This window comes from Micromonospora sp. NPDC049047, assembly GCF_040649135.1.
GTDB lineage: Bacteria > Actinomycetota > Actinomycetes > Mycobacteriales > Micromonosporaceae > Micromonospora.
In genome coordinates this window covers 1-57,265 of sequence record NZ_JBEZEY010000014.1, presented here as the reverse complement: position 1 = coordinate 57,265, position 57,265 = coordinate 1, and the positions used below count along the sequence as shown (strand labels likewise).

Here is a 57,265-nt window from a genome sequence, read left to right as displayed (position 1 = left end):
CGGGGATGTTGGTGTCGGCCGGCTGCATCTGGCGGGGGTGCGGCCGGTGTCGGGTGTGGTGTCAGCCGGTCGGGGTGGCGGTGATGAAGGCTCGCCAGCTCGCCGGGGTGAAGGTGAGTGCCGGCCCGGCCGGGTCCTTGCTGTCGCGCACGGCGACCATGCCGGGCAGGTTGTCGGCGACCTCGACGCACGCGCCGCCGTTGCTGTTGCTGCGGGAGGACTTGCGCCAGGTGGCGTGGGTCAGGTCCATGTCTGCACCACTTCCTCGATCAGCCGGGCGGACTGCCGGCATGGCAGCGCTTCGCCGGTCACAGTCTCCCAGTGGCGCTCCAGGGCGGCAACGTCGTTCGGGCCGTCCACTGTCTGCCCCCGGAGCTGGTTGTCCAGGTGGGCCAGCTCGGCCCCGTTGCCGAGCCGGGCCAGGATGAACGGCCCGTTGAGCCCGACGTGCCAGGGAGCGTCGGCCGGCACGACCCGGACCTGCACGTTCGGCTCGTTGCTCACCGTCAGCAGGTGCTGTAGCTGCTCGCGCATGATCTTCCGGTCGCCGAGCTGCCGGCGCAGCGTGTGCTCCTCCAGCACCGCGACGAGGTGCGGACGAGGGTCGGCGGTCAGCACGGCCTGCCGGGCGAGCCGGGTCACCACCCGCGTCTCGACCTGCTCGGCGGTCAGCTCGCCGCCCACTCCGAGCATCGCCCGCGCGTACCCCTCGGTTTGCAACAGGCCGGGAATCACGGCCGGGTCGTACCAGCGCAGCGCCGCGGCCTCCCGCTCGTTGTCCTCCCAGGGGCGGAACCAGTCGGGCGCGGCGTGGAAGCGGATCAGCTCCAGCATGCCGACGAAGAGACCACCGGTGTCCAGGGTCGAGTCGACGCGGGCGACGTAATCCGGCTTGACCGGGTTCTGGCCGGTCTCGACCGCACTCACGTACGACGATGAGTAGTTGACCAGTTTGCCCAGCTCCTCCTGGCTGAGCCCGCGCGCCTGGCGTGCGCGGCGTAGCTGTTCGAGCAGGAACGTCAGGGTGGGTATCCGGGACACTCGGCTCCCTTTCCGCAGCTTCCGGTGATGGCAACCGACGGTAGGGAGACGGCCACGCCGGGACGAGGCGCTACCGGCGTGTTGCGGTAACGACTGGCGGAACTGTGGCGACACGGACAGCGGCGCGTTGGCACTCTCCTTGACGGAGTGCTAGCCACGGAATAACCTGCGATTAGCACTCTCACCCTGAGGGTGCCAGCTTCCGGGTCTCGCGACCCGGGTGCGCACGCCAGGCGGACCGGCACCCGCGACGACGGCCCCGCCCGGTGGCATGAGGCAGATTGACGCTGGTCGGCCCCGCCGGCCAGCAACGAAACCAGTACCCCAGGAGGGTATGCCCGTGACTACCGCGACCAAGGTTGCGATCAAGCCGCTCGAGGACCGCATCGTGGTCCAGGCGAACGAGGCTGAGACCACCACGGCGTCGGGCATCGTGATCCCCGACACCGCCAAGGAGAAGCCGCAGGAGGGCACCGTCCTCGCTGTGGGCCCGGGGCGCGTCGACGACAACGGCAACCGGGTTCCGGTTGACGTGCAGGTCGGCGACACCGTCCTTTACTCGAAGTACGGCGGCACCGAGGTCAAGTACGCCGGCGAGGAGTACCTGGTGCTCTCCGCCCGCGACGTCCTCGCGGTCATCGAGAAGTAAGCAACCGATCAGTGTCACTGCCCCGGTCCGGCTCGCCGGGCCGGGGCAATGGCGCTTCGAAGGGACATTTATGGCGAAGATCCTGAGCTTCTCGGACGACGCCCGGCACCTGCTGGAGCACGGTGTCAACGCCCTCGCTGACGCGGTCAAGGTCACCCTCGGCCCGCGCGGGCGCAACGTCGTCCTGGACAAGAAATTCGGTGCGCCGACGATCACCAACGATGGTGTGACCATCGCCAAGGAGATCGAGCTCACCAACCCGTACGAGAACCTTGGCGCGCAGCTGGTCAAGGAGGTGGCGACCAAGACCAACGACGTCGCCGGCGACGGCACCACCACCGCGACAGTGCTCGCCCAGGCGATGGTCCGCGAGGGCCTGCGCAACGTGACCGCCGGGACCAACCCGGCCGGCCTCAAGCGGGGCATCGACGCGGCGGCCACCAAGGTCTCCGAGGCGCTGCTCGGCCGTGCCGCCGAGGTCACCAGCAAGGAGTCGATCGCGAACGTGGCGACGATCTCCGCGCAGGACGCCACCATCGGCGACCTGATCGCCGAGGCGATGGAGCGGGTCGGCCGCGACGGTGTCATCACCGTCGAGGAAGGCTCCATGCTCACCACCGAGCTGGACGTGACCGAGGGTCTCCAGTTCGACAAGGGCTTCATCTCGCCGAACTTCGTCACCGACCTGGAGAGCCAGGAGTCCGTCCTTGAGGACGCGTACATCCTGGTCACCACCCAGAAGATCTCGGCGATCGAGGAGCTGCTGCCGCTGCTGGAGAAGGTCCTGCAGAACAGCAAGCCCCTGCTGATCATCGCCGAGGACGTGGACGGCCAGGCGCTCTCCACCCTGGTGGTCAACTCGCTGCGCAAGACCCTCAAGGTCTGCGCGGTCAAGGCCCCGGGCTTCGGTGACCGGCGCAAGGCGATGCTCCAGGACATCGCGATCTCCACGGGCGCCGAGCTGGTCGCCCCGGAGCTGGGCTACAAGATCGACCAGGTTGGCCTGGAGGTGCTCGGCACCGCTCGGCGCATCGTGGTCGACAAGGAGAACACCACGATCGTCGACGGCGGCGGCCAGAAGGCCGATGTCGCCGACCGGGTGGCCCAGATCCGCAAGGAGATCGAGGCCTCCGACTCCGACTGGGACCGGGAGAAGCTGGCCGAGCGGCTGGCGAAGCTCTCCGGTGGCATCGCCGTCATCAAGGCTGGCGCGGCCACCGAGGTCGAGATGAAGGAGCGCAAGCACCGCATCGAGGACGCCATCGCGGCGACCAAGGCTGCGGTCGAGGAGGGCACCGTGCCCGGCGGCGGCGCCGCCCTGGTGCAGATCCTCTCGGTGCTCGACGACGACCTGGGCTTCACCGGTGACGAGAAGGTAGGCGTCTCGGTCGTCCGCAAGGCGCTCGTCGAGCCGCTGCGCTGGATCGCCCAGAACGCCGGCCACGACGGTTACGTGGTGACGCAGAAGGTCGCCGACCTGGACTGGGGCAACGGCCTCGACGCCGCCAAGGGCGAGTACGTCGACCTGGTCAAGGCCGGCATCATCGACCCGGTGAAGGTGACCCGCAACGCGGTCACCAACGCCGCCTCGATCGCCGGTCTGCTGCTCACCACGGAGAGCCTCGTGGTCGAGAAGCCGGAGCAGGCCGAGCCGGCCGCCGCCGGTGGCGGTCACGGCCACGGCCACCAGCACGGCCCGGGCTTCTGACCGGTAGCGACACCCGTTGCGGGGCACGCCGTCGGACGACGGCGTGCCCCGTTCGTCTGCTCAGGTCCTTACCGAACGCTGACGTTGTTGGCTACCGGGCAGGATGATCGCGCACACTGGGCCGATGAGCAGCACGTCGCGGCGGTACGCCGCGCTGGCCGGAGTGACCGCCGCCGCCGTCGCGATCGGAATCGCCGAGCCGGTGGCGGTGCTGACCGGCCCCCGGTCCGCGCCAGTGGTAGCGGTCGGCGGGGTGGTCGTCGACGCCGTCCCCGAGTCGCTCAAGCAGTTCGCCATCGACCTCTTCGGCACCGCCGACAAGATCGCACTGCTGGTCGGCACCGGCCTGCTGCTCGGAGCGTTCGCCGCACTGTTCGGCATGCTGGCGGCCCGCCGGCTGGCATTCGGCCTCGCCGGCATCGCCGCGTTCGGTGCCATCGGCGTGGCCGCCGCCGTGACCCGCTCCGGTGCGGACGCGGCCGACGCGTTGCCCTCGCTTGTCGGTGCCGGGCTGGGTGCCCTGGTGCTCTGGTTGTTCATCGCCGGCCCGTTCGAGCTGAACCCCTGGCCCTGGTCACCCCCCGCCCCGAGCACGCCATCCGCCCCGACCACGCCCACGCCGCCCGTGCCGGTGACGCCCGCCGCGCCCGCGCCCGTGCCGGTGACCCCGGCCGGGCCGGCCGGTCCCGCGGAGGTCGACCCCGATTCTCGACGGCGGTTCCTCACCGCCAGCGGAGCACTGCTCGGCACCGCCGCGGTAGCCGGTCTGGGTGGCCGGTGGCTGGCCGGTCGGCGCGGAGTGTCCGCCGCCCGGGACGCGATCCGACTGCCCGCGCCGGTGGCCCCCGCACCGGCCGTGCCAGCCGGCGCGGACCTGGCACTCGCCCAACTCGCGCCGTACGTCACCCCGAACTTCGGGTTCTACCGGATCGACACGGCGCTCGTGGTGCCCCAGGTGGATCCGGACACCTGGCGGCTGCGTATCCACGGGCGGGTCGGTACCGAGCGCACCTACAGCTACGCGGATCTGCTGGCCCGTCCACTTGTCGAGCGGTACGTCACGCTGGCCTGTGTCTCCAACGAGGTGGGCGGGGACCTGATCGGCAACGCCCGCTGGCTCGGCGTACCCCTGCGGGAGTTGCTTGACGAGGTCGACCCGGACGCCGACGCCGACCAGGTCGTCGGCCGGTCGGTGGACGGCTGGACCTGCGGCACCCCCACCGCCGCGCTGCGCGACGGGCGGGACGCGCTGTTGGCGGTCGGCATGAACGGCGAGCCACTGCCTGTCGAGCACGGCTTCCCGGTCCGGATGGTGGTGCCCGGCCTCTACGGTTACGTGTCGGCCTGCAAGTGGGTGACCGAGCTGGAACTGACCCGGTTCGCCGACTTCGACGCGTACTGGGTGCCGCGCGGCTGGTCCGCCCAGGGGCCGATCAAGACCCAGTCGCGGATCGACGCCCCCCGCAGTCGTAACCGGCTGACCGCCGGCCCGGTAACCGTCGCCGGGGTGGCCTGGGCCCAGCATCGGGGCATCAGCCGGGTCGAGGTACGCGTCGACGGCGGCGACTGGCAGCAGGCCCAACTGGCCCCGACCGTGTCGGTGGACACCTGGGTGCAGTGGTCCTGGCGCTGGGACGCCACGCCGGGCGAGCACCGGCTCCAGGTCCGGGCGACGGACGCGACAGGCGAAACCCAGACCGAGCGTACGCAGGACGTCGCCCCGGACGGTGCGACCGGCTGGCACACGGTCACCGTCACCGTCCGCTGACCCGCGGCCGGCGTACGCAGCCTGCCGTATCCGCGATGACGTCGCCGGGCGGACGTGGGCCGGACCGTATCGGGACAGGGTGAAGTCATGACTGTTACCGCACGGACCTTCACCATCGCCGGCCTCGTCGTCGGCGCCGCGGGCATCGCCATGCTGTGGGCTGCCGGAGTCGAGTTCCCCATAGCGGTACCGCCCGGGATGATCATCCTGCTGGCTGGCGCCGTCTTCGTCGCGTTCGTACCGTGGCGCTGGTCGCCCGCGGTGGGCGCGCTGCTGGGTCTGTTCGTGACCGTCGGGTTCCTGATCAGCCCGACCGGGGTGGACAACCTGCTCGGGCGGCACGGAGCCGACGTGGCGACCGGACAGTTCATCCAACTGGTCGGGGTGCTGACCGCGCTGATCGCCGGGGCGTTGGCCACCAACGCTGCCCGTCGGATGTCCCAGCGTCACCGATCCGGGCGGCTCGGGGTTACCCGCTGAGTCGCGCATCCAGCCGCGGACCAGCCGAAGACGCCGCTGGCCGGCACCCGGGTGGGGTGCCGGCCAACGGTCGGGTCGTGCGGTGGGTCAGCTGTTCCAGTACTGGCCGACCAGGTCGGCAGCCTGCTGCTCCCACTGGGCGTACGCGTCCGGGTACGCCGAGACCTGCACGGTCTGCGCGGCCACGGTCAGCGGCATGTCCTGCCACCCGTCAACCTGACGCAGGCCCTTGAGGAACGCCGTCGTCGAGTACTCGGGGTCGGTGATCTGCTCCGGCGTACCCCAACCCGAACTCGGGCGCTGCTGGAACAGGCCCAGCGAGTCGTGGTCGTTCATGTCACCGAGGTGACCCAGGTTTTCCAGCTTCGACTCCTGCAGGCTCGTCGCGATCGAGATCACGGCGGCCCGCTCCGGCAGACCGGCCTTCTTCGTGGCGGCGATGATCGCCTTGACGTTGGCGGTCTGCTCGTCGTTCAGGTCGATGTGGGACTGGTTGCCCTGGGTGCCGTGCGGGATCAGCTTGGCGGGGTCCGGCTTGTCGGCCTGCACCGCTACCGCGACCGGCTTGGCGTCCACGGCGTTGGTGTGGGCGGCGATCGGGCCGGCGAACACACCACCGGCGAACGCGAGACCAGCAACGGACAGCACGCTGTTACGGAAGATCGTGTTCATGGGGGTAGCTCCTTCGGGGGTAAGGACACCCGCCTGAGGGCTGCGGATGTGAGCACCTCGTCCGGCGCTGCAAAAGGGGGGAAGTCTTTCGGCGACCAGCAGAGCCCGGGGGCTTGCGGTGCCGGGTCCGTGTGTAACGACCGGGGGGCCGCTGTCATTCCGGGGGCGGCCCATCCATCGGCACCCCCGTGGGGCGGTGACCGGGCGGTCGTTCGTGGGGACTGCAACGACCAGGCCCCGGCCCGCATTCCAGCCCCGGGGGCGGGGCGGCGGGGCGGTGGTGCTGCGATCGTCAGGGTGTGTAACGACCCCGGCCCGGCCATGATTCCGGGCCACGGGTGCACCCGGTCACAGGTCAACGACCCTCAGACCGGACAAAGCGCCCATCAGTGCGGCAGGTTCACCACGTGGGCTGACGCGAAACCGCGCCCCCGAACCGGGAGCGCGGTTTCGCGAAATCAGGGACGTGTGGGGTCAGGCGACGTGGCGTTGCTGGATCGGGATGGCCGACTTGTGTGGGCTGCCCAGTCGGGCCTCCAGTCGGGCGACGTCGACCCGGGCGTGCCGGCGGTCGGCGAGGTCCTCCCAACCGACGGCCAGCAGTCGGAGCCGTTCCGACTCGCTGAAACCACCCCAGACGCCGTAGGGCTCGCGAACCGACAGGGCGTGCGCGGCGCACTCGGCCCGAACCGGGCAGGCGCGGCAGACCGCCTTGGCGGCCGACTCCCGACGCAGCCGGGAGGAGCCTCGCTCGCCGTCGGGGTGGAAGAACTGGGCGCTGTCCCGACCTCGGCAGGCACCGAGCCGCTGCCAGTCCCAGAGATCGACGATGGGCCCGGGCAGTCTACGTACGTTCGACATCAGCACCCCTCCTCCCGCGCGGCTCCGCGAGAAATCCATGTGGCCGGCATCCGGGCGGCGGGCCGCGCAGGCGCACCGTTCCCGGCCTGTGGCCCTCCCGGTACCCGGACCGTTGACGGCTCACACATCTGTGATCGAAAACGTCCTAGAAATTGCGGCTTTTGCCCCAACTGTCGGAAAAGTTCGAAGGATTGCCGGGAACCCCCTCCTCAGCCGACCCCGTCATGGTCTGCTCGTTGGCGGAGAGGAGACCACAGTGCGTACCGTCCTTGTGTGCGTTCGGACACCGCTCGCGGCCCAGCACCTTACTTCTGCTGCCGCGCGGCTGGGGTTGTCCGCAATCGTTCGTACCGCCGTCTCCGATCCTGAGGTGATGCTGCGGCTCGCCGAGCGACCGGCTGACGTGGTGCTGGCCGACACGGCCCTGACCCGGCCGGACAGCGCCGGCTTCGTCCGTCGGGTGCTGGCCCGCGCGCCGCACGCCGCGGTGCTGCTGCTCGGCACCGAAGAGTCCGAGGCCGCGGCGGCCACCATCAGCGCCGGGGCCCGGGGTCTCATCCAGAACGTCGACCACGACCTGACCAGCGCGGTGGCGAAGGCGCTGCTGCTGCTCACCGCCCCCGGCCGGACGTCACGGCAACGGGTCACCGATCCGGCCCGGGACGCCGCGGCGGTGGGCGGCTCGGGTCGGTCCGGGCCGTCCTCGCGTGGCTCCGGCGATCCCGGCTGGACGGCCACGCCCGGCGAGGGGCAGGCGGGGGTGCCGTCGGTGCCGGTGCAGCGGGGTGACGACGAGGTCGAGTCGGCGACCGGCGAGTCGGCGGATCAGACCGATCCCGCCCGGCCCGCCCCGAACGCCCGGCCCAGCCGAGCGTCGATCGGGCTGACCGAGCGCGAGCTTCAGGTGCTGCTCGGCATGGCCGAGGGCAAGAGCAACGCGGAGATCGGTCGGGAGCTGTTCGTGTCGGAGGACACCGTCAAGACGCACGCCCGACGGCTGTTCCGCAAGCTCGGCGCTCGAGACCGGGCACACGCGGTGGCAGCAGGCTTCCGGGCCGGCCTGGTCGCCTGAGCCGGGCCCGTCACTCGGTGACGGTCGGGGGGTCCGACTCGTCCTCGGTGCCCTCGGTCAGGGTGTCGTGCACCCCGTCGGCGTAACCCCGGGCATAGTCCCAGGTCACGTAGTGATCCGGGTCGGGGTCGTAGGCGGGCTCGTGCACCCGGGGCCGACCGGAGTTGAGCAGGTGCCGCAGGTTGCCGCGGAGCAGGTCCCAGTCGAAGTAGTGCGGTTCCCGGCAGTCCTCGCATTCGATCACCAGCCCACGGACCCCGATCGGGGCCAGCAGGGCCTGGTAGATCTCCAGGTCGGCGAGGTCTTCGAGCACATCCTGCCGTTCGACGTCGGTCAGCGGATCCGGCGTCGCGTCATCGCCCGGGTCATCCAGACCCGCTGTCGGATCGGCCGGGTCGCCATTGAACGGGTCGATGGGCTCGTCGTGCACCCCCTCACCGTAGACCCAACGCGGCGGGAACGTCCGCCCCCCGGCCTCCGCGCCGAGCCGGCCTGCCACGGAGGGGTCGCCCAGCTCACTGGGTACGATGAGGCGACGGGCCGGCAGCGTGGCGCGCTCCGGTGCCCGCCCGCGCCACCTCGCTGAAGCCCATCCGAGCAGCTCAGGGGAGCAATCGTGGAAAATTCGCCCAGCACCGATCTGCCGGCCGGCGTCGAGCACGCCGACCTGGGCGGCCACCTGCCCGAGCTGCCGGCCGGCTCCGCCCGGGTGGTTCCGCTCGGCCTCACCTTCGACGACGTGCTGTTGCAGCCGGGCGAGTCGGACGTGGTGCCCAGCCGGGTCAACACCCGCACGAAGCTCACCCGCAACATCGAGCTGTCGATTCCGCTGCTGTCCAGTGCGATGGACACGGTGACCGAGGCCCGGATGGCGATCGCCATGGCCCGCCAGGGTGGCATCGGCGTGCTGCACCGCAACCTCTCGATGGAGGACCAGGCGCTCCAGGTCGACCTGGTCAAGCGGTCCGAGTCCGGCATGATCACCAACCCGGTGACCGCCAGCCCGGACGACACGCTGCGCGAGGTCGACGAGTTGTGCGGGCGTTACCGCATCTCCGGCGTACCGGTGGTGGACGGCGACGGCCAACTGGTCGGCATCGTCACCAACCGGGACATGCGGTTCGTCTCCGAGCCGAACACCCCGGTCCGCGAGATCATGACCCACACTCCGCTGATCACCGCGCGGGTCGGGGTGAGCAAGGACGACGCCCTGGCGCTGCTGCGCCAGCACAAGGTCGAGAAGCTGCCGATCGTCGACGACTCGGGCCGGCTGCGTGGCCTGATCACCGTCAAGGACTTCACCAAGAGCGAGCAGTACCCGGACGCCAGCAAGGACGACGCCGGCCGACTGCGGGTCGCCGCCGCCATCGGTGTCGGCGAGGACGCGTACAAGCGGGCCCGGGCCCTTGTCGACGCGGGCGTCGACGTGCTGATCGTGGACACCGCGCACGGTCACCAGCGGGCCGTGCTGGACATGGTCCGTCGGCTCAAGGCCGACGTGGCGGTCGACGTGATGGGCGGCAACGTGGCCACGTACGCGGGCGCGAAGGCGCTCGTCGACGCCGGCGCGGACGGCGTCAAGGTGGGCGTGGGTCCGGGCGCGATCTGCACCACCCGGATCGTCGCCGGGGTCGGCGTGCCGCAGGTGACCGCGATCATGGAGGCGGCCCGGGCCGCCCGCCCGGCCGGTGTGCCGGTGATCGGCGACGGTGGCATCCAGTATTCCGGCGACATCGCCAAGGCCCTGGTGGCCGGCGCCGACACCGTGATGCTCGGCAGTCTGCTGGCCGGTTGCGAGGAGAGCCCCGGCGAGCTGATCTTCGTCAACGGCAAGCAGTTCAAGACCTACCGCGGCATGGGGTCGCTCGGGGCGATGCAGTCCCGGGGTCAGGCCAAGTCGTACAGCAAGGACCGCTACTTCCAGCAGGACGTGCTCAGCGACGACAAGCTGGTCCCGGAGGGCGTGGAGGGTCAGGTGCCCTACCGGGGGCCGCTCTCCCGGGTGGCGCACCAGCTGGTCGGCGGGTTGCGACTGGCCATGGGGTACGCCGGTGCGGAGAACATCCCCGATCTGCACCGCCGGGGCCAGCTCATCCGGATCACCGCGGCCGGCCTGAAGGAGAGCCACCCGCACGACATCCAGATGACCGTCGAGGCGCCCAACTACCACACCCGCTGATCCAACACCCCCAACCACCTGGAGTCCCCCATGCGTGACGTGGTCGAGATCGGGCTGGGCAAGACCGCGCAGCGCGGCTACCACCTGGACGACATCGCCATCGTGCCGAGCCGCCGCACCCGGGACGTCGACGACGTGTCGACCTCCTGGCAGCTCGACGCGTACCCGTTCGGCATTCCCTGCGTCGGCCACCCCTCCGACGCCACGATGAGCCCGTCGTCGGCGGTGCGGCTCGGTCAGCTCGGCGGGTTGGGCGTGCTCAACGTCGAGGGTCTGTGGACCCGCTACGAGAACCCGACGAAGGTGCTTGACGAGTTGGCCGGCCTCGACGAGGACGCCCGCGCCACCAAGCGGCTCCAGGAGGTGTACGCGGAGCCGATCCGCCCGGACCTGATCGCCGAGCGGGTTCGTGAGCTGCGCGCCGGTGGCGGCACGGTGGCGGTGCGGGTCTCCCCGCAGCACACCCTCGCGCTGGCCCCGGTGATCCTGGACGCCGGGGTGGACATCCTGGTCATCCAGGGCACCATCGTCTCGGCCGAGCACGTGTCGACGACCGACGAGCCGTTGAACCTCAAGGAGTTCATCGCCGACCTCGACCTGCCGGTGATCGTCGGTGGTTGCACCGACTACAAGACCGCGCTGCACCTGATGCGTACCGGCGCGGCCGGGGTGATCGTGGGCATCGGTGGCGACGAGTGGTCGACGACCGAGTCGGTGCTGGGCATCCGGGTGCCGATGGCCACCGCGATCGCCGATGCCGCGGCGGCCCGTCGCGACTACCTCGACGAGACCGGCGGCCGGTACGTGCACCTGATCGCCGACGGCGACATGCAGACCTCGGGTGACATCGCCAAGGCCCTCGGCTGCGGCGCGGACGCGGTGATGCTCGGTGAGCCGCTGTCGCTGTGTGACGAGGCGCCCGCCGGTGGCGCCTGGTGGCACTCGGCGGCGAGTCACCCGTCGCTGCCCCGGGGCGCGTTCGAGGTGGCCGGTGAGCCGCTCGGGTCGATGGAGGAGCTGCTCTTCGGGCCGGCGGACGAGGCCGACGGCCAACTCAACCTGTTCGGTGGGCTGCGTCGGGCGATGGCCAAGTGCGGTTACCGCGACCTGAAGGAGTTCCAGAAGGTCGGCCTGGTCCTCGACCGCTGACCCGTTGCGCGTACACGTGAAGGCCGGCCCCCGCGCAGTGCGGGGCCGGCCTTCGTCGCGGCACGCCCCCGGACCCCGCAAAAGGCCGATACCGGTCATCCGGTCGGCGCGGCTGGCTACGCTCGTCCTGACCCGGGGACCCGCGGGAGGAGTCTGCATGGTCCGGACCGGACGCTCGCCTGCCGGCCGCCGGCTGGCCACCGCGCTCACCTGTCTCCTCGGGCTGCTGCTGGCCGGCTGCCCGAGCGCGCACCGGGACGGTTTCCGGCCCGGTGCGGCCGACGCCGGTGACCCGTACGTGCCGGGACACGGCAACGGTGGCTACGACGTCACCCACTACGGCCTGGACGTCCGCTACGACCCGTCGACCGATCGGCTGAGCGGTCGAGCCGTCATCACCGCCACGGCCACCCAGGACCTGTCCCGGTTCAATCTGGACCTGGTCGGTCTGGACGTGAGCGCGGTCCGGTTGGGTGACGCGCGGGCCGACCACCGCCGCGACGACGACGAGCTGGTGGTGACGCCGCGCGACGGTCTCCCGCGTGGCAGGCAGTTCACAGTGACAGTCGACTACGCGGGCGTGCCCACCGCCGTCGCGGACGGGACGTTGGGCAGCGGTGGTTTCCTGCACACCGCCGACGGCGCTGTCGCGCTCGGCCAACCCGACTCGGCCGCCACCTGGTTCCCGGTCAACGACCACCCGTCGGACAAGGCCAGCTACGACCTGGCGGTGACAGTGCCGGACGGCCTGGCCGCGCTGAGCAACGGGGTTCCCGGGCCGAAGAGCAGCGCCGACGGCTGGACCACCTGGCACTGGTCGGAGCGCACCCCGATGGCCAGTTACCTGACGACGCTGGTGATCGGTGACTACCGGGTGGAGACCAGCACGCACGCCGGCCGGCCGATGGTCACCGCGGTGGCGGCGAGCCTGCCACCGGCCGGCGGCGCAGCCAGCTCACTGGCCCGCACCGGTGCGATCGCCGACTTCCTGGCCAGCCGCTTCGGCCCGTACCCGTTCGACTCGTACGGCGGGATCGTGATCGCCGACGACCGCGTCGGGTACGCGCTGGAAACCCAGTCCCGCCCGGTCTACGGGCCCGCGTTCTTCGCCGACGACCGCCCCAACCCGAGCGTCGTCGCGCATGAGTTGGCGCACCAGTGGTTCGGCGACAGCGTGTCGGTGGGCAGGTGGAGCGACATCTGGTTGAACGAGGGCTTCGCCAGCTACGCCGAGTGGCTGTGGGCGGAACACGACGGCGGCCCGACCGCCGAGCGCACCTTCGAGTTGCAGTACGCGGCTACCGACTGGTCGCAGCCGTCGGTCGAGCCGGGCCGGGAGCGGATGTTCGGTGCGGCCGTCTACAAGCGCGGGGCGCTGGCCGTGCACGCGTTGCGTCGGACCGTCGGTGACGACACGTTCTTCCGCATCCTGCGGACCTGGACCACCGAGCGGGCGACGGGCAACGCGAGCACCGGCGACCTCGTCGCGCTTGCCGAGCGGGTATCGGGCCGGCCGCTCCGACCCCTCTTCGACGCCTGGTTGGTGGGTGCTTCGGCGCCCACACTGCCGTGACGCAGGCGTGATGGCCGGTCGATATGCTGCCGCCTGCGAACGGCGGGGAGACACCCGCTCGCGCGGGGCGGCGTGAGCCGTCGCCGCCACCGTACGGGGGAGGGTGTGGGATGCGGGTGACGCGACGCAGACTGCGGATGGGCTCGGCTCTGCTGGTGACGGGGGCTCTCGTCCTGTCCGGATGCGACTCGACGGGCACCGAGGCCGCGCCCTCGCCCAGCGCGTCGTCGACGGCCGCGCGGACGTTCACCGCGGGCGCGGCGGGGGTCGGCGACACCTACTTCCCGAGCTACGGCAACGGCGGCTACGACGTCGCACGGTACGTGGTCAAGGTGCGCTACGACCCCGCGAAGGACCGACTTACCGGTACGACCACAGTGCAGGCCACCGCGACGGCCGACCTGTCGACGTTCAACCTCGACCTCGCCGGCCTGACGGTCAGCGCGGTCACCGTGGACGGTGCACCGGCGACGCACCGCCGGGAGCGGAACGAGCTGGTCATCAAGCCCACTTCCGGCCTGATCAACGGCAACGGGTTCGTCGCCGAGATCGCCTACGAGGGCGTGCCGAAGCCGCTGAAGAACGAGGCTCTCGGTGAGGGTGGATTCCTGCACACCCCCGACGGTGCCATCGCGCTCGGGGAGCCCGAGTCGGCAAGCACCTGGTTCCCGGTGAACGACCACCCGTCAGACAAGGCCACGTACGACTTCGAGATCACCGTTCCCGACGGTGTCACCGCGATCAGCAACGGCGTTCCCGGCGGCAAGACCAGTACGGCGGGGTGGACCACCTGGAAGTGGTCGGAGAAGTCGCCGATGGCCAGCTACCTCAGCACGCTCGTGATCGGCGAGTTCCGGATCACCACTGCCACGCACCGGGGGAAGCCGGTCTACAGCGCGGTGGCGATCGCGGCCAACGGTTCCGCGGACTCGGCGATCGCCGAGACCACCAAGGTCGCCGACTACCTGGAGACCGTGTTCGGGCCGTACCCCTTCGACGCGTACGGCGGTGTGGTGGTCTCGGACAGCCGGATCTCCTACGCGCTGGAGACGCAGAGCCGGCCGGTCTACCCGGCGGGTTTCTTCCGGCAGGGTTCGAACACCGCTGTGGTCGCCCACGAGCTGGCGCACCAGTGGTTCGGCGACAGCGTATCGCTGGGCAAGTGGGAGGACATCTGGCTCAACGAGGGCTTCGCGACGTACGCGGAGTGGCTCTGGGTCGAGCACACCAGGGATTCCACTGTCAAGGAGGCGTTCGACAGCCGGTACGCCAGGCCATCCGAGAAGTTGTGGAAGACGCCGCCGGGCAAGCCGGGGGCGGAGGAGCTGTTCAGCGAGTCGGTCTACCAGCGTGGTGCGATGACGTTGCACGCCCTGCGGGTGTCCGTCGGCGACAAGGCGTTCTTCGAGATCGTCAAGACCTGGGCGGCGGAGAAGCGCAACGGCACCGCCACCACCGCCGAGTTCGTGGCGCTCGCCGAACGTATCTCCGGCAGGCAGCTCGACACGCTCTTCGACGCCTGGCTCTACGGCACCAAGAAACCCGTCCTGCCCAAGCGGCTCTGACCGCTGTCAGTTCTTGACGACCAGAGTGGGGTTGGCGGCGAGGTAGGTGTCCGCGCGGCCGGCCCGGAGTTCGGTGATGAACTTCCGGCCGACGCCGGTGAGCTGTTCGCCCCGGTAGGCGCTGCCCTTGCCGACGCCGGACCCGGGCAGACCGACAAGCGTGAAGCGGTTCTCCGGCACCCCACTCAGGGCGTAGGCGATGTCCACGATCCGCTGTCCACCCACGTACACCAGTGTGTCGCCGAGCGCGGCGACCACCTGGTCGACCCGTTCCGGTTGCCGGGCCAGCCCTTCGTCCAGGATCTTGCGGGTCAGCGCCTTGATGAGTTGTTGCTGGTGTCGCTGCCGGGCGTAGTCGCCGCCGGTGATGTAGCGCTGCCGCGCGTAGTCGAGTGCCTGCCAGCCGTTCAGGTGCTGCTCGCCCTTCTCGTAGACCTGCTGTGGCCCGGTGTACCCGCCGGGTGCGCTCTCCCGGTACTTGCCGTCCGGCCGGCGGTGCAGCGAGGCCACCCGCTGGTCGACGTAGATGTCCACCCCGCCGAGCGCGTTCACCAAACGGTCGAAGCCGTTGAACGTGAGCACCGCGCCCGCGTCGATGCGCAGCCCGGTGTATCCGCTGACGGTGCTGCGCAGCAGCTCGTACCCCTGGGCGGTGCTTGGTTGTTTGGGCTTGCCCGCCACCCGGCTGCCGAAGCTCATCGCGTGGGTGAGTTTGGTCTTGCCGCCCTTGTAGTCGGCCTTCGGGAACGCCGGGATGTCGACAAGCAGGTCGCGGGGGAGCGAGAAGAGGTACGCCTGGCCCAGCCCCTTGGGTACGTGCAGCACCAGCACGGCGTCCGCGTGCGGTTCCCAACCGGGCACGCTGACCCGGGTGTCCACCCCGACCAGCAGCAGGTTGAGCGGGCCGGTGATGTCCGCGCCCGGCGGTGGGCCGCTGGGGCTCGGGGTGGGCGTCGTGACCGGCGACGGCGTCGGCGAGCCGGCCACCGGAGCCCCGCCGGGCTCGCTGTCGCCGGTCAGCCGGGTGATCACCACAGTGCCGGCCGCGATCAGGGCGACGACGGCAAGGGCCGTCAACCCGAGCAGCAACCACCGCCGGCGCGGCGCCATCGACCCGAGGACCATCATGGATTCCTTCCACCCGTCTGGTGAACAACGCTCCGACGGGTGCTCCGGGTTGCGGCCGGAAGGCGCCGGGTCGGTCGGCCGGAGCATGATCGCGCGAAATCGGGCGCTGGCGCGAGCGCTACTCGCGAGTAATGATGCCTCCATGCGGTACGACGTGCTCGTCATCGGGTCCGGCTTCGGCGGCAGCGTCACAGCGCTCCGGCTGGCCGAGAAGGGCTACTCCGTCGCCGTGCTGGAAGCGGGCCGCCGCTTCGCCGACGACGAGTTCCCGCAGACGTCCTGGCGCGCCCGCCGGTTCCTGTGGGCACCGAAGCTGGGCTGCTACGGCATCCAGCGGATCACCCTGCTCCGCCCGGCCGCGAAGCGCTCCGGCGGTGGTGTGCTGGTGCTCTCCGGAGCCGGGGTGGGTGGCGGCTCGCTGGTCTACGCGAACACCCTCTACGAGCCGCTGCCGGCCTTCTACACCGACCCGCAGTGGCGGGACATCACCGACTGGCGCGGCGAGTTGGCCCGCCACTACGACCAGGCGAAGCGGATGCTCGGCGTCACCACGTACCCGGTGAACACCGGCGCGGACCGGGCGATGCGGGCGGTGGCCGAGCGGATGGGGGTGGGGCACACCTTCCACCCCACCCCGGTCGGGGTGCACATCGGCCGTCCCGGCGAGCGGGTCGCCGACCCGTACTTCGGCGGCGCCGGCCCGGAGCGCACCGGCTGCACGCACTGCGGCGGGTGCATGACCGGCTGCCGGCACGGGGCGAAGAACACCCTGGTCAAGAACTATCTCTATCTCGCCGAGCGGCTGGGCGCCGTGGTGCACCCGCTGACCACCGTGACCGCCGTCAAACCCGCCGCAGAGGGTGGGTACGAGGTGCACACCGTCCGCACCGGCGCCTGGGTGCGTCATCGCCGCCAGGTGATCCACGCCGACCAGGTGGTGTTCGCCGCCGGGGCGCTCGGCACCCAACGGCTGCTGCACGCGATGAAGGACGACGGCGTGCTGCCCGGGCTCTCACCGCGCCTGGGAGAGCTGACCCGGACCAACTCCGAGGCGATCCTGGGTGCCTCGGTGGCACGCCAGCAGGCCCGGGCCGAAGGGCTGGACTTCACCGGCGGCGTGGCGATCACCAGCTCGTTCCACCCGGACCCGCAGACCCACATCGAGCCGGTCCGCTACGGGCGCGGCTCCAACGCGATGGGGCTGCTCCAGTCGCTGCTCGTCGACGGCGGCCCGCACCGGGTGCGGCGCTGGCTGGGCAGCATCGTGCGGCAACCGGGGCTGGCCGCCCGGATGGTGTCGGTGCGCGGCTGGTCGGAGCGGACGGTGATCGCCCTGGTGATGCAGTCGGTGGACAACTCGCTGACCACCAGGTGGCGGCGCGGCGCCTTCGGTCCTCGCCTGGTCGCCGGCCCAGGGCACGGCAGCCCCAGCCCGACCTGGATCCCCGCTGGCAACACGGCGGCCCGGTTGCTCGCCGAGGAGATCGGCGGTACGCCCGGCGGCTCGCTCACCGAACCGTTCGACATCCCGATCACCGCGCACATCCTGGGCGGGGCGGTGATCGGCGCCACCCCGGCCGACGGGGTGATCGACCCCTGGCACCGGGTGTACGGGCACCCTGGCCTGCACGTCGTCGACGGCGCGGCGGTCTCGGCCAACCTCGGCGTGAACCCGTCGTTGACGATCACCGCCCAGGCCGAGCGGGCGATGTCCTTCTGGCCCAACCGGGGCGAGGAGGACCCGCGCCCGCCGCTCGGGTCCGCGTACCGTCGGCTGACACCAGTGCCCCCGCACCACCCGGCGGTGCCGGCGGACGCCCCGGGCGCGCTGCGTCGGTGAGCCCGGGCCGGCCGGCGGGCGAGCCGGTGCCGGGCGCGGCCGTGACTGTCGGTAGGCTTTGCGCACATGAGCCTGCCTCGCCCCGTCCTCGTGGTGGACTTCGGAGCCCAGTACGCCCAGCTCATCGCGCGCCGGGTCCGCGAGGCGAAGGTCTACTCCGAGATCGTGCCGCACTCGATGCCGATCGCCGAGATGCTGGCGAAGAACCCCGCCGCGATCATCCTCTCCGGTGGCCCGGCCAGCGTCTACGCGCCGGACGCCCCGCAGATCGACGCGGGCGTGTTCAGCGCCGACGTGCCGGTCTTCGGCATCTGCTACGGCTTCCAGGCGATGGCCCAGGCGCTCGGTGGCACGGTGGCGAGGACCGGCAACCGTGAGTACGGTGGCACGCCGCTGCGACCCCGCCTGCTCGATCCGGGTGTGCTGCTGCGCGACCTGCCGGCGGACCTGCCGGTCTGGATGAGCCACGGTGACGCCGTGACCGAGGCGCCCGAGGGCTTCACGGTGACCGCCGAGTCGGCCGGCGCTCCGGTGGCCGCCTTCGAGGACCTGGCCGGGCGGCGGGCCGGCGTGCAGTTCCACCCGGAGGTCGGGCACACAGCGCACGGCCAGGAGATGCTCACCCGCTTCCTGTACGACATCGCCGGCATCGAGCCGACCTGGACGCCCGAGAACATCATCGACGAGCAGGTTGCCCGGATCCGCGCCCAGGTGGGCGACAAGGAGGTCATCTGCGGCCTGTCCGGCGGGGTGGACTCCGCGGTCGCCGCCGCGCTCGTGCACAAGGCGGTCGGTGATCAGCTCACCTGCGTCTTCGTCGACCACGGTCTACTGCGCGCGGGCGAGGCCGAGCAGGTGGAGAAGGACTACGTAGCGGCCACCGGCATCAAGCTGAAGGTGGTCGACGCCACCGACCGGTTCCTCGGCGCGCTGGCCGACGTGACCGACCCGGAGCAGAAGCGCAAGATCATCGGTCGGGAGTTCATCCGGGTCTTCGAGGCCGCCGCCCGCGAGATCGCCTCACACGGCGACGTGGAGTTCCTCGTTCAGGGCACCCTCTACCCCGACGTGGTGGAGTCTGGCGGCGGCACCGGCACCGCCAACATCAAGAGTCACCACAACGTCGGCGGGCTGCCGGAGGACCTGAAGTTCGCGCTCGTCGAGCCGCTGCGCACCCTGTTCAAGGACGAGGTCCGCGCGCTCGGCCTCCAGTTGGGCCTGCCCGAGGCGATGGTCTGGCGGCACCCGTTCCCCGGCCCCGGCCTGGCCATCCGGATCATCGGCGCGGTCAACCAGGAACGCCTCGACCTGCTCCGCCAGGCCGACCTGATCGCCCGCGAGGAGTTGACCGCAGCCGGCCTGGACCGGGGCGTCTGGCAGTTCCCGGTGGTGCTGCTCGCCGACGTGCGCAGTGTCGGTGTGCAGGGAGACGGGCGCAGCTACGGGCATCCCGTGGTGCTGCGCCCGGTCTCCAGCGAGGACGCGATGACCGCCGACTGGTCCCGGCTGCCCTACGAGGTCGTCGCCCGGATCTCCACCCGGATCACCAACGAGGTGGCCGAGGTCAACCGGGTGGTGCTGGACGTGACAAGCAAGCCGCCGGGCACCATCGAGTGGGAGTGAGCCGGCCTCACGCGGCCGGCGGCGGGCTGGACGGCGTCGTCGGCGGGTAGGGCGGCGTCGGGGCGTACCCGGGGGCAGGCCCGGCGGTCGGCGGTGGGCCGGCGTGCGGCGCGACGCCCGCGGCGTGCGGCCAGGCCGGCGCGCCGGTGGGCTCCTCGGGCATCAGGAACCACATGATCGGGTACGCGAGCAGCGCGAGCCCGCCGGTGAGCAGGCCGGTGACCGCGAAGGCCACCCGGACCACTGTGGGGTCGACCGCGAAGTAGCGGCCGACGCCGCTCGCGACCCCCGCGACCATGCGGTCGGTGGTGGGTCGACGGAGCTGCTTGTACGGGGCGTGGGGAGCGGTGGTCGATGTCATGCCTCCACGGTCCGCGCCGGGGCCTGTCCCGCCCTCGGTGACCGCCCGGATCCTTACCCTGACCGATCCCTGATTGAGGCCAGACAGTCAGGAATCCGACTCTTTTCCGTTCCGGTAACCCGGCCCGGGGAGAATTTGCTTCCGTGACCACCTTGCTCAAGCCGCTCCGCAGGATCGCGGCATACGCAGTTTGTGCTGATTCAAGCGGCCGCGTCTTGCTGGTCCGCGCATCGGAGCACTCCGGCACCCCCGGGGCGTGGTCGCTGCCCGGCGGGGCCGTCGACCACGGTGAGGACCCGAACCACACTGTCGTTCGGGAAACCGCCGCCGAGACCGGCCTCTCCGTCGCCGTCTCCGGCCTCGCCGACGTGCTCGCCGACATGCGGGCACTCCCGGACCGGGGCATCACCATCCACACCGACCGGCTGATCTACCGGGTCGCGGTCCGCGGCGGCACCCTCGCCGACCGGGTCGGCGAACGCCCCACCGACCTGGCCCGCTGGTACACCCTCGACGAGGCACGCGAACTGCCGCTGCGCTCGTTCACCGCACGCGCCCTCGGGCTGCCCGCCTCCTCGGCCGACGTGGTGCCCGACGAGGCACCCGAGTTCCCCTCCTTCTACGCCGTGCCCGGCCCCGACGGGCTGCACCGGGCCCAGCGTTTCGCCGCGTACGCGGTCTGCACCGACCCCGCCGGCCGGGTGCTGCTCACCCGCATCTCCGACGGCTACCCGGGCGCCGGCTGCTGGCACCTGCCCGGCGGCGGCACCGACTACGGCGAGCAGCCCGGTGCGGCACTCATCCGCGAACTGGTCGAGGAGACCGGCCAGGCCGGCCGCCTTGTCGAGCTGCTCGGGGTGGCCAGCCACCGCGACGCCGCCTCGCTCGGCCCCGAGGGCTACCCGATCGACTGGCACGGCGTACGCGCCTTCTACCGCGTCGTCGTCGACCAGCCCAACCCACTGACCGTGGCCGACGTGGGCGGCTCCACCTGCGAGGCCCGCTGGTTCGGCCGCGAGGAGTTGGGCGCGCTCCCCACCGACCGCCTCACCGAGGTCACCGCCGAAGCGGTCCAGGCCGCCCAGCTCACCTGACCCCGCAGCCCCTCCCAGCGTCGATCATGAAGTTGTTGCCAGGACGCGCCGAGTTGGATGGCAATAACCTCATGATCGACGGACGGGTCGACCGGGTCGGTCGGCCGGCGGTTGGTGGGGGAGCGGAGTGGGCGGGATGGAGCTTGCGCGGCGCGTTGGTGGCTATGGGATCTTGTGGGACTCGGGCCGGCTGCTGGTGGTGCGGGACGGGGTCGGGGGTGAGTTCCCGGGGATCTGGCGGCTGCCCGGTGGCGCGGTGGCGCACGCCGAGCACCCGGAGCGCGCCCTGGTCCGGGCGGTCGCCGAGCAGACCGGGCTGACGGTGACAGTCGGCCGGCTGCGCGCGGCGGTCGCCGACGTGGTCGCCGGTCCGGAGGACGACGTCTCGCTGCACACCGATCGGCTCCTGTTCGAGCTCGGAGCGCCGGACGGCACACCGCGCGAGGCGGGCGGCGGCCCGGTCGACCGGGTGCGCTGGCTCACCCTGGCCGAGGCGGCGGGGGTGCCGCTGACGCCGTTCACCGCCCGGATGCTCGGCCTGCCGGTCACCCCACTGCCGCCCGGAACGCAGCGGTCGCGGGTGGCGCTGCCGCCGTCGCATCCCGATCAGAGGCTGCGCTTCGGGGCGTACGGGCTGGTCACCGACCCGGCTGGGCGGATCCTGCTCACCGAGATCGCGGCCGGTTATCCGGGGGCCGGCCTGTGGCACCTCCCCGGCGGTGGGACCGATCATGGCGAGCAGCCGGCCACCGGTCTGCTGCGGGAACTCATCGAGGAGGGTGGTCAGCGGGGCCGGGTGGGGGAGATCCTCGGGGTGAACAACCTGCACAACCCCGCCGCGCTCGGCCCGGAGGGCCGGCCGCTGGACTGGCACGGCGTACGGGTGGTCTATCGGGTGCTCGTGGACGCGCCCACCGATGCGGTGGTCACCGAATCCACCGGAGGTTCGACGGCGCGGGCCGGCTGGTTCACCCGGGAGCAGGCCCTCGACCTGCCGCTCACTGACATCGCTGCCTCGGCAATCGGACAGCGTGGCCGATAGCACCGCGCTCGACGAGCCGACCTGGTGACCCTCCGGTACAGTCAATGGCGGGAATGATGGAGGAAACGGGCGATGAAGCCCGGGATGGGAATAAGCGAGCGGTTCGCGCGGTTTAGACCAGATATAAGTACCGCCGGCAGCTATCGCCAAGCCATGTTCCCCTATGCGATGGTGTACTCCGCGCAAGAGGCTGCCGGGCCACACGGTCCGGCACGAGACAGCCGGACACCCGCCCCGCGGCGGCTAGCCGATCCGGTGATGGAGGAAACGTGCCGAGAGCCCCATGGCGCCGGCGTCGTACTACTGACAGTCCGCGCCCCGCAGGGCGTCGCTGGGCGGGCCCGTTGCGCCGCAGCAGCACATTCGCCCGCCAGGTGCTGTTGGTCCGGGTGGGTCGCCGTGACGGCGACCTGCACGCGACCGACCTGACCCCGACCGAGCACCGCTACGCCGACCGGCAGCGCCGCCGCTACGGCCTGGACCGGCTCAGCCGGCCGGCTCCGGGCGCCAGCCGAGCGGAGATCGAAGCGATCATGCCGGTCAGTCCGGCGATGCCGCCCGTGGCGCACGTCGACGAGGCGTCGTCGCATTCGATCCCGCTGCTCCCCGGTGAGCGCACCGTCGCCCGCCGGATGAAGTTCGGTCTGGTGAACGCCTGCACGCTGGCGAGCCTGATGCTCGGCATGCTGGCCATCTTCCTGGCCATGCAGAACGAGGTTCGGATCGCCGCACTCTGCCTGATCGCCTGCGTCGCCTTCGACGGCCTGGACGGCGCACTGGCCCGGCGGCTGGGCGTCGCCAGCCCGTTCGGCGCACAGATGGACTCCCTGGCCGACATGTGCTCGTTCGGCCTCGCCGCGCCGGTGGTGGTCTACGCCTCGCTCGCCGGTTCCGTCTCCACGGCCGCGGCGGCGGTGGCGTGCGCCCTGGTCGCGGCCTGCGCCGCGATCCGACTGGCCCGCTTCAACGTCTCGCCGAAGGACGGCCGGTTCTTCTGCGGCGTGCCCACCACGATGGCGGCCGCGGTGCTCGCCGTGACGGTGGCGATCGGTCTGCCCGTGCCCGGTGCCGTGCTTGTCGCGGGTGTCGCGCTGCTCGCCTTCGCGATGGTGTCGAGCTTCCCGTACGCCAAACTCGCCCGACTGGTGAAGCTGCCGCCGTGGCTGTGGCTGGCCCCGGTGATCGGCGCACTTGTCGACATCCGGCTCACGTTCGCGCTGATCGTGGTGGGCTACCTGGTCAGCGGTCCGGTGCTCTGGCTGCGGCAACGTCGTACCGCCTGATCCGTCCGTAACGAGAACGGGGCGCCGCTGACCGCGGCGCCCCGTTCGCACGTTCCGGGTCAGCGCCAGCGGGCGATGACAGTGGACCCGCCCACCACCTTGTCGCCCGGCCCGACCAACGGGTCCGCGGCGTCGGCCGGCAGGTAGACGTCGGTCCGTGAGCCGAAGCGGATCAGCCCGAAGCGCTCGCCCTTGGCCAACAGCGCGCCGATCGGCGCTCGCTGCACGATCCGACGGGCGATCAACCCGGTGCGCTGCGCGACCACCACAGTGCCGCGAGCGGTGTCCAGCACCGTGTACGCGGCCACGTTGTGTTCGGCGTCCGGCTTCATCGCGTTGACGAAGCCGCCGTCGGCGACGAAGTAGTCCACCACCTTGCCCGCGACCGGGGAACGGTTGACGTGCACGTCGAGCACCGACAGGAAAACCGCGACCCGCAGCCACTCGCCGTCGCCGAAGCGCTCGTCGTGCAGTCGCTGCACCGACAGGACCTTGCCGTCGGCGCTGGCGACCACAGCTGTCGGATCCTCCGGTACGTCGCGCTCCGGGTCCCGGAAGAACGCGGCGACCGGCCCGGCGGCCAGCGCCGGCAACAGCCAGAGCTTCGACGACGGGCGGGCAACCCGGGCCAGCGCCGCGAGGCCAAGCGTGATGCCGGCGGCGGCCACCCCGTTGGAGTCGATGTGCATGCCACGGGTCAGCGGCACGCTCGATGGCCGGTACGCGGGCGCGAGCCGCTCCGCCGTGGCGGGGCTCGCCGGGGTGAAGCGCAGTCGGTAGACCCGCACCGGTGGCGAGTTGCGCAGCACCAGATCGGCGCCGATGCCGTAGAGGGCGTCCTGGCGGGCCAACTCGGCGGCAGCCCCGGTGGTCCGGCCGGGCGTGGCGGTGGTCGCCACGCTCAGGACCGCACCGTCGGACAGGTATTTGGTCAAACCCTCGATGGCACTGCGGGTCTCCTCGGCGGTGCCGCTGAACACCTCGCCGGCGATGACGACCCGGGCGGCTTCCGCCTCGGCCAGGGAGTCGACGACCCCCACCCGGTCGGCGACCCAGCGGCCCTGGGCGTTGACGTGCTCGCGGAGCGCGGTGGCGCCGAACGGCTCGGCGGGCACCACGGAGAGCCGGTCACCGGGGAGCAGCGCCTCGATCGCCGCGGCCAGCACCGCGGACTCCGGGCCCACCCCGACCAGCAGGGCGGCCTTGGGCTCGTTGATCCGGGCCAGCTCGGCGACGAGGGTACGGGCGGCTCGCTCGCCGATGCGGACCGGACCGGATCGGCCGGTCGTACGCACGGCGGGGGACTGGGTCATGTCGGGCGGGCTCCTGACGGGGGTAGAGAGGGGAATCGCGGCGGGACCGCCATGGCGGGACGGGCCGGCCGGCGGAGGCGAAATCTCCACCAGCCAGCATATGCGTCCGTCCCGACCAGTGGCACCGCCGTGGTGGTGGAGCCGGCCGAGGCCGGGCTGCGCCCGAGGTCAGGCCTCTCCCCGCCGACCCTCCCGCTCGTCACCCGGGCGGTCGCCGACCGCCTCGGCCGGATGGTCGGGCCGGGTCGGCTCCGGCTTGCTTGGCACCCGACCGCCGAGCGGAAGCGTCGGCTCGTCGGGCTGGCCGCTCTCCGGCTCCGCCGGCGAGTGGGCCAGCCAGGCCGGGTGGATCACGTCGGTGGGAGCGGCCTCCGGTGCTCGTACCTCGGTGGTGGCCGTCTCCGGGGTCGCTGCCGTTGGCGAAGCGTCCCAGGTGGAACGGTCGGCCTCCCAGACCGGCAGTGCCGCACCGGAGGTCGGCATCCCGGAAACCGGAGCGGACGCGCCGGAGCCGGGCGCGGCGGCCACTGTCGCACCGACCTCGGTGGCCTGCTCCGGCTGGCCCGACCGACCCGAGCGCAGTGCGCCGACCAGCCCGAAGACCCCGATCAGGATGAGTGCGCCGGCCAGGAACCAACCGACCGCCGGCAGCGCGAACCCGAGCAGCTGAGCGAGCAGCCACCAGGCCGACAGGGCCAGGAACACGAGCCCGAAGGCGAACGACACCAGATCCGTGCGGTGAGCCTTCACCGGGTCACCTCCAGGTTGCCCGCGTTGACATGGATGTACAGGCGCAGCTTGCCGCCGCCGGCACCGTCGGCACCGAGATCGGTGGTCTCCTGCAGGCGGCCGTCCAGCCCGCCCGAACGGTTGCCGAAGATGGTGGCGTCGCCCGCGTTGACGTCGGCCACCGTGGTGACGTCCACGTTCGGCGGGACGACAACTGTCGCCTTGCCGAAGTTGATGGCCACCGTCACCTGGCTGTCCCGTTTCGCGAAATCGATCCCACGCAGGTCGAGTACGGCGTCACCGAAGCTGTTCTCGTACCTGTCGGCCAGGTCGCGGTAGTCCGTCGGCGCCCAGGTCACCGCCCCGTCGACCCCGCGGATGCGGTCGTAGGACTCGGCGACCGTCGCCGTGCCCAACGCCGCCGCGGTCACCAGACCGAGCGCGATGAGCCAGCGGGCCCGCCCGAACCAGGTGCCGACCAGCAGCCCCAGCCCGATGGTGGCAAGCGCGGCCGCGAAGTACGCCGAGGCGCTGATGGCGAAGACGTCGAGCAGGTCGAGCAGGGCGACCAGACCGAGGACCAGGAAGATCAGGGAGAAGGTCACCGCGCCGAGCGGGGACCGTTCCTTGGGGCGCTTCGGTGGCTTCGGCGGCTTCGGTGGACGGGACGTGGCCGGGGCTGGCGAGGCGTACGGGCCGTGCGGCGCGAACGGGGGGCGGTAGCCGGACGCCGGGGCGGCACTCGGATAGCCGGCCGGGCCGGTGGCCGGGCTGGTCACCGGTGCCGACGGCCACCCGGCGGTGGGCTGGTTGCTGCCCGGCCAGCCGGTGGCGGGTGCCGGCCAGCCCGCTCCCACGGTCGTCGGGTCAGCCGGTTGCCCGGACACCGGGCCCGGCCCGGAGACCGGCTGCGCGGTGGCGGTCGGCGGCAGGTCGTACGTCGAGGTGGTGACGGTGGGCGGTCGCCCCGCGGTCGCGGTGGCGTACGCCGGGGCCCCACCGGCCATCGGTGCCGTCACCGGTGGGACGGTTGGCGGTGCCCCGCCGTACGACGGCGCGGGCCAGGTCACCGGTGGGACCGGGCCGGGCGGGTTACCGGTCGGTGCCGGCCCGGCCGGGGTGCCCGGCTGCGGGCCGCGGTTGTCCCGGTTGAGCAGCAGCGCGCCGGCGACCAGGATGGCCGCGCCGAGCAGCACCGCGCGGAAGGCGTCGGTGACGATGTAGCCGAAGCTTGCCGCGACCAGGATGCCCAGGACGATGACGGTCACCGGCGACATGCTGGAGCGACCGCGACCGAGCATGGACTCGATCGGGGACGCGGTGTCGCCCTCGTTCGGGATGATCAACCAGGCGGCGACGTACACCAGGATGCCGATGCCACCGAAGAACCCGAGCACCGCGAGCAGCACCCGCCAGAGCACCGGGTCGGTGTTCGTGGCCCGCCCGATCGCCGCGCAGACGCCGGCCAGATACCGCCCCTCGCGTGGCCGGACCAACCCGTACCGCGAGGTGAAGCCGGCGCCGAGCGGCGGTGGCGGCGCGGACGGACCCGGACCACCCGGCCCGGGTGGCGTGCCGGCGGCTCCGTAGCCGGCGCCGGCCGCGAACCCCGGCCCGGGACCCCCGGTGGGCGGCGGGTAGCCGCCGGCCGGATCGGCTGGTGTGTCGCCGGTCGCGGGGCCGTGGCCGGTGGGCGGACCGAACGGGCGGGGCTCGGTCCATTCGGCGGGCGTCGTGGCTGGTGGGGGCGGTGCTGAACCACCCGGCTCGGCCGACCCCGGTCGGGGCGGCGGGGCAGCTTCCTCGGTCATGCTTCGATCCTGCTGCCAGGTGAGCCCGAGCGACCTCAGGACCCGACCCTGACCCCACCCTGAGATCCGGCGGCCGGAAATGTCGGGGGCGTCCCCGTGGTCGTCGACGCCGCAGCGTGTGACGATCAGATCACCGACCTCCACCACACCCGCCACTGTGACCAGGGAGCCTCCGATCAGCACCGTGATTCCGCCCCCGCGCCTCTACCGCGCCCCCGAGCACCGGATGGCCGCCGGCGTCGCTGCCGGTATCGCCGACCATCTCGGCATCTCGGTGCTGCGGGTGCGCGTCGCGTTCATGGTGCTGCTCGGCCTGAGCGGGCTCGGCCTGCTGCTCTACGCGGCCTTCTGGGCGGTGGTGCCGTTGCGACCCGGTGACACAGCGGTGCCGCCCCGACGCGATGTCGCCCAACTCCTGCCGTTCGTGGGGATCGGGCTCGGTGTCCTGTTGATCCAGGTGATGGTCTTCGACTCGGTCGGCGCGGCCGGCACCGCCGGTTGGCTGGTGGCCATCATCGCCGTCGGCGCCGGGGTCATCTGGCACCAGTCCGCACCGGAGCGGCGGCGGCAGTGGGGCAACGCGATGCCGGTGCCCTGGCTCGGCGCGGTCGTCGAGGAGAGTGACCGGCGGGCGTTCGTGCTCCGGTTCATCGGCGGCGGGGTGCTCGTCGCGGTCGGCATCATTGGCGTCGCGGCGGTCTACTCGCCGGCTCAGAACTTCGACGCGGTGATCAATGGTGTGATCTTCGCGCTGGTCGGGCTGGCGGGGGTCGGCGTGGTCGCCGCGCCAGTGCTCTGGCGGACGTACAACCAGCTCCGCTCGGAGCGCGAGGGGCGCATCCGTGAGCAGGAGCGGGCCGAGTTGGCCGCCATGGTGCACGACCAGGTGCTGCACACCCTGGCCCTGATCCAGCGCAACGCCAGCGACGTCAAGATGGTGCAGCGGCTGGCCAGAGGGCAGGAGCGTTCGCTGCGCAACTGGCTGTACAAGCCGACCGCGTCACCGAGCGAGCGCTTCGCCGCGGCGCTGGAGCAGGCCGCCGCCGAGGTCGAGGACACCTACGCGATCACCGTGGAGGCGGTCGTGGTGGGGGACCGCGAGACCGACGAGAAGGTCGGCGCGCTTGTCGCGGCCGCCCGGGAGGCGCTTGTGAACGCGGCCCGGCACGCCGGCGTGCAGACCGTGTCGCTCTACGCCGAGGTGGAGCCCGAACAGGTAAGCGTCTTCATCCGGGACCGGGGCAAGGGCTTCGATCCGGATACCGTGGAGGATCATCGGCACGGCGTACGCGGCTCGATCGTCGGGCGGATGAAGCGGCACGGCGGACGGGCCGAGATCCGGTCCGGACCGGGGGAGGGGACCGAGGTCCGGTTGATACTGCCGATCTCCCGGGACTCGTCCGCAACGGAGAGGAACAGATGACCATGGCCGAGCAGTCGACCGAGCACCTCGACCCGGCGGATGCCCGCCCCGAGCGGCTCCGGGTGTTCCTGGTGGACGACCACGCCATGTTCCGGGCCGGGGTGCGCGCGGAGTTGGGCGCCCACGTCGAGGTGGTGGGCGAGGCGAGCACCGTGACCGAGGCGGTCACCCGGATCGCGGCGGTCGGCCCGGACGTGGTGCTGCTCGACGTGCACATGCCCGACGGCGGTGGCCGCGCGGTGCTGGAGGCGATGCGGCGTACCCACCCGCAGGTCAAGTTCCTGGCGTTGAGCGTTTCCGACGCGGCGGAGGACGTGATCGGGTTGATCCGGGCCGGGGCGCGGGGGTACGTGACGAAGACCATCTCCCCGGATGAGCTGGCCGCGGCGATTCGACGGGTGGCGGACGGGGACGCCGTGTTCAGCCCACGGCTGGCCGGTTTCGTGCTCGACGCCTTCGCGGCCCGACCGGACGCCCCGGTGGCCGACCCGGAGCTGGACCAGCTCACCAACCGTGAGCGGGAGGTGTTGCGCCTGTTGGCCCGGGGGTACGCGTACAAGGAGATCGCCAAGGAGCTGTTCATCTCCATCAAGACGGTGGAGACGCACGTGTCGAACGTGCTCCGCAAACTTCAGATGTCCAACCGCTACGAACTCTCCCGCTGGGCGGCGGATCGCCGACTGGTGTGACAGCGTCGCCGGGCCGAGGATCAGACGAACGATCTCCGCGCCCTCGTCCACCCAGCCGGTGATCGTGCCCGTGCAGCCGTAGTCGACCTGTCCGGATGGGTCGAAATGTGAGCCGTGTTGGACGTCCTATTGGGCAGAGGTGGGTCCGGAGCCTGAGTGCGGGCCGAGACCACATCTGCGGGCGACGCAACGTATTTCCTGCTCAGTGCAGCCCGTGTCGACCGTTTTATGATCATTTTTCAAGTATCGACAACATGGCGGGCAACTAACGGCTTGATAACGGCACCTTCACGGAAGAGGCCAGTTGGTGTCACAGTGGCAGCACCTCACCATCGGTGTGTGGCACTCCGTACGGCCCATGACCATGTCCCCGCCCGTCGTGGCGGTTCGTGGCCGTGCCTCCTGCGTCGTGTCGCGCCTCGTTGGCGGGGGAGCCCGGCGGATCGGAACATCAGGGGTGTCCCCAACTTCCCTGTGGTCCCGGCGACCCGCGCCCCGGGGTGGTCGGGCGGTGTCACCCCCAAACGTGCGTGAAACCCACGACGGAACCTGGTTAGAAAGAGGAGGCCCCTCGGAATGAGAGTCTCGAAGCGGGCGACGAGCGCGATCGCGCTCAGCGCGGCTGCCGCGCTTGTCGCGAGCGGTTGCTCGAGTGGTGGCGAAGGTGAGACCGCCGCCAGCGGCGACGGCGCGATCGTCATCCACGGTGTCCAGCCGGAGAACCCGCTGGTCCCGGCGAACACCACGGAGACCGGCGGCGGCAAGATCGTCGACTGGCTGTGGACCGGCCTGGTCGAGTACCCGAACGATGGTGGGGCCCCGCGGAACGCGCTTGCGGAGTCCATCAACACCACGGACTCCAAGGTCTTCACGATCAAGATCAAGAAGGGTACCAAGTTCCACGACGGTACCGAGGTGAAGGCGAAGAACTTCGTCGACGCCTGGAACTGGGCCGCCTACTCGCCGAACGGCGCGCAGAACGGCAGCTTCTTCTCTGACATCCAGGGCTTCGACCAGACCTACACCAGTGACCCGGATGGCCCGGACGGCCCGAAGAAGGCCCCGGCGCCGACCGCTGAGAAGCTGTCCGGCCTGAAGGTCATCGACGAGCAGACCTTCGAGGTCACCCTGTCCGCGCCGACCGCGGTCTTCCCGACCAAGCTCGGCTACAGCGCCTTCGTGCCGCTGCCGGACGCCTTCTTCACCCAGAAGCCCGAGGAGTTCGGCAAGAACCCGATCGGCAACGGCCCGGTGAAGTTCGTGTCGTGGCAGGACAACGTGCTCATCAAGCTGACCCGCTTCGATGACTACAACCTGCGCGACAAGATGAAGATCAAGGACGTCGACGTCAAGCTGTACCAGGACGAGACGGCCGCCTACAACGACGTGCTGGCCAACAACCTGGACTTCCTGGAGTCGCTCCCGACCTCGGCGCTCGCCGGCGACAAGTGGAAGACCGACCTCGGCGAGCGGGGCCGGAACACCGTCACGCCGACGACCGCGCTGATCGCCTTCCCGATCTACGACAAGCGCTTCCAGAACCCGAAGCTGCGTCGTGCCGTGTCGCTGGCGATCAACCGGCAGGAGATCTCGGACAAGATCTTCTTCGGTACCCGCAAGCCGGCCGACAGCTGGGCGAACCCGCTGACCCCGGGCGCGAAGCCGGGCAACTGCACCGCCTGCAAGTTCGACGTGGAGACCGCCCGCACCCTGCTGGCCGAGGCCGGTGGCTTCTCCGGTGAGATGGTCTTCTACTACAACTCGGACTCCAGCCACAAGGACTGGATGGACGCCGTTGCGCAGCAGGTCAAGACCAACCTGGGCATCAACGCTCGGGCCGAGGGCATGCCGACCTTCGCGGTCTTCCGCCAGAACGTCAACGCCCACTCGATGAAGGGCCCGTACCGCGCTGCCTGGCAGCAGGACTACCCGGACGTCGAGAACTGGATCAACCCGCTCTACGTGACGAATGGTTCCTCGAACGACGGCCTGTACAGCAGCCCTGAGGTGGACACCCTGGCCAAGCAGGCCGGCTCCGCGCCGAGCCTGGAGGCCTCGCACGAGGCGTTCACCAAGGCCGTCGAGAAGATCGACCAGGACGTCCCGAGCATCCCGATCTACTTCTACGGCCAGCAGTCCGGCCACTCGGAGAAGATCAAGAAGCTCGAGCTGAACAACGTCGGCGAACTCGACATCACCTCGGTCGAGCTCTGATCCGAACGGTCTGACCCCGGGTCGGGCTCGCCACATCCGGTGAGCCCGACCCGGGGCCGTTCCGCGAGTGGGTGTCACAGCACGCCACTCGCCACGTTGTCACCACCGTGTCGGCCGTCCGACGCGCCCCCTGTCTGGAGGACCACCCCATGGGCCGTTATTTGTTGAGACGGCTGCTCCAACTCGTGCCGGTCTTCATCGGCTCGACGTTCCTGATCTACTGGCTCGTCTGGGCCGTGCCGGGCGATCCGTTCGCCGGCAAGTGCGGCGAGCGCCGCTGCCCGGACCAGTACATCGCGTTCATGACCGAGAAGTACCACCTGGACCAGAACGTCTTCGTGCAGTACTTCAACTACATGAAGAACCTGCTCCAGGGTGACTTCGGGCAGACGTTCTCCCAGCGCGACATCGGCGGCATCATCGCCACGGCGTACCCCAACACCCTGAAGCTGGCCCTGGTCGCGCTCGCCATCGAGGCTGTCATCGGCCTCGGTGCCGGCATCCTGACCGGCCTGCGCCGCAACGGTTTTCTGGACAACCTCGTCCTGGTCTCCACGCTCTTCCTGCTCGCGCTGCCGGTGTTCGTGGTCGGCTTCGTGCTGCAGTGGCTGCTGGGCGTGCAGTGGGGCATCATCAAGCCGACCGTCTCCTCGGAGATGCGGTGGTCCGAGCTGATCGTGCCGGGCTTCGTGCTCGGTAGCGCCTCGGTGGCGTACATCGCCCGGGTGGCCCGAACGAGCATCGCGGAGAACCGCCGGGCCGACTACGTGCGCACCGCCATCGCCAAGGGCCTGCCGATGCGGCGGGTCGTGGGCATCCACCTGCTGCGCAACTCGCTCATTCCGGTGGTCACCCTGCTCGGCACCGACCTCGGTGCCCTGATGGGCGGCGCGATCGTCACGGAGGGCATCTTCGGCATCAACGGTATCGGTCGCGAGGTCTACCGCGCGATCATTACCAAGGAGAGCGCTACCGTGGTAGGGATCGTGGTCGTCCTGGTGCTGGTCTATCTCCTGATGAACCTGCTGGTTGACCTGCTCTACGCCGCACTGGACCCGAGGATCCGCTATGAGTGACCCGAGTACCGCATCGATCGTCAGCACCCCCGCCGCGCACCCGACCGACTCTCCCGCCCCCGCCACCGCGGGCATGCCGCAGAGCAACGAGAAGCCCCGCGGCCTGCTCGGTGACGCCTGGCGCGACCTTCGGCGTAAGCCGCTGTTCTGGATCTCGGCCACCCTTATCGTCTTCTTCCTGCTGATGGCGGCCTTCCCGGCGCTGTTCGCGCCGGGCGACGCGGTCAACGGATCGCTGTCCCGCAGCCTCAACAAGCCGTCCGCCGAGGGGTGGTTCGGTTACGACGTGCAGGGCCGAGACGTCTACGCCCGGGTCATCTACGGTGCGCGGGCGTCCATCATCGTGGCCCTGCTCTCCGTGGTCGGCACCCTGCTCGTGGGCGGTGCGATGGGCGTCATCTCCGGTTACCGCGGTGGCTGGGTGGACGCTCTGCTCAGCCGGATCGCCGACGTGTTCTTCGGTGTGCCCTTCGTCCTCGGCGCAATCGTCATCCTCACCACGTTCAACGGTTCGGGTTCCGGCAACGGCAAGGCCAAGATCATGGGCCTGGTGATCGCTTCGCTTATCGTGCTGAGCTGGCCGGTCGTGATGCGGTTGATGCGCTCGTCGGTGCTGTCCACCAAGGAGGCCGACTACATCGTCGCGGCGCGCGCACTGGGTGCCGGCAGCGGACGGATCATCCTCAAGCACCTGCTGCCGAACTGTCTGGCCCCGCTGCTGGTCTACGGCACGATCATGGTCGGCTCGTTCATCGGCGCCGAGGCCACCCTGTCCTTCCTGGGTGTCGGCCTCAAGTCTCCGGTGGTGTCCTGGGGCATCATGATCAGCGAGGGCAAGGATTTCATCCGGGTCGCGCCAGGGCTGGTGTTCTTCCCCGCCGCATTCCTCGTCGCCGCAGTACTGAGCTTCGTGATGCTCGGTGAGGCGGTCCGCGAGGCCCTCGATCCGAAACTCCGCTAGGGGAGATCCAGTGTCCGACATTCTCGTGTCCGAGCAGTCCGCGCCGGGATCCGGCGGGTCCGGACGTCCCTCCGGCCGGCTGCTCGAGGTCGACGACCTGCGGGTGGAGTTCCGCACCCGGGACGGCGTCGCAAAGGTCATCAACGGGGTCACCTACCACGTCGACGCGGGGGAGACCCTCGCCGTGCTCGGCGAGTCCGGCTCCGGCAAGAGCGTCACCGCGCAGACCATCATGGGCATCCTCGACACGCCGCCCGGCTTCGTCACCGGCGGTCAGGTGCGCTTCAACGGCAAGGACATGCTCCGCATGTCCGACGAGGAGCGTCGTCGCATCCGCGGCGAGGGCATCGCGATGATCTTCCAGGACGCGCTCTCCGCGCTGAACCCCGTCTTCACCGTCGGGTTCCAGATCGCCGAGCAGTTCCGGGTCCGGCGGGGCCTGGGTCGCGCCGAGGCCAAGAAGCGCGCGATCGAGATGCTCGACCAGGTCAAGATCCCGAACGCCAAGGGCCGCTTCAACAACTACCCACACCAGTTCTCCGGTGGCATGCGGCAACGCGCGATGATCGCGATGTCGCTGGCGCTCGACCCGGAGGTGCTGATCGCGGACGAGCCGACCACCGCCCTCGACGTGACGGTGCAGGCCCAGATCATGGACCTGCTCGCCGAGCTCCAGCGTGAGCGGCAGATGGGCATGATCCTGATCACCCACGACCTCGGCGTGGTCGCCGACGTCGCGGACCGGATCGCGGTCATGTACGCGGGCCGGATCGTCGAGGAAGCCGACGTGTACGAGCTGTACGCCAAGCCGGCGCACCCGTACACCCTGGGTTTGATCGACTCGATTCCTCGCCTCGACGAGAAGGGGCAGCAGCTCCGGACGATCAAGGGCCTCCCGCCGAACCTGATGAACATCCCGCCGGGCTGCCCGTTCAACCCGCGGTGCCCGATGGCTCAGCCGGTGTGCCGGGAGAAGGTCCCGCCGCTGCTGCAGATCGGCCCCGCCCGGGCCAGCGCCTGCCACTTCGCCGAGGAACTGGTGAACCGTGTCTGAGAACATCCTCGAGGTCAATGACCTGGTCAAGCACTACCCCGTCACGCAGGGTGTGGTGTTCAAGAAGACCGTCGGTCAGGTCAAGGCGGTCGACGGCGTCTCGTTCGGTCTGCGCGCCGGCGAGACGCTCGGCGTGGTTGGCGAGTCCGGCTGCGGCAAGTCGACCCTCGCCCGGGTGCTGATGAACCTGGAGAAGCCGACCGCCGGCAACGTGGTCTACAAGGGCCAGGACATCTCCAAGCTCTCCGGTGGGGCGCTGCGACGCATGCGCCGGCAGATCCAGCTGGTCATGCAGGACCCGTACACCTCGCTGAACCCTCGGATGACAGTCGGCGACCTGCTCGGTGAGCCGTTCGAGATCCACCCGGAGGTGGCGCCGAAGGGCAGCCGCCGGGCCAAGGTGCGGGAACTGCTCGACCTGGTCGGGCTCAACCCGGAGCACATCAACAGGTACCCGCACCAGTTCTCCGGCGGTCAGCGGCAGCGCATCGGCATCGCCCGCGCCCTCGCCCTGCGGCCCGAGATCATCGTCTGCGACGAGCCGGTGTCGGCGCTCGACGTCTCCATCCAGGCCCAGGTGATGAACCTGCTGGAGCGGTTGCAGGGCGAGTTGGGGCTGTCGTACATCTTCATCGCCCACGACCTGTCCGTGGTCCGCCACCTGTCGGACCGGGTCGCGGTGATGTATCTCGGCAAGGTCGTCGAGATCGGCACCGAGGACGAGATCTACGAGCGGCCGACCCACCCGTACACCCAGGCTCTGCTGTCGGCGGTGCCGGTTCCGGACCCGACGCAGCGGAACAACAAGACGATCATCCGGCTCACCGGTGACGTGCCGTCGCCGATCAGCCCGCCCTCGGGCTGCCGGTTCCGGACCCGCTGCTGGAAGGCGCAGGACGTCTGCGCCGAGCAGGTCCCGCTGCTGGAGATCCGGCAGAACTCGGACCACCCGAGCGCCTGCCACTTCGCGGAGCGGCGCGAGATCGTCGCCACCCACGAGGCCTGATTCACCCGTAACCGCCTGCCGACGTCAACGCGACGACGGCAGGCGGTTTCGGCTATCTGTGACCCGGCCCGGCCGCCTCCGTGCCGGCGCACACCGACCGCCAGCCATCCCGCTCAGAGCGGGCCGCGGCCCGCGCGGAGCAACAGCAGGGCCAGCTGGGTGCCGTCGGCACCGAGCGCGACCCGGAACCGCTCCAGGATCTTCCGTTCCCGGGAGAGCACCAGGCGCGTTCCGCCAGATGCCATCCGGGTCGCCCCGACCTCCTGGGACAACGCGGCGCGCTCCTGCCAGAGCGCGATCATCGCGTTGTCGATCTCGTCGATCCGTTCCCTGATCTGCACGATCCGCGCAGCGGCGGCTGGTTCCTCGGTGCCGGTCCGTGCCTCGACCGGCACGGCGTTGTCGACCGCCTCCGGTGCGGACACCGTCGGCTCGGTCCCGTTCGGCACGGGCTGCTCCGACTCGCGCCGGGTCGGGCTGCCGCTCTGCTCCATCACGTCTGTCATCATCGGGTACCTCTCGCACTGTGGTGCCCGGTGCCCGGAACCCGGGACAGAAAAAGCCCCGGACTCCAGGAGCCCGGGGCTTTTGCAGGTCTGAATCGATCAGGCGCGACCTACGGCAGCCGGACTCCCGGTGCCATAGTAAAAGTGGTAGCGCGCAGCGATCACGCTGACGAGTATGCCCACCTCGACACCGGCTGCGCAAGCATTCCCGCCCCTTGCTCGCGCCTCGGCCCAGCGGGCGGGGGAGTGTCCGACCGGCGGCATAGACTTGTCGGGCGATGCATCCTCTCTTCGACATTCCCGCGTCCCCGCCCGCGCCGGAATCCGCGCCGGCCCGCCCGCACCGACCCGGGCCAGCCCCCGTGCGCCTCGATCCGCAGCAGCTGCTCGCCGGGCTGAACGGGCCACAGCGCGACGCGGTCAGCCACGCCGGCTCGCCGCTGTTGATCGTGGCCGGCGCCGGATCCGGCAAGACCCGGGTGCTCACCCACCGGATCGCCTATCTGCTCGCCGCACGGGACGTCCATCCGGGGGAGATCATCGCGATCACCTTCACCAACAAGGCGGCCGGCGAGATGAAGGAGCGGGTCGCCGCGCTTGTCGGCCCCCGGGCGCGGCTGATGTGGGTGTCGACGTTCCACTCCGCGTGCGTCCGGATCCTGCGCGCCGAGCACGAGCACGCCGGCCTCAAGTCGACGTTCTCGATCTATGACGCGGACGACTCCCGCCGACTGATGCAGCTCGTGACCCGCGAGCTCGATCTCGACCCGAAGCGCTACCCGGCGCGCGGGCTGGCCGCCCAGGTCTCCAATCTCAAGAACGAGCTGGTCGACCCGGAGCAGTTCGCGGCGCGGGCCACCGGGCCCAACGAGCGGGCGTTGGCCGAGGCGTACACGCTCTACCAGCGTCGGCTGCGCGAGGCACACGCGCTCGACTTCGACGACCTGATCATGACGACGGTGCACCTGCTCCAGTCCCACCCGCACGTCGCGGAGAGCTACCGTCGGCGGTTCCGGCACGTGCTCGTGGACGAATACCAGGACACCAACCACGCCCAGTACGTGCTGATCAAGGAGCTGGTGTCCGGCACCGACGGGCTGGAGCCCGCCGAGCTGTGCGTGGTGGGCGACGCCGACCAGTCGATCTACGCGTTCCGGGGCGCGACGATCCGCAACATCCTGGAGTTCGAACGGGACTTCACGAACGCCCGGACGATCCTGCTCGAGCAGAACTACCGCTCCACCCAGACCATCCTCAACGCGGCGAACGCCGTGATCGACCGGAACACCTCCCGCAAGCCCAAGCGGCTGTGGAGCGAGGCCGGCAACGGCGAGCAGATCGTCGGCTACGTGGCCGACACCGAGCACGCCGAGGCCGACTGGGTGGGCCGGGAGATCGACCGGCTGGTCGACGCCGACGAGACCCGACCTGGCGACGTCGCGGTCTTCTACCGCACCAACGCCCAGTCCCGGGTGTTCGAAGAGGTGTTCATCCGGGTCGGCCTGCCCTACAAGGTGGTCGGCGGGGTGCGCTTCTACGAGCGCAAGGAGGTCCGCGACGCACTGGCGTACCTGCGCTCGGTGGTAAACGACGACGACACGGTGAGCCTGCGGCGGGTCCTCAACACCCCGCGCCGGGGGATCGGCGACCGCGCCGAGGCGTGCGTCGAGGCGCTGTCCAGCCGCGACCGGATCTCGTTCGGCGCGGCGCTGCGCCGGGCCCGGGAGGCACCGGGCATCTCCAGCCGGGCGGCGAACGGCATCGCCGACTTCGTGGCGCTGCTCGACAGCGCCCGGGAGCTGTCCGAGACCGGCACCCCGGAGGAGGTGCTGGAGGCGCTGCTGACCCGCTCCGGCTACCTCACCGAGCTGGAGGAGAGCCTGGACCCGCAGGACGCCGGCCGGGTGGACAACCTCCAGGAGTTGGTGAGCGTCGCCCGGGAGTACACCGAGCGGATCGAGGCGCTTGGCGAGGAGGGGGAGCGGGCCACCCTGGCCGGCTTCCTGGAGCAGGTGGCGCTTGTCGCCGACGCCGACCAGATCCCCTCCGACGATCCCGACCATCAGGGTGTGGTCACTCTGATGACGTTGCACACCGCCAAGGGGCTGGAGTTCCCGGTCGTCTTCCTGACCGGGCTGGAGGACGGCGTCTTTCCGCACCTGCGCTCGCTGGGCGACACCCGGGAGCTGGAGGAGGAGCGTCGGCTGGCGTACGTCGGCATCACCCGTGCCCGACAGCGGCTCTACCTCTCCCGCGCGGTGACCCGCTCGGCCTGGGGGCAGCCGTCCTACAACCCGCCGTCGCGGTTCCTGGAGGAGTTGCCGACCGAGCTTGTGCACTGGGAGCGCACCGAGGGGTCGTACACGTCGTGGGCCGGCGGGGGTGGCGGCGTCGGCGGCCGCGCGGACCGCGCGCCCGGCGCGCGTGGCAACTTCACCGGGGGTACGCCGAAGGCGGCCCAGTTGGCGCAGCGGCTCGGCGTGGACGCCAGCCGGCTGACCACGGCCAGTGAGCTGCCGCAGGGGCCGAAGGTGTCGGCCGGTGACCGGGTCAACCACCAGCGGTACGGGCTGGGGCGGGTGCTCGCCGTCGAGGGGCACGGCCCGGGTGCGCGGGCGCAGATCGACTTCGGCGACCAGACCATGTGGCTGGTGCTACGGCACGCCCCGGTCGACAAACTCTGACCCAGGCCCGCATTGTCGCCGACGGCGGCCGGCGCGGGCCTGAACGGCAGATGCCGGCGGGTCGGGCGGTGGACCGCGGCGCTCAGCTCCACGGTCCCCGCCCGCGCACTCAGCAGCCGAGATCCACGCCGTGCGCCCGCATGAACGGGGCCGGGTCGATCTGGTTCCACATGCCCTGGTGCACCTCGAAGTGCAGGTGCGGGCCGGTGGCGTCGCCGGTCGCGCCTTCGTAGCCGATGATCTGGCCGGCCTTGACCTTCTGCCCGACGGTGACCGCGATGCGGCTCTGGTGGGCGTAGTGGGTCAGGTACCCGGTGCCGTGGTCGATGAAGACGGAGTTGCCGTACCCGTCCGCGGCGTCACCGGCCTGGGTCACGGTGCCGGCGGCCGCGGCGCGGATCGGCGTACCGGAGGGCAGCGCCAGGTCGATGCCGGCGTGCAGGGTTCCCCAGCGCTGTCCGTAGCAGGAGGTGACCTCGGCGCCCGGCATCGGGTCGACCCAGGCGGGCGTGGGCTTGCTTGTCTTCTTCGGCTTGGGCTTGGCCTTCGCGGTGACCGTCTTCGTGGGTGCCGGGCTGGCGCTCGTCACGGACGGGCTCGGCGTCGGGCTGGCTGCGGGGGTGACCGGCGTGCTCGCCTCGCGAGCGGAGCGGTCGGCCCGGTTGGCGGCCTCGTTGCGGGACTGCGCGTCGAGGGAGACGGCGGTGGGTGCCGGCTGGTCGGTGCCGGCGGTGGCGACGACGACGCCACCGAGGCCGAGAGCGATCAGCGCGGCGGCGCCGAGCACGATGAGGCGGTTGCGTCGACGGGGGTGCTGCGGCCGCTCTGTCGCGGCGGTGTCGGGGGTGTTCTCGTTCTGGACGGGGCTGTCTTCCTGCACGGCGGACCTTCACAGTCGAGGGGCACTTGACCTCGAAATACTGGTGTCGGGCCCGGCCGGGGGCGGGATGGGGACCGGGTGGCCGGACGACGGAGCGCAGCTCGCCTGTCCGGATATGCCCTACATCGCAGCGCTACGACCGTAAAAGTGATCATGTGACACCGTGTTGCCGCTCACAATTTCCGCTGTGACCTGGGAGACATCGCCAACGAAAAACCGCCCGGACCGACAGATCCGGGCGGTCAACGAACAGTACGCAGCGTCAGGAGCCGGCTACCTCGCTGTAAATTGCCTCGACTTGCAGCTTGATGTCCACTCCGCGCTCCTGGAGGTAGGGCACCGGGTCGATCGGCTGGCCCTTGACATGGATCTCCAGGTGCAGGTGGGTGCCGTACGCGTGGCCGGTCTGGCCCACCAGGCCGAGCTGGTCGCCAGCCTTGACCTGCTGGCCTTCCTTCACGCTCACCGCGGAGGAGTGACCGTAGATGGCCTCACTGCCGTCGGCGTGCTGCACGATCACCGCGTTGCCGTACCCGCCGAACCAGCCGGCCTTGGTGACCAGCCCGTCGTGGATCGCGACGTAGGGAGTGCCCTCGCCCGCGACCAGGTCGACGCCGGTGTGCATCTTGCCCCAGCGCACCCCGTAGGGCGAGTTGAAGTCGTAGCCCTGCAGCGGCAGCAGCCACACCTCGGGCTCGGCGCTGTCCTTGCTGCGGCTGTCGCGCGAGGCGCGCTCGGCGTTGTCCGCCCGGGCCGCAATGTCCTGACTGTTGACCGACGCCTGCTTGAGCTCGTCAAGCACCGTGGGGCTGACGTCCTTGGCGTCCGGCAGGGCGCTGGCGCCGAGTGCAACGATGCCGGCCCCGACGAAAGCGGTGGTGACGACAGCGGCATAACGGCTACGCGGGGGGGTGGGAACGCGGCGACGACCGCGATATCGATCGGGCTCAGACGACAGGCGCTGGCGCACGCACACCCTCCGTTGTCGGGGTTCCGAAGCGACCGGTGGACGTTCGTGAAGCTCCAGTGAACGTCCGCTGACCGCGTCGTCACCCGTCCATGGACCTGATGACAACCGTGGACACGTTAGCCAACCACCAGAGGAGTCACAAGCTAGAGCGGAAAATTGGCGTGTCGATCTGTCCGTTTGCGTCCACTATTGTCATGCATCGTGACGCCGAACGGTGCCCCTGTTGCTGCCCGTTCGTCGCCGAGCGTGACCGGACCGGCGGAGTCGTCCGGCTTGACTGCGGGCGGGGTCGGTGAACCCTGGGAGGGTACGGATCGCGGCGGTGGGCCGGTCCCGGCCGGCCCGTGGTCGCGGCGGGCGATTGCGGGGCGCGGAACCCGGATTTCCCGAGCGGGGTTCGCCGGGTTACCGTTCGTTCAGGTGAAGGCCGTGAAGCCGGTGAAAGGTGTGCGTTGATGAGCTCTCGTATTCGGGTCGTCGTCGCCAAGCCCGGTCTGGACGGCCACGACCGGGGGGCCAAGGTCGTCGCACGCGCACTGCGCGACGCCGGGATGGAGGTCGTCTACACCGGCCTGCACCAGACCCCCGAGCAGATCGTGGAGACCGCCATCCAGGAGGACGCCGACGCGGTCGGCCTGTCCATCCTCTCCGGTGCGCACATGACGCTCTTCCGGCGGGTGCTGGAACTGCTCGGTGAGCGGGACGCCCGCGACATCGTCGTATTCGGTGGCGGCATCATTCCGAACGGCGACATTCCCGAGCTGGAAAAGCTGGGCGTCGCGAAGGTCTTCACCCCGGGCGCCACCACTCAGGCGATCGTCGAGTGGGTCCGGGAGAACGTCGCCCAGCCAGTTTCCTGAGGCTCGTCGCGACGGTCGGCACTGGGCGACCGAATCTGGGCACGGGGGAGGGGCCGGACGCACCCCTCACACGTCCGGCCCCTCTATGCACGATGCCCCGCCGCCACCCCTCGACCGACAGGGCATCGGCCGTCTCCCGTCATCGCGCTGTTCAGCGCTCCGACATCTGACTCAACGACGCCCCCACTGCCGGGTTACGCCACCAGGGCAACATCGCCCGGACGGTGGATGCGGACCGGGTCATGGCCGGAAACCCGCTGCTCCCGATGTCCGGTTGTGCATTACCGCACACCACGCACCCGCTCGGTTGCCGGCGGTGCCGACCTCGCTAGGCTGCGGCCAATGGCCTGTTTCAACTGATGACAGGCGTCAAACTGTTTTTTGAACGCTGGTAGCGGCGCGACGGCGCGCCGCGGAGACGGGACGGGACGCGCAATCGTGGACCTGTACGAGTACCAGGGGCGGGACCTGTTCGAGCGGCACGGCTTGCCCGTGTTGGCCGGCGGCGTCGCCACTACCCCGGAAGAGGCCCGTGCGATCGCTGAACGCCTCGGCGGTCGCGTGGTCGTCAAGGCGCAGGTGAAGGTCGGCGGCCGAGGCAAGGCCGGCGGCGTCAAGCTGGCCGAGGGCGCCGAGGAGACGGTGGCCCGGGCCACCGACATCCTCGGTATGGACATCAAGGGCCACACCGTCCACAAGGTCATGATCACGGTGACCGCGGACGTGGCCGAGGAGTACTACTTCTCGTACCTGCTCGACCGCGCGAACCGCACCTTCCTCTGCATCGCCAGCGTGGCCGGCGGCATGGACATCGAGCAGGTCGCCGCCGACACCCCCGACAAGGTGGTGAAGGCCCCGATCGACGCCGTCAAGGGCGTGGACGAGGCGAAGGCCCGCGAGATCGTGACCGCCGCCGGCTTCCCGGCCGAGGTCGCCGACCAGGTGGTCCAGGTGGCCGTCGGCCTGTGGCAGGCGTTCGTCGCCGAGGATGCCACGCTTGTCGAGGTCAACCCGCTGGCCAAGAACGGTGACGGTCGGCTGCTGCTGCTCGACGCCAAGATCAGCCTGGACGAGAACGCGGCGTTCCGGCACCCGGACCACGAGGCCCTGGTCGACCAGGCCGCGGTGGACCCGCTGGAGCAGGCCGCCAAGGCCAAGGACCTCAACTACGTCAAGCTCGACGGCGAGGTCGGCATCATCGGCAACGGCGCGGGTCTGGTCATGTCCACCCTCGACGTGGTCGCGTACGCCGGCGAGCGGCACGGCAACGTCAAGCCGGCCAACTTCCTCGACATCGGCGGCGGCGCGAGCGCCGCGGTGATGGCGAACGGGCTGGAGATCGTGCTCTCCGACCCGGCCGTGAAGAGCGTCTTCGTCAACGTCTTCGGCGGCATCACCGCCTGCGACGAGGTCGCCAACGGCATCATCCAGGCGCTGGCCCTGCTGGAGCAGCGCGGCGAGCAGGTCACCAAGCCGCTCGTCGTCCGTCTCGACGGCAACAACGCCGAGGCCGGCCGGGCGATCCTGGACGGCGCGAACAACCCGCTCGTGCAGCGGGTGGACACCATGGACGGCGCGGCCGAGCGGGCCGCCGAGCTGGCAGCTGCGGGGGTCTGATCATGGCTATCTGGCTGACCAAGGATTCGAAGGTCATCGTTCAGGGGATGACCGGCTCCGAGGGCTCCAAGCACACCCGGCGGATGCTGGCCGCCGGCACCAACGTGGTGGGCGGCGTCAACCCGCGCAAGGCGGGCCAGACTGTCGACTTCGACGGCACCGAGCTGCCGGTCTTCGCGTCGGTCGCCGACGCGATGGCCGAGACCGGGGCCGACGTCACAGTCATCTTCGTGCCGCCGCAGTTCACCAAGGCCGCCGTGGTCGAGGCGATCGACGCCGCGATCGGCCTGGCCGTGGTGATCACCGAGGGCGTCCCGGTGCACGACACCGCGTCGTTCTGGGCCTACAACGTGGCAAAGGGCGAGCAGACCCGGATCATCGGGCCGAACTGCCCCGGCATCGCCTCGCCCGGCGCGTCCAACGCCGGCATCATTCCGGCCGACATCACCGGCTCCGGCCGAATCGGCCTGGTCAGCAAGAGCGGCACGCTGACCTACCAGATGATGTACGAGCTGCGCGACATCGGCTTCTCCACCTGCGTCGGCATCGGCGGTGACCCGATCATCGGGACCACCCACATCGACGCCCTCGCGGCGTTCGAGGCCGACCCGGAGACCGACGCCATCGTGATGATCGGTGAGATCGGTGGCGACGCCGAGGAGCGGGCCGCCGAGTTCATCAAGGCGAACGTCACCAAGCCGGTGGTCGGCTACATCGCCGGCTTCACCGCCCCGCCCGGCAAGACCATGGGCCACGCCGGAGCGATCATCTCCGGCTCGGCCGGCACCGCCGAGGCGAAGCAGGCGGCGCTGGAGGCGGTCGGGGTCAAGGTCGGCAAGACGCCGACCGAGACCGCGAACCTGATGCGGGAGCTCATGTCCGGCAACTGAGCCGGCCAGGCAGTACCGAAGGGGGTCGACCGGTCACGGTCGACCCCCTTCGGCGTACCCGCGCCCGTCGCTGCTCAGTCGTTGTTCCAGAACGGGTAGTTGCCTGTCGCGCGCAGGATCGCCCCGCCGATGATGTTGATCACGCCGAACACGATGGCGAGATAGCCCAGCAGCGGCGACTGCCCGTACCGGCGGGCGTCCCGGATGGACAGGTAGCCGAAGATGATGCCCAGGATGCCGCAGCAGATCAGCCCCAGCACGATGCCCAACACGCCCCACAGCGTGGTCCGGTCCCGTCCGCGGGCCGGTGGGGGCGGGGGTGGCGGGTATGGCGTCGTCACAGCTTCCTCCGGGCGGTCGTGGGCGGCGAGCCGGCCGGACCGCGACCGGCGGACCCGACCCGGGCGGCAGCGAATCGCGCCCCCTGTGGCCGAGGCTAGACCGGACCGGGTCGCTGGGGCCCTGGTTCGGTCAACTCGTCGCCCTTTGAACGGGTTAACGGACTGCCACCGCCTTCACGACGTGCCAGAGTAGAGCGGATGTCCCCCGTCACCCCTGACCGTCCCAGCCGTCCCGGCGGTGTGCGCGCCGACGACCGGACGGTCCATCGTGCCGCACCGGCCCGACGGGTGCCCGCGCCCCGCGCGAGTGGGGCGCCACGCGGACGGGCGCCGTTGCCCGTCGCCGCCGGGGTGGCCGCCTGTTGGGCCGCGCTCACCTCCTACCTGCCGGTTGCCCTCGTGCTCGGCCTGGTCCAGCTCGGCGCGGATTCCAGCACGCTTGCCGACACCCTGCGCACCGCGCTGGCCGGCTGGCTGCTCGGGCACGGCGTGCCGCTGCACACCGCGTCCGGTCCGCTCGGGCTGGCCCCACTGGCGCTCACCGGGCTCGCGCTGTGGCGGCTGACCCGGGCCGGTGTGCACGTCAGCCGCGCGATCGGCGCCCGGGACACCCGCTCACCGCGTCGGGCGCTGCTCGCCGCGGGTGCGGTCGGCGTCGCGTACGCGCTGCTCGGCGCGCTCGCGGCGGTGCTGATCGGCGCCGACGGACCGGACGTCTCCGTGCTCCGGGCCGGAGCGACGTTCGCGCTTGTGGGCACCCTCGCCGCGCTGGTCGGCGCGACCCGCGTCACCGCCGTGACCCGGTTGCTCGTCACCCGGTTGCCGGACCAGGTGCGCGACGGCGTGCGCACCGGCCTGGTGGCCGGGCTGCTGCTGCTCGGCGCGGGTGCCGGTGCGGCTGGCCTGGCCGTGGCCACCGGCGGCGGCGACGCGGCCGACATGCTCGGCGCGTACCGGACCGGGGTGGCCGGGCAGGCCGGCATCACCCTGGTCAGCGCCGCGTACGCGCCGAACGCGGCGATCTGGTCGGCCAGCTACCTGCTCGGGCCGGGGTTCGCGGTCGGCACCGACACCGCGGTCCGCACCAGCGAGGTGTCGGTAGGAGCGTTGCCGGCCGTGCCACTGCTCGCCGGCCTGCCCCGAGGTCCGGTGGACGGTCTGGGCGCCCTGCTGCTCGCGGTGCCGGTGCTGGCCGGGATGGTGGCCGGTTGGTTGCTCGCCCGCCGGGTGGCGCGACTCGCCGGGCCGGAGCGGGCCCCGCAGCGCTGGGCCGAGGTGCTGGTGCCGGCGGCGCTGGCCGGGCCGGTGGCCGGGGTGCTGCTCGGTGTGACCGCCGCGGTGTCCGGCGGGCCGCTCGGTGCTGGGCGGCTGGCCCAGGTCGGGCCGGTGGGCTGGCAGGTCGGGGCGGTGGCGGCCGGGATCATCGCGGTCGGCGCACTGCTCGGTGCCGCGGCCACCCGAGCGCTCACCCGCGCCCCCGCCCAGTAGGCCGGCTCACCCGCGCCCCCGCCCGGTAGGCCGGCTCACCTCGCGACGGCTGTCTGGTGGGTGCGGGACGCCATCCGCGCCGTCACCACCGCACCGACGAGCGCGGGGCGCCCCGGACGGATCCGGAGCGCCCCGTGGGCGGCCAGGGTCTGTTTCATAAGGGCGGTCGAGCCGAGGCGGAGTCCGGGCGGCGATCCGGCGAAACCGCAACGCCGCCGGGCGTCGTTCGGGCCCGCCGCAGGCCGGCCAGCTCTTACGAAACAGACCCCACCTGGGTCAGGACTGGCCGGGCAGGGTGAACTGCGCCGCGACGGCCAGGATGATCAACAGGATGCCGAGCCCGACGCCGACCGCGCCGCAGATCAGGCCGGCCTTGACCTGTCCGGCGTTGTTGGCCTGGCCCTGGGCGACCTTCTGCCGGGCGAGGTAACCGGTGACCACGGCCGCGATGCCGACCGGGATGCCCAGGTAGAAGCAGCACAGCAACGGGATCGACGCGATACCGAGGATCATCGACACCAGGCCGAGGGTGTTGTTCTGCCCGGCGGCCTGCGGGTATCCGGCGTTCGGGTACGTCGGGGCGCCGCCGTACTGGGGCTGCTGCTGGCCGTACGGGTCCGGGTACGACGGCTGCTGGCCGTACGGCTGCCCCGAGGTGGGCTGTTGGCCGTACGGGGCCTGGGGGGCCGCGTACGGGTCCTGCTGGCCGTACGGCTGGCCGGAGGTGGGCTGCTGGCCGTACGGGGCGGCTGGCGGCTGGGGGGCGGTCGGGTCCTGGTTGGGCTGGCCGTACGGGTCCTGACCGGGGTTACCGGGCTGCATTCGAAAAGCTCCTTGGACTGGTTCCGTCAGTTACTGCTGATTGTTTCCATCCATGATCGCGGTCAGCCCTCCCGATGCCCAGTGCAGCACCCGGGGGACATTTTCCCCGAACCACAAGGAAAGGGCCCTTCTTGCTCGATCCGCGAGTCGGGCCGGCACCGGGGCGCGGGCCGGCGGGACGTTCGGCCCGAGCGACCGGCAGCGTACCGGGTCGATGCACGTCGACGCTGCCAAGATCGAGCCACCGCCCAGCGGATGGGCATCCTGACCTGCCCGATAGGGTGGCCCGGTGACCGAGCCCGCGCCTGTCGCCCGCATCGTCGTCCTCATCTCCGGCTCCGGGAGCAACCTCCAGTCGTTGCTGGATGCCGCCGCCGACCCCGCGTACGGCGCGCAGGTCGTCGCGGTCGGCGCGGACCGCGACGGCATCGCGGGCCTGGACCGGGCCGAGGCTGCCGGGGTGCCGACCTTCGTCGAGCGGGTCCGTGACCACGACACGCGCGAGGACTGGGACCGCGCGCTCACCGCGCACGTCGCGAAGCACCAGCCCGACCTGGTCATCTCCGCCGGTTTCCTCAAGCTGGTCGGTCCGCACTTCCTCGCCGCCTTCGGCGACCGTTACCTGAACACCCACAACACCCTGCTGCCGGCGTTTCCCGGCATCCACGGTCCGCGGGACGCCCTCGCCTACGGCGTGAAGCTCACCGGGGCCACCCTCTTCTTCGTCGACGCCGGCATGGACACCGGGCCGATCGTCGCGCAGGTAGCGGTGCCGGTGCTTGACGACGACGACGTCGACACGCTCACCGAGCGCATCAAGGAAGCCGAGCGGCGCCAGCTCGTCGAGCAGGTCGGTCGGCTGGTCCGCGAAGGCTGGACCATCACCGGAAGGAAGGTCACGGTTCCGTGAGTCCCACTCAGGACGGGCGTCGCCCGATCAGGCGGGCGCTGGTCAGCGTCTACGACAAGACCGGTCTGGTCGAGCTGGCCCAGGCCCTGCACGCGGCCGGTGTGGAGATCGTGTCCACCGGCAGCACCGCGGGCACCATCGCCGCCGCCGGGGTGCCGGTGACGCCGGTGGAGACGGTGACCGGTTTCCCGGAGGTACTCGACGGCCGGGTGAAGACCCTGCACCCGAAGGTGCACGCCGGTCTCCTCGCCGACCTGCGCAAGGACACCCACGTCACGCAGCTCGACGAGCTGGGGGTGGCGGCGTTCGACCTGCTGGTCTCCAACCTCTACCCGTTCCAGGCGACGGTCGCCTCCGGCGCCGGCGTCGAGGAGTGCGTGGAGCAGATCGACATCGGTGGCCCGGCCATGGTGCGGGCCGCCGCCAAGAACCACGCCTCGGTCGCCGTGCTCACCGACCCGACCGGCTACCCCGCGCTGATCGGCGCGCTCGGCGAGGGCGGGTTCACCCTGGCCCAGCGTCGGGCGCTGGCCGCGCGGGCGTTCGCCGACATCGCCGAGTACGACGTGGCGGTCGCCGAGTGGTGCGCCCGGGAACTGGCACCGGCCGACGACTCCTGGCCGGCGTTCAGCGGTTCGGCGCTGCGCAAGTCGACGGTGCTGCGCTACGGGGAGAACCCGCACCAGCCGGCCGCGCTGTACGTCGACCCGGACGCCCCGGCGGGGCTGGCCCAGGCCGAGCAGCTGCACGGCAAGGAGATGTCGTACAACAACTACGTCGACGCGGACGCCGCCTGGCGGGCCGCGAACGACTTCGCCGACCAGCCGGCCGCCGCGATCATCAAGCACGCCAACCCGTGCGGCATCGCTGTCGGCGCGGACGTGGCCGAGGCGCACCGCCTGGCGCACGCCTGTGACCCGGTGTCGGCGTTCGGCGGCGTGATCGCGGTCAACCGCCCGGTCTCGGTCGAGCTGGCCCGGCAGGTGGCCGAGATCTTCACCGAGGTGGTTGTCGCCCCCGGCTTCGACGAGGGCGCGGTCGAGGTGTTGCAGGGCAAGAAGAACATCCGGCTGCTGCGCGCGCCGGCCTGGACCCCGGCTGCTCTCGAGTGGCGGCAGGTGACCGGTGGCGTGCTGTCCCAGGTCGCCGACCGGGTGGACGCCTCCGGCGACGACCCGGCCAACTGGCAGCTGGCTACCGGCGAGGCCGCCGACGAGGAACTGCTGCGTGATCTGGCGTTCGCCTGGCGGGCGGTCCGCGCGGTGAAGAGCAACGCCATCCTGCTCGCCAAGGGCGGCGCCACCGTCGGGGTCGGCATGGGTCAGGTCAACCGGGTCGACTCGGCGCAGCTCGCGGTCAGCCGCGCCGGCGCCGACCGGGCCCGCGGCTCGGTGGCCGCGTCGGACGCGTTCTTCCCGTTCGCCGACGGCCCGCAGATCCTCATCGACGCCGGTGTCCGCGCCATCGTCCAGCCCGGCGGCTCGATCCGCGACGAAGAGGTCATCGAAGCCGCCAAGAAGGCAAACGTAACCATGTACCTAACGGGAACCCGCCACTTCTTCCACTAACCCGGTCCCCGTCCTCCTCACCCCGTCGATCATGGAGTTGTGGTGCCCCGCAAAAGGGGCGTAGGCACATAAGCTGCCCACCACAACTCCATGATCGACGGGGCGGGGCGGGGGGTCCGGGTTAGGCGGGGAGGGTGGGGCGGAGTTCGGCGAAGTGGCAGGCGGACGGGTGCGGGTCGGCTGCCCTTGGGACCGTGGCCGGGTCCTCTACGGCGCAGATGTCCTGGGCCTTCCAGCAGCGGGTCCGGAAGTGGCACCCGCTCGGCGGGTCGGCCGGGCTGGGCAAGTCGCCGACCAGACGGATGATGTTGCGCTGGTCGCGGGCCTCCGGGTCCGGCACCGGCACCGCGGAGAGCAGAGCCTGGGTGTACGGGTGGGTGGCTCGCTCGTAGATCTCGTCCTCGGTGCCGATCTCCACGATCCGGCCGAGGTACATCACCGCCACCCGGTCGGCGATGTGCCGCACCACTGACAGGTCGTGCGCGATGAAGATGTACGAGAGCCCCAGCTCGTCCTGGAGCTGCTTGAGCAGGTTGATCACCTGGGCCTGGATGGAGACGTCGAGCGCCGACACCGGCTCGTCGCAGACGATCACCTCGGGCCGCAGGGCGAGGGCGCGGGCGATGCCGATGCGCTGCCGCTGACCGCCGGAGAACTGGTGCGGGTACCTGTTGATGTGCTCCGGGTTGAGCCCGACCAGGTCGAGCAACTCCTGGACCCGCTTCTGCTTGCTGCCCTTCGGAGCGGCATCCGAGTGGATCTCGAACGGCTCGCCGATGATGTCGCCGACTGTCATCCGCGGGTTGAGTGAGGTGTACGGGTCCTGCATCACCATCTGCATGTTGCGGCGTACCCGACGCAACTCGCCCCCGGAGGCCTTGAACAGGTCCCGACCCTCCAGGGTGGCGCTTCCCGAGGTGGGCGTCTCCAGTCGCATCAGCAGTCGGGCGAGCGTGGACTTGCCGCAGCCGGACTCGCCGACCACGCCCAGCGTCTCGCCCCGGCGCAGTTCGAAGCTCACCCCGTCGACGGCCTTGACCGCGCCGATCTGCCGCTGGAACAGGACGCCCTGCGTGATCGGGAAGTGCTTCACGAGGTTGTCGACGGAGAGGATCGTCTCGCCGCGGACCTTGGTGGGGTTAGCGGGCGACGCTGTCATCACGGACCTCCTGCGCGAAGTGGCAAGCACTGGTCCGGCCGTCGCCGAGGACCAGGTCGTGCGGTACGACGTCCACGCAGACCTGCTGGACGTACGGGCACCGGGGGTGGAACGGGCAGCCGGACGGGATGCGCATCAGGTTCGGCGGCAAACCCTTGATCGTCGACAGCTCCGTGCCACGGACGTCCAGGCGCGGGATCGACTCCAACAAACCCTTCGTGTACGGGTGGGCAGGCGCCTTGTAGAGCGAGCGGACGTCGGCGTGTTCGACGATCCGACCGGCGTACATGACAGCGATCCGGTCCGCGACACCGGCGACCACACCCAGGTCGTGGGTGATCAGGATCATCGCCATGTCGCGTTCCCGGCGCAGTTCGGCCAGCAGGTCCATGATCTGGGCCTGGACCGTCACGTCGAGCGCGGTGGTGGGCTCGTCGGCGATCAGCACCTTCGGGTCGAGCGCCAACGCCATGGCGATCATGACGCGCTGCCGCATGCCGCCGGAGAACTGGTGCGGGTAGTCCCCGATCCGCTTGGCGGCCCCCGGGATCTTGACCAGGTCCATCAGCTCGATGGCGCGTCGCCGGGCGTCGGACCGGGACATGCCGGCGCGCTGGCGCAGCGTCTCGCCGATCTGCCAGCCGACCGGAAAGACCGGGTTCAAGGCGGAGAGCGCGTCCTGGAAGATCATCGCGATTTCCGTGCCGCGGACCTGCCGGCGCTGCTCCTCAGAGCGGGTGAGCAGGTCCTGACCCTGGTAGAGGATCTGGCCGGAGCGGACGAACGCCGGTGGGGTGTCCAGGATGCCCATGATCGCCTGGGCGGTGACCGACTTGCCCGAGCCGGACTCGCCGAGCACGGCGAGCGTCTCGCCGGCGTCCAGGTGGTAGGACACGCCGTTGATCACTCGGGCCACGCCCTCGTTCGTGCGGAACTCGACGTGCAGGTCCCGCAGTTCGAGCAGGTGACCGGCCTCGGGCGTGGCGGAGGCGGGTGTGGGTTGGACGGTCATTGCTGTATCACCGCAGCTTCGGGTCGAAGGCGTCACGGATCGCGTCGCCGAGCATGATGAACGCCAGCACGGTCAGCGCGAGGAATGCCGACGGGACGATCAGCGGCGTCGCTGCCTCCCGCATGTGGATCCGGCCGGTGTCGATGTCCTGACCCCAGGAGATGGTCGGCGCCTTGAGGCCGATGCCCAGGAAGGAGAGCGTCGCCTCGGCCGCGATGAACGAGCCGAGCGCGATTGTCAGCACGACGATGACCGGGGCCAGCGAGTTCGGCAGGATGTGCCGCCACATGATCCGGCTGTTGCCGGCGCCGAGCATCCGGGCCGCCGCGACGTAGTCCTGCTCCTTGGCGGTGATCACCGAGGAGCGCACCACCCGGGCGGCGGTGGTCCAGCCGAGTAGGGCAAGCACGAAGACGACAGCACCGATCCGTGCCCACTGGCTGTCGCTCGACACCCGCTTGAGCAGCACGATCGCGGCCAGCAGCAGCGGGATGCCGAGCACAATGTCGATCACCCGGGAGAGCACCGCGTCGACCCAGCGACCGAAGTAACCCGCCAGCATGCCGATCACCAGGGCGATGATCCCGGTGCCGAGCGCGGCGAGGGCGCCGACGAGCAGCGACGCCCGGGTGCCGTAGACCGCCCGGGAGTACGTGTCGCAGCCCTGGAAGTCGTACCCGAAAATGGCCCCGCCGGACGGGCCCGCGTGCTGCCGGGAGAGCAGGCAGTCGTTCGGGTTGTTGGCGGTGAACACGCCCGGGAGCAACGCCATCAGGGTGAAGATGACGACAAGCGCCAGCGAGATCCAGAAGATCGGGTTGCGACGCAGGTCGCGCCACGCGTCTCCGGCCAGGCTGCGGGGCTTGTTCGCGACGCCGACCTGGTTGGGTGTGCCCGGCTCGCCCGAAGGGCCCCGCCGTGCGGCCTGGTTCTCGCTGGCCGCCACCGTCTCGAAGTCACTCATGCCCGCACCTCGCTGCGCTCACTCATAGCGGATCCTTGGGTCGAGTACGGCGTACAGGACGTCCACCACCAGGTTCGAGACCAGGTAGACCACGACCAGCACGCTGACGATGCCCACCACCAGGGGGCCGTCCTCGGTGCGGATGCCGCGGAAGAGGTTGAAGCCCACGCCGGGGATGTTGAAGACGCCCTCGGTGATGATCGCGCCGCTCATCAGGTTGCCCAGCTCCACACCGAGGAAGGTGATGACCGGGATGAGCGAGTTGCGCAGCACGTGGACGATGACGATGCGGCGCTTGACCAGGCCCTTCGACCGGGCGGTCCGGACGTAGTCGGCACGCAGGTTCTCCGCGACCGAGGCGCGGGTGAGCCGCAACGCGGTGGCCAGCGACAACGAGCCGAGCACGATGCCCGGCAGCAGGAGCGCGTAGAACGAGGGGTCGGAGCCGGCGGTGGGCGGGAAGAGCTGGAACTTGACGCCCAGGAAGTACTGCGCCAGCGGGGCCAGCACGATGGTCGGGATGCCCAGCACCAGCAGGGTCAGCACCAGCGTCGAGTTGTCGAAGATGCTGGCCCGGCGGATGCCGGCGAGCACACCGGCGCTGACGCCGAAGATGATCGCCACGGCGAGCGCGATGAGCGCGAGTCGTACGGTGACCGGCCAGGCCTGCTGGAGGATGTCGCCGATGCTCCGACCGGTGAGCGACTCGCCCAGGTTGCCCTGGAGCAGGTCCTTGACGTAGTCGAAGTAGCGGTAGAAGAAGCCGCCGACGCCTGTCTGATCCAGGTTGTACTTCTCGGTCAGGTACTCCCGTTGGGCCGGTGTCACCGGCCGCTCACCGGCGAGTGCCTGGATCGGGTCACCCTGCCCGGCGAATGTCAGCGCGTAGACGATCAGGGTGGTCCCGAAGAACGCCAGGACCATCTGCAGTAGGCGCCGCAAGATGTAGCGGAACATGCTTAGCAGTCTCTCCGGAAATGTGCGAAAGGGTCGCAGGACGGCATCTCTGGTCGTACCCGAAATATCTGAGATGCGCTGTCCGGCCCGGGGGAGCAGGCACCACCGACGCCGGGTCCGCTGCTGCGGCCCGGCCCCCGGTGACGCGGTCCGGGCCACCCGGGCGACGTCGCCCGGGTGGCCCGCACCATGGTCAGCTCAGCTGGCCGCTTCGATCTTGACGAGGTTGACCCGCTGGAACAGGTCCATCTCCACGTTCTTGACCTTGGACGAGTGGCCGAACACGTTCTCGCCGAAGCGGAGCGGGATCACCGGCATGTCCTTGGCCAGGATGTCCTCCGCCTGCTGGTACTTGGCGATCGCCTCGTCCTGCGTCTTGGCGGCGGAACCCTCCTTGACCAGCCTGTCGAACTCCGGGTTGCTGTAGCCGTAGTAGTTCGACGAGCCGTTCGTGCTGTACAGCGGGCCGAGGTAGTCCTCCATGGTCGGGTAGTCCATGACCCAACCCATCCGGAACGCACCCACCGGCGTCTTGTTCTCGACCTTGGTGAGCAGGTCGGCGAACTTCGGCTCGGCCGAACCCACCGCGTCCACGCCCAGGTTGGTCTTGAGCTGGTTGACGGTGGCGTCGACCCAGTCCTTGTGACCGCCGTCGCCGTTGTACGAGATGACGATCTTCGACGGGCCACCGGCGGCCTGGTAGAGCTTCTTGGCCTCGGTCGGGTTGAACTCGCCCGACTTGCCCGTGGTGTCGTCCCGGTAGCCCGGCAGGACCGGCGAGACGAAGGAGCGCGCCGACGTCTGCGAGCCCTTGAAGACCGACTTGGTGATCTCGTCACGGTCGATCGCCATCGAGATGGCCTTACGGACGTCCGGGTTGCTGTAGTCCTTGTCGAACGTCGGGAACGCCAGGAACTGGAACGACGACATCGGGCTGGTCTTGTACCGGTCGCCCAGGTCGCTCGGCGCGGTGCTCAGGCTCTCGGTCGGGATCGTGGGCAGCACGTCCAGGTTGTCCGCCAGGACGTCCGCGTAGGCCGCGGTGAGCTGCTGGTAGATCCGGAACTCGACGTTCTTCACCTTGGGCTTCTCACCCGGGAAGGCGTCGTAGCGCTCGACCTCGATCTTGCTGTCGTGCTGCCAGGTGCCCTTCATCTTGAAGGGGCCCTGTCCGATCGGCGCCTGCTCGTAGGAGTCCTTGAGCACGCCCGGGGCCGAGAACGCGGCGTCCGGCATCGGGAAGAACGCGTTGTAGCCCAGCGTGGTCTTGAAGTCGATGTACGGCTCGTTGAGCGTCACGGTGAAGGTGAGGTCGTCGACCTTCTTCAGCCCGGACATCTCCTTGGCCTTCGGCTCCTTGCCCTGCAGGTCGGCGTAACCGGCGATCTTCTCGAAGAACGGGTTGGTGTCCTGACCGTTGGGGGCGTACGCGCCGTAGTTCCAGGCGTTGATGTAGTCCTCGGCCGTGACCTTCTCGCCGTTGTGGAAGGTGTAGCCGTCCTTGAGCTTGATCGTCCAGACCTTGTTGTCGGTCGAGGTGACCGAGTCGGCCGCGACCTCGTACGGCTTGTTCTGGGCGTCGTAGTCGACGAGCGGGCTGAACAGGCCGGCGATGACCTGCGAGCCGGACGTCTCGGTGGTGTTTGTGGGAACCAGGTGCTTCGGCTCGGCGATCTGGATGCTGACCGTCGAACTGTCGCTGCCACCGGATCCACCGTCTCCGCCGCTGCCGCAGGCCGCGAGGCCCAGCGTCACCGCGAGCGGGAGGGCGGTCCAGGCGGCGAGTCTACGAACTCGCATTGAGCCTCCTCATCTCCTCACGCTGCGCAGTCAGGCCCGACGCTGGGTTTACGCTGCGCAACAAGCGGTAACGGTAGGTCGGCGGCGAGGCTTCGACAACGACGCGGTTGCGGGTGGGTAACGGTCTGGCGGCGACTCTCTTGTCGACCCGCCATCGGGCTGCTAGCCCAAACCGGTCGAAACGGCACCTGCCTTCGAATATGCTGCTCGTTTCCAGCCCTGCCGCCGCCTTCTGGGTGGAACCGGCACGCGTTGAGACGCCCATCCGGTATTCGTCGGCTGCGACCGGCCCGCGTGGTTCGACGGTGACCGAATAAACACTGAGTGACTCACAGTGACGAGCAACACGTCACAGATGGTCACCTTCGGCAGGTGGTGATCGGGGCCGCAGGGGGCCGGCCGGACGAGGTCGTCGGAACCGCGGGCGGCGGTCGTGAGACGATCTGGACGTGACGGCGACGCTTCTGGACGGCAAGGCAACCGCGGCGGAGATCAAGGACGAGCTGCGGATCCGGGTGAAGGCACTCGCGGAACGCGGCATCACCCCCGGGCTGGGCACGGTCCTGGTCGGGGCGGATCCGGGCAGTCAGGCGTACGTCAACGGCAAGCACCGCGACTGCGCCGAGGTGGGCATCGCCTCGATCCGCCGGGAGTTGCCGGCCGACGCCACCCAGCAGCAGGTGGACGACGTGCTGGCCGAGCTGAACGCCGACCCGGCGTGCCACGGCTACATCGTCCAACTGCCGCTGCCGGCCCACCTCGACACCCAGCGTGTGCTGGAGTTGATCGACCCGGACAAGGACGCCGACGGCCTGCACCCGGTCAACCTGGGCCGGCTCGTGCTCGGCTACGACGGCCCGCTGCCCTGCACCCCGCGCGGCATCATCGAGCTGCTCCGCCGCCACGACGTGGCCCTGCGCGGCGCCACCGTCGCCGTCGTCGGCCGGGGCAACACCGTCGGTCGACCGCTCGGCCTGCTGCTCACCCGCCGCAGCGAGAACGCCACCGTCACCCTGTGCCACACCGGCACCCTCGACCTCGCCTCGCACACCCGGGCCGCCGACATCGTCATCGTCGCGGCCGGCGTACCGGGTCTGCTCACCGCCGACATGATCAACCCGGGTGCGGTGGTGGTCGACGTCGGCATCACCCGGGTGATCGGCGCGGACGGCAAGGGCCGCTACACCGGCGACGTGGACCCGGAGGTGGCCGAGACGGCCGGCGCCCTGGTCCCCATGCCCGGCGGTGTCGGGCCGATGACGCGGGCCATGCTGCTCAGCAACGTGGTGGAGCGCGCCGAACGCGGCTGAAACGTGCGCCGGCGACAGCGGTGACGTTCGCCCCATCCCGGCGATGGCCGCCGCCCCTGGCCTGATCGGTGCCAGGATGACTGATACGGTCCGGAAAACCGACTGGTATCAGGGAGTGGGACGACCATGGGTAAGAAGGTCACTGTCGTCGGGGCTGGCTTCTACGGCTCCACCACCGCACAGCGCCTGGCCGAGTACGACGTCTTCGACACCGTAGTGATCACCGACATCGTGGAGGGCAAGCCCGCGGGTCTCGCGCTCGACCTCAACCAGTCCCGGGCCATCGAGGGCTTCGAGACCAAGGTGGTCGGCGTCACCACCGGCCGCAACGGTGAGGGCTACGAGGCCATCGAGGGCTCCGACGTCGTCGTGATCACCGCTGGTCTGCCGCGTAAGCCCGGCATGAGCCGGATGGACCTGCTGGAGACCAACGCCAAGATCGTCCGGCAGGTCGCCGAGAACGTCGCCAAGTACGCGCCGAACGCCGTCGTCATCGTCGTCTCCAACCCGCTCGACGAGATGACCGCGCTGGCGCAGCTGGCCACCCAGTTCCCGAAGAACCGGGTCCTCGGCCAGGCCGGCATGCTCGACACCGCCCGGTTCAGCAACTTCGTCGCCGAGGCGCTGAACGTGCCGGTGGCGTCGGTACGCACCCTGACCCTGGGCTCGCACGGCGACACCATGGTCCCGGTCCCGTCGAAGAGCACCGTCAACGGCAAGCCGCTGCGTGACGCGATGCCGGCCGAGCAGATCGAGGAGCTGGTCGTCAAGACCCGCAACGGTGGCGCCGAGGTGGTCGCGCTGCTCAAGACGGGTTCGGCGTACTACGCCCCGTCCGCCGCCGCGGCCCGCATGGCGAAGGCCGTCGCCGAGGACTCCGGCGAGGTCATGCCGGTCTGCGCCTGGGTCGACGGTGAGTACGGCATCTCCGGTGTCTACCTGGGCGTCGAGGCCGAGATCGGCGCCGAGGGCGTCAAGCGGGTCGTCGAGACCGACCTGGACGCCGACGAGCTGGCCAGCCTCAAGGAGGCCGCCGAGGCCGTCCGCGCCAAGCAGGGCGACATCTCCAGCATGTGAAACACCAGCCACTCCGAGAGAGGGGCGCGTCGGCTTCGCCGACGCGATAGGAAGAGCACACTGGTGAACTCCCGTCACCGGTTTGA

General features: G+C 70.5%; 49 protein-coding genes and 1 pseudogene. 30 read left to right on the top strand and 20 right to left on the bottom strand.

The genetic code is table 11. The features are described 5' to 3' along the window. Positions 1-61 precede the first annotated feature (61 nt). Both AB0B86_RS21730 and AB0B86_RS21725 read right to left on the bottom strand, forming a co-directional pair. On the bottom strand, positions 62-250 hold the full coding sequence (locus tag AB0B86_RS21730) for a DUF397 domain-containing protein (RefSeq protein WP_357419683.1): 189 nt from the start codon (positions 248-250) through the stop codon (positions 62-64). Further along, on the bottom strand, positions 241-1,041 hold the full coding sequence (locus tag AB0B86_RS21725; protein ID WP_357419680.1) for a helix-turn-helix transcriptional regulator: 801 nt from the start codon (positions 1,039-1,041) through the stop codon (positions 241-243). The genes AB0B86_RS21730 and AB0B86_RS21725 overlap by 10 nt, the downstream gene beginning before the upstream one ends. A 334-nt stretch (positions 1,042-1,375) precedes the next feature. Between AB0B86_RS21725 and groES the strand changes: the two genes are divergently transcribed. From groES to AB0B86_RS21705, 4 genes are all read left to right on the top strand, one after another. Then, the gene (gene groES, locus AB0B86_RS21720; RefSeq protein WP_030330046.1) at positions 1,376-1,690 is read left to right on the top strand and encodes a co-chaperone GroES; all 315 of its coding nucleotides are present in this window, start codon (positions 1,376-1,378) and stop codon (positions 1,688-1,690) included. Between the two features lie 70 nt (positions 1,691-1,760). Beyond that, positions 1,761-3,398, top strand: coding sequence for a chaperonin GroEL (gene groL / locus AB0B86_RS21715; protein WP_357402942.1), 1,638 nt, complete (start codon positions 1,761-1,763; stop codon positions 3,396-3,398). Positions 3,399-3,522: 124 nt separating this feature from the next. Next, positions 3,523-5,166 (top strand): molybdopterin-dependent oxidoreductase, encoded by a 1,644-nt coding sequence (locus AB0B86_RS21710; protein WP_357419676.1) that lies wholly within the window; start codon positions 3,523-3,525, stop codon positions 5,164-5,166. Between the two features lie 87 nt (positions 5,167-5,253). After that, complete coding sequence (locus tag AB0B86_RS21705) at positions 5,254-5,646, top strand: hypothetical protein (protein ID WP_357402946.1); 393 nt, start codon at positions 5,254-5,256, stop codon at positions 5,644-5,646. Positions 5,647-5,733: 87 nt separating this feature from the next. Here the strand turns inward: AB0B86_RS21705 and AB0B86_RS21700 are convergent, their stop codons facing one another. Both AB0B86_RS21700 and AB0B86_RS21695 read right to left on the bottom strand, forming a co-directional pair. Beyond that, the gene (locus tag AB0B86_RS21700) at positions 5,734-6,318 is read right to left on the bottom strand and encodes a hypothetical protein (protein ID WP_357402948.1); all 585 of its coding nucleotides are present in this window, start codon (positions 6,316-6,318) and stop codon (positions 5,734-5,736) included. 474 nt (positions 6,319-6,792) lie between these two features. Next, entirely contained in the window at positions 6,793-7,179 is a 387-nt protein-coding gene (locus AB0B86_RS21695) for a WhiB family transcriptional regulator (RefSeq protein WP_357402950.1), read from the bottom strand. 256 nt (positions 7,180-7,435) lie between these two features. Between AB0B86_RS21695 and AB0B86_RS21690 the strand changes: the two genes are divergently transcribed. Next, positions 7,436-8,251, top strand: a complete 816-nt coding sequence (locus tag AB0B86_RS21690) for a response regulator transcription factor (protein ID WP_357402952.1) — start codon at positions 7,436-7,438, stop codon at positions 8,249-8,251. Between the two features lie 10 nt (positions 8,252-8,261). On the opposite strand, the gene AB0B86_RS21685 is transcribed toward AB0B86_RS21690, so the two are convergent. Beyond that, positions 8,262-8,681, bottom strand: a complete 420-nt coding sequence (locus tag AB0B86_RS21685; RefSeq protein ID WP_357419673.1) for a DUF5319 domain-containing protein — start codon at positions 8,679-8,681, stop codon at positions 8,262-8,264. Positions 8,682-8,867: 186 nt separating this feature from the next. Here AB0B86_RS21685 and guaB point away from each other — a divergent pair, with 186 nt between their 5' ends. The 4 genes from guaB to AB0B86_RS21665 all read left to right on the top strand — a co-directional run bounded on the left by guaB (position 8,868) and on the right by AB0B86_RS21665 (position 14,717). Continuing rightward, complete coding sequence (gene guaB / locus AB0B86_RS21680) at positions 8,868-10,430, top strand: IMP dehydrogenase (protein ID WP_357402956.1); 1,563 nt, start codon at positions 8,868-8,870, stop codon at positions 10,428-10,430. 30 nt (positions 10,431-10,460) lie between these two features. Continuing rightward, positions 10,461-11,579, top strand: a complete 1,119-nt coding sequence (locus AB0B86_RS21675) for a GuaB3 family IMP dehydrogenase-related protein (RefSeq protein ID WP_357402958.1) — start codon at positions 10,461-10,463, stop codon at positions 11,577-11,579. Positions 11,580-11,736: 157 nt separating this feature from the next. After that, complete coding sequence (locus AB0B86_RS21670) at positions 11,737-13,152, top strand: M1 family metallopeptidase (RefSeq protein ID WP_357419665.1); 1,416 nt, start codon at positions 11,737-11,739, stop codon at positions 13,150-13,152. A gap of 110 nt (positions 13,153-13,262) precedes the next feature. Then, positions 13,263-14,717: a M1 family metallopeptidase gene (locus AB0B86_RS21665; protein ID WP_357419661.1), complete on the top strand. Its 1,455-nt coding sequence runs from the start codon at positions 13,263-13,265 to the stop codon at positions 14,715-14,717. A gap of 6 nt (positions 14,718-14,723) precedes the next feature. Here the strand turns inward: AB0B86_RS21665 and AB0B86_RS21660 are convergent, their stop codons facing one another. Further along, entirely contained in the window at positions 14,724-15,845 is a 1,122-nt protein-coding gene (locus tag AB0B86_RS21660; RefSeq protein WP_357419657.1) for an LCP family protein, read from the bottom strand. Positions 15,846-15,987: 142 nt separating this feature from the next. Between AB0B86_RS21660 and AB0B86_RS21655 the strand changes: the two genes are divergently transcribed. Then, the gene (locus AB0B86_RS21655) at positions 15,988-17,685 is read left to right on the top strand and encodes a GMC family oxidoreductase (RefSeq protein WP_357402966.1); all 1,698 of its coding nucleotides are present in this window, start codon (positions 15,988-15,990) and stop codon (positions 17,683-17,685) included. A gap of 66 nt (positions 17,686-17,751) precedes the next feature. Further along, positions 17,752-19,308, top strand: coding sequence for a glutamine-hydrolyzing GMP synthase (gene guaA, locus AB0B86_RS21650; RefSeq protein WP_357402968.1), 1,557 nt, complete (start codon positions 17,752-17,754; stop codon positions 19,306-19,308). Between the two features lie 7 nt (positions 19,309-19,315). On the opposite strand, the gene AB0B86_RS21645 is transcribed toward guaA, so the two are convergent. Next, a complete protein-coding gene (locus tag AB0B86_RS21645) occupies positions 19,316-19,669 on the bottom strand; it encodes a PspC domain-containing protein (RefSeq protein ID WP_357402970.1) in 354 nt (117 codons plus the stop codon). 143 nt (positions 19,670-19,812) lie between these two features. On the opposite strand from AB0B86_RS21645, the gene AB0B86_RS21640 reads away from it, so the two are divergent. The 3 genes from AB0B86_RS21640 (at position 19,813) to AB0B86_RS21630 (ending at position 23,088) form a co-directional block, all read left to right on the top strand. Then, complete coding sequence (locus AB0B86_RS21640; protein WP_355428277.1) at positions 19,813-20,763, top strand: NUDIX domain-containing protein; 951 nt, start codon at positions 19,813-19,815, stop codon at positions 20,761-20,763. A 136-nt stretch (positions 20,764-20,899) separates the two neighbouring features. After that, positions 20,900-21,805 carry an NUDIX domain-containing protein gene (locus tag AB0B86_RS21635; RefSeq protein ID WP_357419653.1) on the top strand — a complete coding sequence of 302 codons (906 nt, stop codon included), beginning with the start codon at positions 20,900-20,902 and terminating at the stop codon, positions 21,803-21,805. A 344-nt stretch (positions 21,806-22,149) separates the two neighbouring features. Next, the gene (locus AB0B86_RS21630; RefSeq protein ID WP_357402974.1) at positions 22,150-23,088 is read left to right on the top strand and encodes a CDP-alcohol phosphatidyltransferase family protein; all 939 of its coding nucleotides are present in this window, start codon (positions 22,150-22,152) and stop codon (positions 23,086-23,088) included. 59 nt (positions 23,089-23,147) lie between these two features. On the opposite strand, the gene AB0B86_RS21625 is transcribed toward AB0B86_RS21630, so the two are convergent. The 3 genes and pseudogenes from AB0B86_RS21625 to AB0B86_RS21615 form a co-directional block, all read right to left on the bottom strand. After that, positions 23,148-24,401, bottom strand: coding sequence for a phosphatidylserine decarboxylase (locus AB0B86_RS21625; protein ID WP_357402976.1), 1,254 nt, complete (start codon positions 24,399-24,401; stop codon positions 23,148-23,150). 555 nt (positions 24,402-24,956) lie between these two features. After that, positions 24,957-25,151: pseudogene (locus AB0B86_RS21620) on the bottom strand (hypothetical protein); the annotation flags it as partial. Next, entirely contained in the window at positions 25,148-26,941 is a 1,794-nt protein-coding gene (locus AB0B86_RS21615; protein ID WP_357419650.1) for a PspC domain-containing protein, read from the bottom strand. The gene AB0B86_RS21615 and the pseudogene AB0B86_RS21620, both read right to left, overlap by 4 nt. Before the next feature lie 157 nt (positions 26,942-27,098). Here AB0B86_RS21615 and AB0B86_RS21610 point away from each other — a divergent pair, with 157 nt between their 5' ends. The 7 genes from AB0B86_RS21610 (at position 27,099) to AB0B86_RS21580 (ending at position 35,364) form a co-directional block, all read left to right on the top strand. Continuing rightward, the gene (locus AB0B86_RS21610) at positions 27,099-28,364 is read left to right on the top strand and encodes a PspC domain-containing protein (RefSeq protein WP_357402980.1); all 1,266 of its coding nucleotides are present in this window, start codon (positions 27,099-27,101) and stop codon (positions 28,362-28,364) included. Between the two features lie 2 nt (positions 28,365-28,366). Next, a complete protein-coding gene (locus AB0B86_RS21605; RefSeq protein ID WP_357403320.1) occupies positions 28,367-29,053 on the top strand; it encodes a response regulator transcription factor in 687 nt (228 codons plus the stop codon). Positions 29,054-29,629: 576 nt separating this feature from the next. Further along, positions 29,630-31,267, top strand: a complete 1,638-nt coding sequence (locus AB0B86_RS21600) for an ABC transporter substrate-binding protein (protein ID WP_357402983.1) — start codon at positions 29,630-29,632, stop codon at positions 31,265-31,267. Between the two features lie 149 nt (positions 31,268-31,416). Then, positions 31,417-32,343: an ABC transporter permease gene (locus tag AB0B86_RS21595; RefSeq protein WP_357402985.1), complete on the top strand. Its 927-nt coding sequence runs from the start codon at positions 31,417-31,419 to the stop codon at positions 32,341-32,343. Then, the gene (locus AB0B86_RS21590; RefSeq protein ID WP_357402987.1) at positions 32,336-33,304 is read left to right on the top strand and encodes an ABC transporter permease; all 969 of its coding nucleotides are present in this window, start codon (positions 32,336-32,338) and stop codon (positions 33,302-33,304) included. The genes AB0B86_RS21595 and AB0B86_RS21590 overlap by 8 nt, the downstream gene beginning before the upstream one ends. A gap of 25 nt (positions 33,305-33,329) precedes the next feature. Continuing rightward, positions 33,330-34,358 carry an ABC transporter ATP-binding protein gene (locus AB0B86_RS21585; protein WP_357403322.1) on the top strand — a complete coding sequence of 343 codons (1,029 nt, stop codon included), beginning with the start codon at positions 33,330-33,332 and terminating at the stop codon, positions 34,356-34,358. After that, the gene (locus tag AB0B86_RS21580) at positions 34,351-35,364 is read left to right on the top strand and encodes a dipeptide ABC transporter ATP-binding protein (RefSeq protein WP_357419642.1); all 1,014 of its coding nucleotides are present in this window, start codon (positions 34,351-34,353) and stop codon (positions 35,362-35,364) included. The genes AB0B86_RS21585 and AB0B86_RS21580 overlap by 8 nt, the downstream gene beginning before the upstream one ends. A gap of 113 nt (positions 35,365-35,477) precedes the next feature. Here AB0B86_RS21580 and AB0B86_RS21575 read toward each other — a convergent pair whose 3' ends face one another. Next, the gene (locus tag AB0B86_RS21575) at positions 35,478-35,873 is read right to left on the bottom strand and encodes a chorismate mutase (protein ID WP_357419639.1); all 396 of its coding nucleotides are present in this window, start codon (positions 35,871-35,873) and stop codon (positions 35,478-35,480) included. A gap of 275 nt (positions 35,874-36,148) precedes the next feature. Here AB0B86_RS21575 and pcrA point away from each other — a divergent pair, with 275 nt between their 5' ends. Then, positions 36,149-38,554, top strand: a complete 2,406-nt coding sequence (gene pcrA / locus AB0B86_RS21570; RefSeq protein ID WP_357419636.1) for a DNA helicase PcrA — start codon at positions 36,149-36,151, stop codon at positions 38,552-38,554. Positions 38,555-38,663: 109 nt separating this feature from the next. Here the strand turns inward: pcrA and AB0B86_RS21565 are convergent, their stop codons facing one another. Both AB0B86_RS21565 and AB0B86_RS21560 read right to left on the bottom strand, forming a co-directional pair. Next, positions 38,664-39,434: a M23 family metallopeptidase gene (locus tag AB0B86_RS21565; RefSeq protein ID WP_357419632.1), complete on the bottom strand. Its 771-nt coding sequence runs from the start codon at positions 39,432-39,434 to the stop codon at positions 38,664-38,666. 262 nt (positions 39,435-39,696) lie between these two features. Next, positions 39,697-40,404: a M23 family metallopeptidase gene (locus AB0B86_RS21560; protein ID WP_357402998.1), complete on the bottom strand. Its 708-nt coding sequence runs from the start codon at positions 40,402-40,404 to the stop codon at positions 39,697-39,699. A 455-nt stretch (positions 40,405-40,859) separates the two neighbouring features. On the opposite strand from AB0B86_RS21560, the gene AB0B86_RS21555 reads away from it, so the two are divergent. From AB0B86_RS21555 to sucD, 3 genes are all read left to right on the top strand, one after another. After that, entirely contained in the window at positions 40,860-41,264 is a 405-nt protein-coding gene (locus AB0B86_RS21555; RefSeq protein ID WP_357403000.1) for a cobalamin B12-binding domain-containing protein, read from the top strand. 438 nt (positions 41,265-41,702) lie between these two features. Then, positions 41,703-42,881, top strand: coding sequence for an ADP-forming succinate--CoA ligase subunit beta (sucC, locus tag AB0B86_RS21550; RefSeq protein WP_357403002.1), 1,179 nt, complete (start codon positions 41,703-41,705; stop codon positions 42,879-42,881). Positions 42,882-42,883: 2 nt separating this feature from the next. After that, positions 42,884-43,771 (top strand): succinate--CoA ligase subunit alpha, encoded by an 888-nt coding sequence (gene sucD, locus AB0B86_RS21545; RefSeq protein ID WP_357403004.1) that lies wholly within the window; start codon positions 42,884-42,886, stop codon positions 43,769-43,771. Positions 43,772-43,845: 74 nt separating this feature from the next. Here sucD and AB0B86_RS21540 read toward each other — a convergent pair whose 3' ends face one another. Further along, positions 43,846-44,112: a DUF4190 domain-containing protein gene (locus AB0B86_RS21540; protein WP_179780945.1), complete on the bottom strand. Its 267-nt coding sequence runs from the start codon at positions 44,110-44,112 to the stop codon at positions 43,846-43,848. 198 nt (positions 44,113-44,310) lie between these two features. Here AB0B86_RS21540 and AB0B86_RS21535 point away from each other — a divergent pair, with 198 nt between their 5' ends. Then, complete coding sequence (locus AB0B86_RS21535; RefSeq protein WP_357403006.1) at positions 44,311-45,600, top strand: DUF6350 family protein; 1,290 nt, start codon at positions 44,311-44,313, stop codon at positions 45,598-45,600. Between the two features lie 276 nt (positions 45,601-45,876). Here the strand turns inward: AB0B86_RS21535 and AB0B86_RS21530 are convergent, their stop codons facing one another. Further along, positions 45,877-46,422 carry a DUF4190 domain-containing protein gene (locus tag AB0B86_RS21530; RefSeq protein WP_357403008.1) on the bottom strand — a complete coding sequence of 182 codons (546 nt, stop codon included), beginning with the start codon at positions 46,420-46,422 and terminating at the stop codon, positions 45,877-45,879. A 289-nt stretch (positions 46,423-46,711) separates the two neighbouring features. Here AB0B86_RS21530 and purN point away from each other — a divergent pair, with 289 nt between their 5' ends. Continuing rightward, positions 46,712-47,332 (top strand): phosphoribosylglycinamide formyltransferase, encoded by a 621-nt coding sequence (gene purN / locus AB0B86_RS21525; protein ID WP_112583771.1) that lies wholly within the window; start codon positions 46,712-46,714, stop codon positions 47,330-47,332. Further along, on the top strand, positions 47,329-48,900 hold the full coding sequence (gene purH, locus AB0B86_RS21520; RefSeq protein WP_357403011.1) for a bifunctional phosphoribosylaminoimidazolecarboxamide formyltransferase/IMP cyclohydrolase: 1,572 nt from the start codon (positions 47,329-47,331) through the stop codon (positions 48,898-48,900). Before purN ends, purH begins: the two co-directional genes overlap by 4 nt. A 121-nt stretch (positions 48,901-49,021) precedes the next feature. On the opposite strand, the gene AB0B86_RS21515 is transcribed toward purH, so the two are convergent. From AB0B86_RS21515 to AB0B86_RS21495, 5 genes are all read right to left on the bottom strand, one after another. Continuing rightward, the gene (locus AB0B86_RS21515) at positions 49,022-50,059 is read right to left on the bottom strand and encodes a dipeptide ABC transporter ATP-binding protein (protein WP_357419627.1); all 1,038 of its coding nucleotides are present in this window, start codon (positions 50,057-50,059) and stop codon (positions 49,022-49,024) included. Further along, complete coding sequence (locus AB0B86_RS21510) at positions 50,040-51,071, bottom strand: ABC transporter ATP-binding protein (protein WP_357403015.1); 1,032 nt, start codon at positions 51,069-51,071, stop codon at positions 50,040-50,042. Before AB0B86_RS21510 ends, AB0B86_RS21515 begins: the two co-directional genes overlap by 20 nt. Before the next feature lie 7 nt (positions 51,072-51,078). Continuing rightward, complete coding sequence (locus AB0B86_RS21505) at positions 51,079-52,035, bottom strand: ABC transporter permease (protein ID WP_357403017.1); 957 nt, start codon at positions 52,033-52,035, stop codon at positions 51,079-51,081. 18 nt (positions 52,036-52,053) lie between these two features. Then, positions 52,054-52,992 (bottom strand): ABC transporter permease, encoded by a 939-nt coding sequence (locus tag AB0B86_RS21500; protein ID WP_357403019.1) that lies wholly within the window; start codon positions 52,990-52,992, stop codon positions 52,054-52,056. Positions 52,993-53,190: 198 nt separating this feature from the next. After that, positions 53,191-54,792: an ABC transporter substrate-binding protein gene (locus tag AB0B86_RS21495; protein WP_357403021.1), complete on the bottom strand. Its 1,602-nt coding sequence runs from the start codon at positions 54,790-54,792 to the stop codon at positions 53,191-53,193. A gap of 449 nt (positions 54,793-55,241) precedes the next feature. Here AB0B86_RS21495 and AB0B86_RS21490 point away from each other — a divergent pair, with 449 nt between their 5' ends. Further along, the gene (locus AB0B86_RS21490; protein ID WP_357403023.1) at positions 55,242-56,102 is read left to right on the top strand and encodes a bifunctional methylenetetrahydrofolate dehydrogenase/methenyltetrahydrofolate cyclohydrolase; all 861 of its coding nucleotides are present in this window, start codon (positions 55,242-55,244) and stop codon (positions 56,100-56,102) included. Positions 56,103-56,228: 126 nt separating this feature from the next. Next, complete coding sequence (locus AB0B86_RS21485) at positions 56,229-57,179, top strand: malate dehydrogenase (RefSeq protein WP_357403025.1); 951 nt, start codon at positions 56,229-56,231, stop codon at positions 57,177-57,179. Positions 57,180-57,265 lie beyond the last annotated feature (86 nt).

Coding starts and splice junctions, on each gene's coding strand:
- AB0B86_RS21730 (WP_357419683.1), bottom strand. CDS start 250: ATGGACCTGACCCACGCCACCTGGCGCAAGTCCTCCCGCAGCAACAGC.
- groES (WP_030330046.1), top strand. CDS start 1,376: ATGCCCGTGACTACCGCGACCAAGGTTGCGATCAAGCCGCTCGAGGAC.
- groL (WP_357402942.1), top strand. CDS start 1,761: ATGGCGAAGATCCTGAGCTTCTCGGACGACGCCCGGCACCTGCTGGAG.
- AB0B86_RS21710 (WP_357419676.1), top strand. CDS start 3,523: ATGAGCAGCACGTCGCGGCGGTACGCCGCGCTGGCCGGAGTGACCGCC.
- AB0B86_RS21705 (WP_357402946.1), top strand. CDS start 5,254: ATGACTGTTACCGCACGGACCTTCACCATCGCCGGCCTCGTCGTCGGC.
- AB0B86_RS21700 (WP_357402948.1), bottom strand. CDS start 6,318: ATGAACACGATCTTCCGTAACAGCGTGCTGTCCGTTGCTGGTCTCGCG.
- AB0B86_RS21695 (WP_357402950.1), bottom strand. CDS start 7,179: ATGTCGAACGTACGTAGACTGCCCGGGCCCATCGTCGATCTCTGGGAC.
- AB0B86_RS21675 (WP_357402958.1), top strand. CDS start 10,461: ATGCGTGACGTGGTCGAGATCGGGCTGGGCAAGACCGCGCAGCGCGGC.
- AB0B86_RS21670 (WP_357419665.1), top strand. CDS start 11,737: ATGGTCCGGACCGGACGCTCGCCTGCCGGCCGCCGGCTGGCCACCGCG.
- AB0B86_RS21665 (WP_357419661.1), top strand. CDS start 13,263: ATGCGGGTGACGCGACGCAGACTGCGGATGGGCTCGGCTCTGCTGGTG.
- AB0B86_RS21660 (WP_357419657.1), bottom strand. CDS start 15,845: ATGATGGTCCTCGGGTCGATGGCGCCGCGCCGGCGGTGGTTGCTGCTC.
- AB0B86_RS21655 (WP_357402966.1), top strand. CDS start 15,988: ATGCGGTACGACGTGCTCGTCATCGGGTCCGGCTTCGGCGGCAGCGTC.
- guaA (WP_357402968.1), top strand. CDS start 17,752: ATGAGCCTGCCTCGCCCCGTCCTCGTGGTGGACTTCGGAGCCCAGTAC.
- AB0B86_RS21645 (WP_357402970.1), bottom strand. CDS start 19,669: ATGACATCGACCACCGCTCCCCACGCCCCGTACAAGCAGCTCCGTCGA.
- AB0B86_RS21635 (WP_357419653.1), top strand. CDS start 20,900: ATGGAGCTTGCGCGGCGCGTTGGTGGCTATGGGATCTTGTGGGACTCG.
- AB0B86_RS21625 (WP_357402976.1), bottom strand. CDS start 24,401: ATGACCCAGTCCCCCGCCGTGCGTACGACCGGCCGATCCGGTCCGGTC.
- AB0B86_RS21615 (WP_357419650.1), bottom strand. CDS start 26,941: ATGACCGAGGAAGCTGCCCCGCCGCCCCGACCGGGGTCGGCCGAGCCG.
- AB0B86_RS21605 (WP_357403320.1), top strand. CDS start 28,367: ATGGCCGAGCAGTCGACCGAGCACCTCGACCCGGCGGATGCCCGCCCC.
- AB0B86_RS21600 (WP_357402983.1), top strand. CDS start 29,630: ATGAGAGTCTCGAAGCGGGCGACGAGCGCGATCGCGCTCAGCGCGGCT.
- AB0B86_RS21595 (WP_357402985.1), top strand. CDS start 31,417: ATGGGCCGTTATTTGTTGAGACGGCTGCTCCAACTCGTGCCGGTCTTC.
- AB0B86_RS21590 (WP_357402987.1), top strand. CDS start 32,336: ATGAGTGACCCGAGTACCGCATCGATCGTCAGCACCCCCGCCGCGCAC.
- AB0B86_RS21575 (WP_357419639.1), bottom strand. CDS start 35,873: ATGATGACAGACGTGATGGAGCAGAGCGGCAGCCCGACCCGGCGCGAG.
- pcrA (WP_357419636.1), top strand. CDS start 36,149: ATGCATCCTCTCTTCGACATTCCCGCGTCCCCGCCCGCGCCGGAATCC.
- AB0B86_RS21555 (WP_357403000.1), top strand. CDS start 40,860: ATGAGCTCTCGTATTCGGGTCGTCGTCGCCAAGCCCGGTCTGGACGGC.
- sucD (WP_357403004.1), top strand. CDS start 42,884: ATGGCTATCTGGCTGACCAAGGATTCGAAGGTCATCGTTCAGGGGATG.
- AB0B86_RS21535 (WP_357403006.1), top strand. CDS start 44,311: ATGTCCCCCGTCACCCCTGACCGTCCCAGCCGTCCCGGCGGTGTGCGC.
- AB0B86_RS21530 (WP_357403008.1), bottom strand. CDS start 46,422: ATGCAGCCCGGTAACCCCGGTCAGGACCCGTACGGCCAGCCCAACCAG.
- AB0B86_RS21515 (WP_357419627.1), bottom strand. CDS start 50,059: ATGACAGCGTCGCCCGCTAACCCCACCAAGGTCCGCGGCGAGACGATC.
- AB0B86_RS21510 (WP_357403015.1), bottom strand. CDS start 51,071: ATGACCGTCCAACCCACACCCGCCTCCGCCACGCCCGAGGCCGGTCAC.
- AB0B86_RS21505 (WP_357403017.1), bottom strand. CDS start 52,035: ATGAGTGACTTCGAGACGGTGGCGGCCAGCGAGAACCAGGCCGCACGG.
- AB0B86_RS21500 (WP_357403019.1), bottom strand. CDS start 52,992: ATGTTCCGCTACATCTTGCGGCGCCTACTGCAGATGGTCCTGGCGTTC.
- AB0B86_RS21495 (WP_357403021.1), bottom strand. CDS start 54,792: ATGCGAGTTCGTAGACTCGCCGCCTGGACCGCCCTCCCGCTCGCGGTG.
- AB0B86_RS21485 (WP_357403025.1), top strand. CDS start 56,229: ATGGGTAAGAAGGTCACTGTCGTCGGGGCTGGCTTCTACGGCTCCACC.